The 57,671-nt window shown below is 38.3% G+C and carries 49 protein-coding genes, 2 pseudogenes and 1 riboswitch (1 of these 52 only partly in view); of the genes and pseudogenes, 21 read left to right on the top strand and 30 right to left on the bottom strand.

Annotation, left to right across the window (positions count from 1 at the left end):
- Window positions 1–941 carry the 3' portion of a hypothetical protein gene (locus ACLIBH_RS00525; protein WP_439314721.1) on the top strand. It extends 421 nt beyond the left edge of the window, so only the last 941 of its 1,362 coding nucleotides appear in the window; its start codon lies beyond the left edge, outside the window; the stop codon is at window positions 939–941.
- Window positions 942–1,376: 435 nt separating this feature from the next.
- Entirely contained in the window at window positions 1,377–2,390 is a 1,014-nt protein-coding gene (locus tag ACLIBH_RS00520) for a LacI family DNA-binding transcriptional regulator (RefSeq protein ID WP_439314720.1), read from the top strand.
- 336 nt (window positions 2,391–2,726) lie between these two features.
- Here the strand turns inward: ACLIBH_RS00520 and ACLIBH_RS00515 are convergent, their stop codons facing one another.
- The 5 genes and pseudogenes from ACLIBH_RS00515 to ACLIBH_RS00495 all read right to left on the bottom strand — a co-directional run.
- Window positions 2,727–3,662 carry an aldo/keto reductase gene (locus ACLIBH_RS00515; RefSeq protein ID WP_439314719.1) on the bottom strand — a complete coding sequence of 312 codons (936 nt, stop codon included), beginning with the start codon at window positions 3,660–3,662 and terminating at the stop codon, window positions 2,727–2,729.
- 780 nt (window positions 3,663–4,442) lie between these two features.
- Window positions 4,443–5,195, bottom strand: a complete 753-nt coding sequence (aroD, locus tag ACLIBH_RS00510) for a type I 3-dehydroquinate dehydratase (RefSeq protein ID WP_439314718.1) — start codon at window positions 5,193–5,195, stop codon at window positions 4,443–4,445.
- Window positions 5,196–5,262: 67 nt separating this feature from the next.
- On the bottom strand, window positions 5,263–6,096 hold the full coding sequence (locus ACLIBH_RS00505) for a sugar phosphate isomerase/epimerase family protein (protein WP_439314717.1): 834 nt from the start codon (window positions 6,094–6,096) through the stop codon (window positions 5,263–5,265).
- Between the two features lie 285 nt (window positions 6,097–6,381).
- A complete protein-coding gene (locus ACLIBH_RS00500) occupies window positions 6,382–7,206 on the bottom strand; it encodes a squalene/phytoene synthase family protein (RefSeq protein ID WP_439314716.1) in 825 nt (274 codons plus the stop codon).
- A gap of 483 nt (window positions 7,207–7,689) precedes the next feature.
- A pseudogene (locus tag ACLIBH_RS00495) lies at window positions 7,690–7,836 on the bottom strand (IS5/IS1182 family transposase); the annotation flags it as partial.
- Between the two features lie 230 nt (window positions 7,837–8,066).
- On the opposite strand from ACLIBH_RS00495, the gene ACLIBH_RS00490 reads away from it, so the two are divergent.
- The 3 genes from ACLIBH_RS00490 (at window position 8,067) to ACLIBH_RS00480 (ending at window position 10,774) form a co-directional block, all read left to right on the top strand.
- Entirely contained in the window at window positions 8,067–9,215 is a 1,149-nt protein-coding gene (locus tag ACLIBH_RS00490) for an MFS transporter (RefSeq protein ID WP_439314715.1), read from the top strand.
- Between the two features lie 291 nt (window positions 9,216–9,506).
- Entirely contained in the window at window positions 9,507–9,659 is a 153-nt protein-coding gene (locus ACLIBH_RS00485) for a YfhE family protein (protein WP_439314714.1), read from the top strand.
- Window positions 9,660–9,871: 212 nt separating this feature from the next.
- Entirely contained in the window at window positions 9,872–10,774 is a 903-nt protein-coding gene (locus ACLIBH_RS00480) for a DMT family transporter (RefSeq protein WP_439314713.1), read from the top strand.
- 163 nt (window positions 10,775–10,937) lie between these two features.
- Here ACLIBH_RS00480 and ACLIBH_RS00475 read toward each other — a convergent pair whose 3' ends face one another.
- Window positions 10,938–11,507, bottom strand: coding sequence for a hypothetical protein (locus ACLIBH_RS00475; protein WP_439314712.1), 570 nt, complete (start codon window positions 11,505–11,507; stop codon window positions 10,938–10,940).
- Window positions 11,508–11,791: 284 nt separating this feature from the next.
- Between ACLIBH_RS00475 and ACLIBH_RS00470 the strand changes: the two genes are divergently transcribed.
- The 7 genes from ACLIBH_RS00470 (at window position 11,792) to thrB (ending at window position 19,345) form a co-directional block, all read left to right on the top strand.
- A complete protein-coding gene (locus tag ACLIBH_RS00470) occupies window positions 11,792–12,244 on the top strand; it encodes a YaiI/YqxD family protein (RefSeq protein WP_439314711.1) in 453 nt (150 codons plus the stop codon).
- Between the two features lie 223 nt (window positions 12,245–12,467).
- Window positions 12,468–12,893 (top strand): DUF1801 domain-containing protein, encoded by a 426-nt coding sequence (locus ACLIBH_RS00465; protein ID WP_439314710.1) that lies wholly within the window; start codon window positions 12,468–12,470, stop codon window positions 12,891–12,893.
- An 83-nt stretch (window positions 12,894–12,976) separates the two neighbouring features.
- Window positions 12,977–14,305, top strand: coding sequence for a CoA-disulfide reductase (locus ACLIBH_RS00460; protein WP_439314709.1), 1,329 nt, complete (start codon window positions 12,977–12,979; stop codon window positions 14,303–14,305).
- 857 nt (window positions 14,306–15,162) lie between these two features.
- On the top strand, window positions 15,163–15,918 hold the full coding sequence (locus ACLIBH_RS00455; RefSeq protein WP_439314708.1) for a potassium channel family protein: 756 nt from the start codon (window positions 15,163–15,165) through the stop codon (window positions 15,916–15,918).
- 160 nt (window positions 15,919–16,078) lie between these two features.
- Entirely contained in the window at window positions 16,079–17,383 is a 1,305-nt protein-coding gene (locus tag ACLIBH_RS00450) for a homoserine dehydrogenase (RefSeq protein WP_439314707.1), read from the top strand.
- A complete protein-coding gene (gene thrC / locus ACLIBH_RS00445) occupies window positions 17,380–18,447 on the top strand; it encodes a threonine synthase (protein ID WP_439314706.1) in 1,068 nt (355 codons plus the stop codon). Before ACLIBH_RS00450 ends, thrC begins: the two co-directional genes overlap by 4 nt.
- Window positions 18,440–19,345: a homoserine kinase gene (gene thrB, locus ACLIBH_RS00440; protein WP_439314705.1), complete on the top strand. Its 906-nt coding sequence runs from the start codon at window positions 18,440–18,442 to the stop codon at window positions 19,343–19,345. The genes thrC and thrB overlap by 8 nt, the downstream gene beginning before the upstream one ends.
- 646 nt (window positions 19,346–19,991) lie before the next feature.
- On the opposite strand, the gene ACLIBH_RS00435 is transcribed toward thrB, so the two are convergent.
- The 7 genes from ACLIBH_RS00435 to ACLIBH_RS00405 form a co-directional block, all read right to left on the bottom strand.
- The gene (locus ACLIBH_RS00435; protein WP_439314704.1) at window positions 19,992–21,164 is read right to left on the bottom strand and encodes an MFS transporter; all 1,173 of its coding nucleotides are present in this window, start codon (window positions 21,162–21,164) and stop codon (window positions 19,992–19,994) included.
- Between the two features lie 17 nt (window positions 21,165–21,181).
- Window positions 21,182–21,661 carry an Lrp/AsnC family transcriptional regulator gene (locus ACLIBH_RS00430; protein WP_439314703.1) on the bottom strand — a complete coding sequence of 160 codons (480 nt, stop codon included), beginning with the start codon at window positions 21,659–21,661 and terminating at the stop codon, window positions 21,182–21,184.
- A 721-nt stretch (window positions 21,662–22,382) separates the two neighbouring features.
- Window positions 22,383–23,177, bottom strand: a complete 795-nt coding sequence (locus ACLIBH_RS00425) for an ABC transporter ATP-binding protein (RefSeq protein WP_439314702.1) — start codon at window positions 23,175–23,177, stop codon at window positions 22,383–22,385.
- Window position 23,178: 1 nt separating this feature from the next.
- Window positions 23,179–24,156: an ABC transporter permease gene (locus tag ACLIBH_RS00420; RefSeq protein WP_439314701.1), complete on the bottom strand. Its 978-nt coding sequence runs from the start codon at window positions 24,154–24,156 to the stop codon at window positions 23,179–23,181.
- Between the two features lie 115 nt (window positions 24,157–24,271).
- A complete protein-coding gene (locus tag ACLIBH_RS00415) occupies window positions 24,272–25,273 on the bottom strand; it encodes an ABC transporter substrate-binding protein (RefSeq protein ID WP_439314700.1) in 1,002 nt (333 codons plus the stop codon).
- Between the two features lie 157 nt (window positions 25,274–25,430).
- On the bottom strand, window positions 25,431–26,141 hold the full coding sequence (locus ACLIBH_RS00410) for a GNAT family N-acetyltransferase (protein WP_439314699.1): 711 nt from the start codon (window positions 26,139–26,141) through the stop codon (window positions 25,431–25,433).
- A 1-nt stretch (window position 26,142) separates the two neighbouring features.
- Window positions 26,143–27,255: a mandelate racemase/muconate lactonizing enzyme family protein gene (locus ACLIBH_RS00405; RefSeq protein ID WP_439314698.1), complete on the bottom strand. Its 1,113-nt coding sequence runs from the start codon at window positions 27,253–27,255 to the stop codon at window positions 26,143–26,145.
- A gap of 311 nt (window positions 27,256–27,566) precedes the next feature.
- Here ACLIBH_RS00405 and ACLIBH_RS00400 point away from each other — a divergent pair.
- A pseudogene (locus ACLIBH_RS00400) lies at window positions 27,567–27,714 on the top strand (transposase); the annotation flags it as partial.
- A 696-nt stretch (window positions 27,715–28,410) separates the two neighbouring features.
- Here ACLIBH_RS00400 and ACLIBH_RS00395 read toward each other — a convergent pair.
- The 4 genes from ACLIBH_RS00395 to ACLIBH_RS00380 all read right to left on the bottom strand — a co-directional run bounded on the left by ACLIBH_RS00395 (window position 28,411) and on the right by ACLIBH_RS00380 (window position 34,780).
- A complete protein-coding gene (locus ACLIBH_RS00395) occupies window positions 28,411–30,171 on the bottom strand; it encodes a methyl-accepting chemotaxis protein (RefSeq protein WP_439314697.1) in 1,761 nt (586 codons plus the stop codon).
- Between the two features lie 208 nt (window positions 30,172–30,379).
- Window positions 30,380–32,098: a methyl-accepting chemotaxis protein gene (locus tag ACLIBH_RS00390; RefSeq protein WP_439314696.1), complete on the bottom strand. Its 1,719-nt coding sequence runs from the start codon at window positions 32,096–32,098 to the stop codon at window positions 30,380–30,382.
- A gap of 270 nt (window positions 32,099–32,368) precedes the next feature.
- The gene (locus ACLIBH_RS00385) at window positions 32,369–33,880 is read right to left on the bottom strand and encodes a GGDEF domain-containing protein (RefSeq protein ID WP_439314695.1); all 1,512 of its coding nucleotides are present in this window, start codon (window positions 33,878–33,880) and stop codon (window positions 32,369–32,371) included.
- A 483-nt stretch (window positions 33,881–34,363) separates the two neighbouring features.
- The gene (locus ACLIBH_RS00380) at window positions 34,364–34,780 is read right to left on the bottom strand and encodes a DUF4870 domain-containing protein (protein ID WP_439314694.1); all 417 of its coding nucleotides are present in this window, start codon (window positions 34,778–34,780) and stop codon (window positions 34,364–34,366) included.
- Between the two features lie 490 nt (window positions 34,781–35,270).
- Between ACLIBH_RS00380 and ACLIBH_RS00375 the strand changes: the two genes are divergently transcribed.
- On the top strand, window positions 35,271–36,413 hold the full coding sequence (locus ACLIBH_RS00375) for an MFS transporter (protein WP_439314693.1): 1,143 nt from the start codon (window positions 35,271–35,273) through the stop codon (window positions 36,411–36,413).
- Between the two features lie 158 nt (window positions 36,414–36,571).
- Here ACLIBH_RS00375 and wrbA read toward each other — a convergent pair whose 3' ends face one another.
- The 5 genes from wrbA to ACLIBH_RS00350 all read right to left on the bottom strand — a co-directional run bounded on the left by wrbA (window position 36,572) and on the right by ACLIBH_RS00350 (window position 40,884).
- The gene (gene wrbA, locus ACLIBH_RS00370) at window positions 36,572–37,180 is read right to left on the bottom strand and encodes an NAD(P)H:quinone oxidoreductase (RefSeq protein ID WP_439314692.1); all 609 of its coding nucleotides are present in this window, start codon (window positions 37,178–37,180) and stop codon (window positions 36,572–36,574) included.
- Between the two features lie 551 nt (window positions 37,181–37,731).
- The gene (locus ACLIBH_RS00365) at window positions 37,732–38,193 is read right to left on the bottom strand and encodes a MarR family winged helix-turn-helix transcriptional regulator (RefSeq protein ID WP_439314691.1); all 462 of its coding nucleotides are present in this window, start codon (window positions 38,191–38,193) and stop codon (window positions 37,732–37,734) included.
- 168 nt (window positions 38,194–38,361) lie between these two features.
- On the bottom strand, window positions 38,362–39,270 hold the full coding sequence (metA, locus tag ACLIBH_RS00360; RefSeq protein ID WP_439314690.1) for a homoserine O-acetyltransferase MetA: 909 nt from the start codon (window positions 39,268–39,270) through the stop codon (window positions 38,362–38,364).
- A 159-nt stretch (window positions 39,271–39,429) separates the two neighbouring features.
- Window positions 39,430–40,320 carry a zinc metalloprotease HtpX gene (htpX, locus tag ACLIBH_RS00355; protein ID WP_439314689.1) on the bottom strand — a complete coding sequence of 297 codons (891 nt, stop codon included), beginning with the start codon at window positions 40,318–40,320 and terminating at the stop codon, window positions 39,430–39,432.
- A gap of 15 nt (window positions 40,321–40,335) precedes the next feature.
- The gene (locus ACLIBH_RS00350; RefSeq protein WP_439314688.1) at window positions 40,336–40,884 is read right to left on the bottom strand and encodes a LemA family protein; all 549 of its coding nucleotides are present in this window, start codon (window positions 40,882–40,884) and stop codon (window positions 40,336–40,338) included.
- Window positions 40,885–41,469: 585 nt separating this feature from the next.
- On the opposite strand from ACLIBH_RS00350, the gene ACLIBH_RS00345 reads away from it, so the two are divergent.
- From ACLIBH_RS00345 to ACLIBH_RS00335, 3 genes are read left to right on the top strand one after another with little or no spacing between them, the layout of a single operon-like run.
- Window positions 41,470–42,378 (top strand): gluconate 2-dehydrogenase subunit 3 family protein, encoded by a 909-nt coding sequence (locus ACLIBH_RS00345; RefSeq protein WP_439314687.1) that lies wholly within the window; start codon window positions 41,470–41,472, stop codon window positions 42,376–42,378.
- Between the two features lie 24 nt (window positions 42,379–42,402).
- Window positions 42,403–44,154, top strand: coding sequence for a GMC family oxidoreductase (locus ACLIBH_RS00340; protein WP_439314686.1), 1,752 nt, complete (start codon window positions 42,403–42,405; stop codon window positions 44,152–44,154).
- Window positions 44,155–44,195: 41 nt separating this feature from the next.
- Window positions 44,196–44,408, top strand: a complete 213-nt coding sequence (locus ACLIBH_RS00335; RefSeq protein ID WP_439314685.1) for a twin-arginine translocase TatA/TatE family subunit — start codon at window positions 44,196–44,198, stop codon at window positions 44,406–44,408.
- A 69-nt stretch (window positions 44,409–44,477) separates the two neighbouring features.
- Here the strand turns inward: ACLIBH_RS00335 and ACLIBH_RS00330 are convergent, their stop codons facing one another.
- From ACLIBH_RS00330 to ACLIBH_RS00320, 3 genes are all read right to left on the bottom strand, one after another.
- Window positions 44,478–45,620, bottom strand: coding sequence for an anti-sigma factor (locus tag ACLIBH_RS00330; RefSeq protein WP_439314684.1), 1,143 nt, complete (start codon window positions 45,618–45,620; stop codon window positions 44,478–44,480).
- Window positions 45,617–46,114: a sigma-70 family RNA polymerase sigma factor gene (locus ACLIBH_RS00325; RefSeq protein WP_439314683.1), complete on the bottom strand. Its 498-nt coding sequence runs from the start codon at window positions 46,112–46,114 to the stop codon at window positions 45,617–45,619. The genes ACLIBH_RS00330 and ACLIBH_RS00325 overlap by 4 nt, the downstream gene beginning before the upstream one ends.
- Before the next feature lie 294 nt (window positions 46,115–46,408).
- On the bottom strand, window positions 46,409–47,038 hold the full coding sequence (locus tag ACLIBH_RS00320; RefSeq protein ID WP_439314682.1) for a TetR/AcrR family transcriptional regulator: 630 nt from the start codon (window positions 47,036–47,038) through the stop codon (window positions 46,409–46,411).
- 402 nt (window positions 47,039–47,440) lie between these two features.
- On the opposite strand from ACLIBH_RS00320, the gene ACLIBH_RS00315 reads away from it, so the two are divergent.
- From ACLIBH_RS00315 to ACLIBH_RS00305, 3 genes are all read left to right on the top strand, one after another.
- On the top strand, window positions 47,441–48,355 hold the full coding sequence (locus tag ACLIBH_RS00315; RefSeq protein ID WP_439314681.1) for an ABC transporter ATP-binding protein: 915 nt from the start codon (window positions 47,441–47,443) through the stop codon (window positions 48,353–48,355).
- On the top strand, window positions 48,355–49,959 hold the full coding sequence (locus tag ACLIBH_RS00310) for an ABC transporter permease (protein ID WP_439314680.1): 1,605 nt from the start codon (window positions 48,355–48,357) through the stop codon (window positions 49,957–49,959). The genes ACLIBH_RS00315 and ACLIBH_RS00310 overlap by 1 nt, the downstream gene beginning before the upstream one ends.
- A 382-nt stretch (window positions 49,960–50,341) precedes the next feature.
- Complete coding sequence (locus ACLIBH_RS00305; RefSeq protein ID WP_439314679.1) at window positions 50,342–51,076, top strand: SDR family NAD(P)-dependent oxidoreductase; 735 nt, start codon at window positions 50,342–50,344, stop codon at window positions 51,074–51,076.
- A gap of 222 nt (window positions 51,077–51,298) precedes the next feature.
- Here the strand turns inward: ACLIBH_RS00305 and selD are convergent, their stop codons facing one another.
- Window positions 51,299–52,348 (bottom strand): selenide, water dikinase SelD, encoded by a 1,050-nt coding sequence (gene selD / locus ACLIBH_RS00300; protein WP_439314678.1) that lies wholly within the window; start codon window positions 52,346–52,348, stop codon window positions 51,299–51,301.
- Window positions 52,349–52,352: 4 nt separating this feature from the next.
- Complete coding sequence (locus tag ACLIBH_RS00295; RefSeq protein WP_439314677.1) at window positions 52,353–53,354, bottom strand: glycosyltransferase family 4 protein; 1,002 nt, start codon at window positions 53,352–53,354, stop codon at window positions 52,353–52,355.
- Window positions 53,355–54,014: 660 nt separating this feature from the next.
- A riboswitch (PreQ1 riboswitch) is annotated at window positions 54,015–54,059 on the top strand.
- A gap of 10 nt (window positions 54,060–54,069) precedes the next feature.
- On the opposite strand from ACLIBH_RS00295, the gene ACLIBH_RS00290 reads away from it, so the two are divergent.
- Complete coding sequence (locus ACLIBH_RS00290) at window positions 54,070–54,561, top strand: QueT transporter family protein (RefSeq protein ID WP_439314676.1); 492 nt, start codon at window positions 54,070–54,072, stop codon at window positions 54,559–54,561.
- 399 nt (window positions 54,562–54,960) lie between these two features.
- On the opposite strand, the gene ACLIBH_RS00285 is transcribed toward ACLIBH_RS00290, so the two are convergent.
- Genes ACLIBH_RS00285 through ACLIBH_RS00275 form a run of 3 tightly spaced genes read right to left on the bottom strand, consistent with a single transcriptional unit; the run spans window position 54,961 to window position 57,468 of the window.
- Window positions 54,961–55,851: a glycine betaine ABC transporter substrate-binding protein gene (locus ACLIBH_RS00285; RefSeq protein WP_439314675.1), complete on the bottom strand. Its 891-nt coding sequence runs from the start codon at window positions 55,849–55,851 to the stop codon at window positions 54,961–54,963.
- A gap of 14 nt (window positions 55,852–55,865) precedes the next feature.
- Window positions 55,866–56,504, bottom strand: a complete 639-nt coding sequence (locus tag ACLIBH_RS00280; RefSeq protein WP_439314674.1) for an ABC transporter permease — start codon at window positions 56,502–56,504, stop codon at window positions 55,866–55,868.
- Window positions 56,497–57,468 carry an ABC transporter ATP-binding protein gene (locus ACLIBH_RS00275; protein ID WP_439314837.1) on the bottom strand — a complete coding sequence of 324 codons (972 nt, stop codon included), beginning with the start codon at window positions 57,466–57,468 and terminating at the stop codon, window positions 56,497–56,499. Before ACLIBH_RS00275 ends, ACLIBH_RS00280 begins: the two co-directional genes overlap by 8 nt.
- Between the last annotated feature and the right edge of the window lie 203 nt (window positions 57,469–57,671).

Genomic DNA, 57,671 nt, shown 5'->3' with positions numbered 1-57,671 from the left:
CATTGCTTTTAAAGGCTATGCAATCGGCTTTAAAAAGCTATAGTAAGAGCTTCACAGATGTGTTTTATGCCAAAAGTCTTTTAAGAGGATATGCTTTATGTCTTATGTGGAGTCCAATGGAAATTCTCATCATTCAAACCATCGATATTACTGGACAAAACTATTTATTTGTCCTCCCATTTTTATTGCTATTTTGCACCGTCATTTTATGTGTCGATACCGTACGTGCAAAAAGAAAGTATACGCATTTGCACGTAAATATTGAACATAAAACCATATCGCTTCGAGAAATATTTTCAAAAATAAGCGAGCTTACGATATTGCTTACCCTTTTAGTAAGTGCAGTAACAGCTTTAAATCATTTTTTACACCAAGGATACTTGTTTTCACTCGTTTTACTAATCATTCCCATTTCATTTGTATGGGCTATGCGAATTCATAAAGTAAAACGGTATGTGATTCATAGTTTTTCCCATTGGAAAGAAAGAACAAAAGGACTTGCAAACTATTTTTTTATGTTTTTAAGTGCGGGGTTTTTCGTCAATATGATTTCGGATACGTTAATATTGGATATCGTACAACGTTTTATTTTAGGGCACGCGGATCAAACGATTCTGTTGTTTTTCTTAATTTCGGCTTTTTTCCTAATCACAGGATATATCGGTTTTCATCCGTTAGTTTCGATCGTCCTTTTAGGAGAAACCTTACGTCCATTTATACAAGAGATTACAAGTATACCACTCGCCATCGTACTAATAATTTGTAGTTTAAGCACAGTGATGTTCAGCCCGTTTAATCTATCCATTTCAATTCTAGCAAGTGAATTAAAAACTAATATCTTTCGTGTCGGTATTCGGAACCTCCCATTTTCAATTGTAATTATGCTAAGCTCCATTGCGTTTGCATCGCTTATTCATTTCGTAACGGGCTTTATAAAATAATTACTGACTTGACCATTAGCTAAAGCTGGAAGCCGAAGTGTCATTTGCTTACATCTACCTTCCTTTTATGAGGAATTCTTCTATGATTAACATAGCATCAATAGCCGTGGACTTATGCGAAGACTCCTGTGGGAAAAGCAACAGCCGAAAATCCATTGAAGAAGTTTGAAAAAACTTCTTCAATTAGTTGAGGCGTTGCCCACGGAAAGCGAAGTATATATCTACTGCGGTCGGTAGGAATCAATACTAAAATTAACGAATACAAAGAGAGGTTTTTTAACTTCTTAAAATAACACCCACAAATACGTGACTCAATCCCCGCCCTTTAACTTTAAGACATGCTGCGTGTTTTTTTGTTATACTAAAAGCATCGGAAAACATAAATACAATAGTGGACGATTAATATCGTACGTTACTTTTATGGAGGAGAAATGGATGAAAAACACACAACGACGCGTCACATTAAAAGATGTAGCAGATCATGCAGGTGTTTCCCGTGCAACAGCCTCTTTAATCGTTCGCAACAGTCCTAAGGTTGCTGAAAAAACAAGAAAAAAAGTACTCAAATCCATGGAAGAACTTGGCTACGTCTATGACCGGGTAGCGGCAAATTTGCGATCACAAAGTTCAAAAACAATCGGCATTATTATTACAGATATCGGAAACACATTCTTCTCTCAATTTTTGCGAGGCGTACATAAAGAATTAGAAAAATATAACTACACAATTATTTTAGGAACAACCTTCGATTCACTTACCGAACAAAACCGGCTGTTATCCACAATGCTAGAAAACCGTGTTGGCGGTATTTTGTTATGCCCTGTTTCTTCCAGCTCGGAAGAAACCGTTAAAAAAATAAACCAACTACAGCTTCCAATAGTTGTAAGTGTACGTGAATTAGCTAATTTAAAAAGCGATTACGTTGGGTTGGATTATCGCCAAGGCGCTTATATGGCAGTAAAATATTTGATTGAGAAAAAACAGCATAAACGGATCGCCTTTATTGGCGGGGTAACGAACTCCTCTACGTGGGAAGAAAGAATGGATGGATATAAAAAAGCTTACGAAGAGGCAAATCTGCACTTAGATCAAGCGATTATTATGGGCAGTTCACCGACGCGAGAAGGTGGACTTGAAGCGGTTGAAAAAGTAATGCAAGCAGCAAACCCACCAGAGGCAATCTTCTGTTTTAGCGACTTAGTTGCCTTTGGAGCGATTATTGGGCTACGGAAAATGGGGTATACACCAGGAAAGGATATTGATATCGTTGGCTTTGACAACATACCAGAAGCGCTTATTACCTTTCCATCCTTAACGACCATTTCTTCCTTTGCTCAAACTACTGGGACAACGGCAGCTCGACTTTTACATGAAAGAATGAATGAACCTACCCTTGACAGACAACGCGTCATTATTGATCCTAAGTTAATTCAAAGGGAATCTTCGTAAACAATCCCACCATAGCCAAAGGATCTTTAGAGCTGATAGGTAATCTGCCCTTAATAAGATACAGATTGCAGAAACAGAAAGAGACTGGGACTGAACTATTTAAACTAATAAGAAACCGAACAATTAGATTTAAAGGATAACCTCGTTCTGAAGATACTTCGCTTCCGTAGGCGGCTGATGCGTCTCCGCCTGCTGGAAACTACGTAAATTTCCGAGCCTATTTTAGCTCATTGCTCAAAACTTTTAACTTAGCAACTTTGTTATGTCCCAGCCTTGATCTGTGCTTTCATGTTATTTTCTATCTTTAGCTTTTTTGCATCTTTCGCACTTATATTTTCAACTAAATAATTGATCGATTTTCATAATTTCTCCGGTTGAAAGTTGTACGTTTTGTGCGTGTAAATTTTTAATCGCTTGCTCACCCTTTTTAGCTCCTGGTATAATTACATCGATTGCCTTCTGCTTAAGATACCAAGCTAGTACGAGCTGTGCAACTTCGATGTTTTTATCCTTTGCCATTCCATTTAATTCCGCTACTTTTTGTAAGCTATCTCGAAAGGCTTCACCTTTAAAATGCGGCTTATCGTTACGTAGATCGCCCTTGGCAAACGTCGTACTCTCATCGTATTTTCCTGCTAATAATCCCGATGCAAACGGAAAAAATGGCACAAAAGATATATTATGCTGAATGGTGTAAGGAAAAAGCTCTTTTTCTGCTTGCCGTTGAATCAAATTATATTCCCCTTGAAACACGTTCACATACCCATCCTGATTTGCTTCTTCAAGTTGCTCTTTCGAAAAGTTAGATACACCGATTGCACGAACTTTTCCTGCATCCTTTAGTTCCTTTAATGCGCCAACAGACTCATATTTCGGTGTTGCCTCATCAGGAAAATGAATATAAAACAAGTCAATATAATCTGTTTGCAAGCGCGTTAATGCATCATCTACCGCTTGCTTCAAAAAAGCAGGCGAATTATCAACCACAGTCTTGTTATCAACAAATCGATGCGCTGCTTTTGTCGCCAATACGACCCTTTGGCGACCACCTGTTTCTTGTAATATTTCACCAATTATTTCCTCGGATCGTTTCGGTCCATAGATGAATGCGGTATCCCAAAAGTCTATCCCATTTTCCAGGGCCGTTCGCAATAATTCTCTACCAGCTTCATCCTTTATTGTAGGGTAAAGCCTTTGACCGCCGACTGCATTCGTTCCAAGCCCAATTGGATTTACAGCAATATCCGTTCCTCTCAGTATTACTTTATTCATAACGTTACCCCCTCCTATAGTATGTTTAGGCGTTCTTTTCCGCCTATTAATTTTTACTAATTTACAAAAATCACAAAGACCTCATTGTCAATAACTCTGTTACCTTCCACTACTGGCGAACGCTTTTCGCGGGCATGGCTTGAGCCTCCTCGCTCGCAAAGACAGCTCGCTGTGGGGTCTCAAGACGCATGAGGAGTCGCCGCCATCCGTTATAGGAAACTCAGTTTGTGCATGAATAGTCTGTTAAGTAATATGTCAAACACTTGGACGCTGCGTCTTAGGATCATTTGAGACAATTCTTATTCTCCTTACGGGCTTAACTAAATTAAAAAGACTATTTCCAAGTGTACGTTTTGACCTTCAAACACGCAGGCTGTGCACCTTGATATTCAAACCTGGATGGTTGTAGCTCCAGGGCGGATTTCGATACAAGGATCGTACGCATAAACGTGGCTGCTGACCAGCGCTCACGTTTGTTCCAAGATAACTTACTATTTAATTATCTTTCGCTTGACATATCACCCAAAGGCTTCTTCTATTGGACTATTTTTCAATGTTTATTTATTTTCCGAGTATCAGCTTCACACTTTTTCTAGTTAGAATGCTTTAAACACCTTACAATTGGCAACATGACGAAGGAAAACTCTATTTGCACATTAATGCAAACTTTTTTGATCAAACGTTTGCTTAATTTCGGCACTTAAGCTACTGTACATATGTGAAAAACCCGTTCCTTATTTTAACGATAGGAACAGGCTATTGGTTTGTTTTCAAGCATTATTACCACTTCGGAATCAATTGTTGCGTGCGTTGAATAGCTTCTCGTAATTGCTTTACAGGAATCTGTCCTGGTGCAGATAATTCTACCCCTACACCAAAGGTAATGATCGATCCATACGCCCATCCGACAATTCTGCTGAATCCCCCAATATCACCCATGGACATTGTAACGACGGGAATATTTAATAGTGCATCAATTTCTCTTGTTGCATCTAACAATTGGAATACATCCTCTTTGCTATTTGGCATAACAGCAAACTTTGCAATATCGGCTCCGAGGCTTTCTGCTTGTTTAGCCCGCTCAATAATCTCTGCTTTGTTAGGCGTTTCACTGAAATTATGATAGGATAATATCAATTTCTTGTTGCTCGCTTCTGCGATCGATTTTAACGTTTTAACATAGTTCGTTTCATTGGAAGTTTCATAATCTATCATATCAACACTTGTTCGTTCACAAACGGCGCGAATTAATTGGACCTTTTCTTTTTCCGTTAATGAAATTTTTTCTCCACCTTCATGTTCTGCTCGAATAGTGAATAGAAGGGGGATCTTCGTTTTGGATTTTATCCCATCTATAATTTCTATTACTTCGTCCGTCTCTGATAAAGACGATAAAAAGTCTGCGCGCCATTCAATAATATCCGGCTCTTGGGTAACAACCGTATCGAGTTGATTCAATATAATTTCTTTTGTCTTACCTGTCAATGGCGTACAAATGTATGGGTGTTTTTTATTTACTAACAAATCCTCCATTAACAACATTCCTTCCATCTTGTTTAAGTAATCGTATTATACCATTAATCTATCTTAAAAAATTATGTTAACACATGCTCTTTTCTTTTCGCGGATTTGCATGGAAGTACGCTTTTGCTGATTCCAAGCAACGTCGTGCAAATTCTTCATATCCTAAAAGGTCGGACTGTTGTTTATTTGGTAGCTCAATCGAATAAGGTACATTCGGGATAGCGTTTACAACACTGGCAACATCAATCCCACCCTCACCAACATACGACCGCGCTTCTCGTACAATTCTCATCATTTCTTCTTTATCCCGAGGAATCTCTTCTACTGCATCACACAAATGGACAAAATGAAACCACTCTTTTGGCACTTTACGCAGTTCTTCTACTGTATCATGCGCACGATGAAAATGATGAATGTCTATTAATAATCCAGCGTTTTTCCGACTTACAATAGATAAGATTTCTGTTGCCTCCACCATTTTGGATACGCTTGCAATTGGTACATACTCTAAATCAACTGTTAAATTATATTGGGCTGCAAGATCACAAAGTCGGGAAAACTTCTCTACTGCTTCGTAACGATTATCCGTCCAAATGCTACTCAATACATGCTTGCCACCTAATTCAGCAGCCATTTCAAGTTCAGGTTCATATTCACTTGGGTCAATATTATCCGCGATTCGTGCAAGTTCAATATCTAATAATTGAATGTTTCTATCTTCCATTGCTCTTTTCGTTTCTTTGAATAATGATTTATTCGTAGCGAGTGAAAAATTTTGCTCCCCTGGAAGCCCCATATATATCGGACGTAAGCTAATGAAATCATAGCCTGCATTCGCCGCCATATGTGCCATCTCCGGAGGTGGTGTATTCAACACCGTTAAGTAGGCAAGAGAAAATTGTTGATCCATTTTTAAAATCCTCCCCTAGTTTCAATTGTTTTAGATCGATCTAATTATAGTGTGTAATTTTTGGCCCCCAAAATATTAAGAAAGGCGTACGCCAATTTAGATCGATCTAATTATTGGGTTTATAATACACGATATGAAGCAAAAGTTCAATACATATTTGCTTGAATGAACCTCATTACGTTTAATCTTTAAAGAAAGAGGGGAAGGCGCTCCCTCTCCTCTTCTTCTATTGCTTTATACGTTCGTATCCTGTGTATATATCGTTGTATTCTAGGTAAATAACCATTAATCTTGTTTAATTTCTGCTACGACTTGTTCAACTTCATTTCTAGACATTTTTTTCTTTCCGCTTTCCATTGCTTTCAACGTTCTTTTCGCCAAAGCGAGTGGGATTCTGCAAAACAATAAAATGTTTTTCGTTTTAATAGATAGCATGTATTTATCCGCCAGTTCTAGATTTTCCCGGGCAAACTGAAACATATCTTCCCTATTCCAGCCATCAGGTATAAATTCTACACCACGTTCTTCCATATCCTCGTATTGATTTCGCAAAATATTTACTGCTTGCAATCCACGACCGTACCCGATAGCGAGCTCCCGATCCGTTTCCGTTCCATCGTACCACCGCCAAATATCGGATAGCATCACACCAACAAGACCTGCAACATAATACGTATAATCGTTTAAATCATCTTTTGTTTGTATTTGCCAATCTTTCGTAGCCCACTTTGCCATCCCAGTGGCCATTTCTGCTGTTGATTCTTTAATTTTTCCAACGATATCCGCAGGGCAAAAGTCAATCCAATCGCCTAACCTCAATGTCACCTCTGGCAATACGGTTTGATACGGCTGCATTAATTTGTCATACGCCTCATAATCAAAGACGTCTTTTAGCAGTAATTCGCTCGTTGATCGCAATAGTTTTTCTTTTACTTCCCTATCCAGCATTTCATGATCTTCAATTTCATCTACGGCCCGCATGCATAAATAAGCGGAGCCCACTGTTTTTCGTAAGGTAGGCTTTAATAAACTGATGGGAATATAAAACGTTCTGCTTGTTAGCTTCAACATGTGCATTGCTTCTTTTTCGAGCTTGGCTCTGTTACTCAACTGACAATTCCTCCTGGCATTATGGTTACTTTTAGTATAGCAGAGAAACCGATTTTTTTCTTAGATAGCGCTTTAATTGTACTGTAAAAATTATATTATTGATTTACGTTCATACTAGTGTTTAATACTATATTCGTTTAGTTCGGTTCAGCTAGTAGCTCGCTCTTTCCGTAAGAACCATTGTCGGTTTACATTTATAAAAAAATTATGATTCGCTTATAATGCTCGATTTTAAGCCTTAAGCCAATTTCATAATGGCCATTTTTAAGAAATCACAAAAGAACAGAATTTTAATATTCACTTAAACATTTAAAGCGAGATTGGTGTCTGCTGTGTTCCATCCGGATCCACTCCGCTTTCCGCAGGCAACGCCTCAACTAATTTTAAAAGGTTGCCCCAAAACTTTTAAAGTGGATTTTTGGCTGTTGCTTTACCTGCTGGAGTCTGCGTGGATCCGGATTCCACACAGACGAGTTGGTGTTGCTATGCACCCTCTGTTTCTTGGTTGAATGCTGTATGAATTCGATCAACTGCTAATTTAGATGCATTGTACATTAAGGTGACTATATCAAAATGAACTTTTGCTTGTTTACCTGTTCTGGAACGAACATTGTTTAATGTATAATGGTCATAGGGAGTGTCCCTCCAGTCTCTTTATGGTTTGTAGTCAACTACCATTATACAAGATTTGGGGCGGTGCTTCTTCTTTAAGTTTTGAAACCCTTGGCCTGTAAGGGCTTGGGATTATGAATCTCATTCCTTTAATTAAACAATTATAAAATTTACTTAAACGAATATCTTTCTTTTTTTAGCCTGATAGCGTAGCATTTAAGAAGGAACTTCACGAAAGGATACAAAATATGGATAAACGTGTATATTTACTCACGATCATCGCCTTCGTAGTGGGCATGGTCGAATTAATTATAGGTGGAATATTAGACTTAATCGCCACCGACTTACAAATTTCTCTTGGGCAAGCAGGACAGCTTATTTCTGTTTTTTCCCTTGCCTTTGCAATTGCTGCTCCTGTTTTGCTCGTTATGACCGCTAAAATGGACCGCAAGCGACTTACGATTTACGCACTTTTCGTTTTTTTATTAGGCAATATGATTGTATTATTTAGTACATCGTACCTTATGTTAATGCTTGCACGCATAATTTCAGCTGCTAGTGGCTCCTTGCTTGTCGTACTAAGCATCACGCTTGCATCAAGTATTGTTTCACAAAAATATATTGGACGAGCTATAGGAATCGTCGTCATGGGTGTAAGTGGTTCCCTCGTTTTAGGTGTTCCAATCGGGTTAATGCTAGGCAATACTTTTGGATGGCGAGCTCCATTTGCCTTAATATGCAGCTTAACATTGCTCATGATTATTTTTGTTTACTTTTTCATGAAACCAATTGAATCAACTAAAGCGATTCCTTTAAAAGAACAAATCGCAACATTAAAAGAAAGAAAGATATTTTTCACACAGCTAACAACGTTTCTTTTTTTAGCTGGTCATATTACTCTATATGCTTACTTCACCCCTTTTCTAAAGCAAATCGTAGGTGTTGAAGATACGTGGATTAGTTTCATTTATTTACTGTTTGGCATTTCAGCAGTTGCTGGTGGAGGTATTGGTGGTACAGTTACCGATCGCTTTGGACCAAAGCGCATAATGATTTTCGTAATTACATTATTTGCAGTAACGATGTTCATCATTCCGTACACTACGTTTGCTTTACCATTATTTTTTATCGTTATGGTCGTATGGGGAACGTTAAGCTGGGCAATTACGCCAGCAGTACAAAGCTATCTTATAGCAGCTTCCCCAAAGACAGCAGCAATCCAACAAAGCTTGAACAATTCAGCCCTTCACTTTGGAATTGCCTTTGGATCCGTTGCTGGTGGGTTTGCTATTGAACGTGTTTCTGTAGCACATAATGCGACCATCGGCTCCTTGTTTGTCCTTCTTGCACTTGGATCGGCTTTTGTAGCAATACGTAAAAAGTTAGCGAACAAATAAATACAACTTAAGTTGCCTTGCTATTGCAATATTTGTACGATCATAAACCTATAAAAAATGGAATGTTCCCCGATTAAAAGGTATTGATCAAACGCTTGAACAACAGGCTTGCAGCTCGAATTAAACATAATTTACGTACGTAAACGTTCACTTGAAGTGGGTGGGGAAGATTGCTATCAACCTTCTTCCTTTAAGGCGATTATCGTATATTTACGAACTTATGTTTACGTTGTCCTTTAAAATGGTAATAGTAGTACCGTAAGTGAAATTATGTGAAAAGGATGATGAATTATGGGTAAAGCACAATATCAACCGTCAAACGATAAGCAAATGTCCGATGCACAAGAAGTTCACTACGCACATGATTTTAAACAAGCAGATATTGCAGGTGGCTTTCGTAGAGAACGAGTGAAAGAAGCTAAACGAGAAAATAAGTCGAAGTGAATTACTATCTATGAGGTTGGGACAGATTATGTCTCGACTTTTTCCATTTCAATTGGGAAATTAACAAAGTTAACATCCTTCTTTCCTTACTCCCTTAGCAATTAAAACATACGTTTACTTCCTTATACACACTAGAAGCATTTATTATTGCCAAAGTGGACACAACTATGATACGTTCAATTTATAGTATAGCGAGCAAGGGGAACAAAAATATGGATAGAAGAACTTTTACAATTGCATTACTAACAATCATCGTTTGGTCCTCTGGATTTGCCGGCATTCGTGCAAGTATTCTTGGAGGATTTTCATCGGGCCACCTCGTATTGCTTCGCTTTTTAGTTGCGTCCGCAGTATTTTTATTGTATGCGCTCCTAACTAAAAACCGTTTTCGTTTACCGCACAAAAAAGATTTGTTGCATATCTTTATACTCGGTATCATAGGCATTACGTTTTACCATGTATTAGTCACTTTTGGTCAGCAAACGGTATCAGCTGGAACTACGAGCATGATTATCGGTTCGGCTCCTATTTTTACTACGTTAATTGCTGTATTTATTTTAAAAGAACGAATGGAGCTATTTGCATGGATAGGCCTTGGCATAGGATTTGTAGGTATTTTCCTGATCACATTGGGAACAACTGGGACGGAATTTACTGTGTCGAAAGGAATTTATCTCGTTATTCTTGCCGCCATATCTGCTTCCTTCTTTTTCGTTTTTCAAAAACCGCTTTTTATTAAATACAATCCAATTGAATTGACCGCTTATTTCACATGGGCCGGCACATTGCCAATGCTTGTGTTCTTACCTGGATTGTTTGAAAACATTCAATCTGCTACACTTGAAGCAAATATCGCTGCTATATATGTAGGGGTGTTCCCTGCAGCAATCTGCTATGCGACCTGGGCAATCGCTTTATCTATGGGAAATACTGCGTCCGTAATGAGCATGATGTATTTGGAACCAGCCTTCGCTATTATTATCGCTTGGTTCTGGCTAGATGAAATACCGAGCGTATTGTCTCTTATTGGGGGACTCGTAGCTATTTCCAGTGTCGCGGTTGTTAATATGGTCGGAAGGAAAAAACGCGAAGATAGCGCCGAATCAGCCACGTAATGAACCTAACCAAGGATACCTGCGGGAAACGTATGAACCGTAGTTCCCGCAGATTTTGTTTAAAGGCTGTAATCCGCTCGCAAGTATCGTATATAGTAGCGTAAGATCGATCGGCGGTCAGTACGCACAAAAATTAAAGCAACGCTTCCACCCTTGATGGAGATTAATCGACATAATGCACGTTCAGAAATTCACCATCAATAACTTCAACATCTTTTGGAACTTCAATATATATTAAATGCTCCCCCCTCACAATTTCATCATTCACCCAAAAGTCTTGTTCTGTAAATTGAACGATTGTAAATTCATTTTTATAAGCTAGAAACTTTTGCTCAATATAATCCGGAAAATGGATATAGAAGGAATCTCCCTCCACCATTACTTCTGGTGAGTCCGTATATTCAACAACCTCCATACCTTCAATGAGCAACGGGGTTGCATAATGAATAATATCTACTCTGTCATCATTAACCGCTTTTCTTTTAATTGCTATTACATTAGGTTCATTTGATGCGGTAATAAGTATTCTCATTTGCTTTTTCTCATATTCATATGTATATTGCTTTTCCATAAACACAGGTGCGATACGATCGAGTTTATTTTCGAATACCGCTTCATATAAAAATGGAATCTTATTAACCTGTTCACGACTTCCATTCGCTTCAGCCTGCGGTAACACAGCGTATACAATCATTGAAACGAGTAAAATTCCGACATATGTGAAAAAGGCCAAATGGGGACGATTCCCGTATAAAGACTTCCGCTTCCGTTTTCGCTGTTTGGAAACAAAAACCAACACGATGATAATACTAAAAAAAATATAAATGGAAATATAGCGGCATAATCCGTATAGTAAAAATAATAACAATAAATTTAATCACTAATTTTGTGTAAAACGGAATACTCTTCTTATATACGAATTTAAACATAAAAGTATCGTATAATGAGATTGATTCAAACACACGACCTATTAATAGAAAAAGAAAGCATACGCATACTGTACGAGGAGGGATAAGCTTGAAAATTTTTGTCGATGCAGATGCGTGTCCTGTGCAGGAAGAAGTAATTTCAATCGCTAAACAGCACCATCTGTCAGTCGTACTCATTAAAAATTTCGCCCACTATTCGGATACAAATCAAGCTGAGCATGTTACTACAATTTATGTAGATAAAGGATCGGATCAAGCCGACTTTCGAATTATCAAGCTTGCTCAAGCAGGTGACCTCATTATTACACAAGACTTCGGCTTAGCCTCCCTTTGTTTAGGTAAAGGGTGTGTACCGATTCACCATAAGGGCTTCATATACACCCATGAAAATATTGACCGGTTATTGCAAGCACGTTACTTTAATGCCAAAGCTAGAAAAAGCGGGCAGCGCACGAAAGGTCCAAAACCTTTCACTGCTCTAGATAAAGAAAAGTTTACTCAGTTACTAGTAAAAACTGTTAAAAATTTAACAAATACTTAAGCTAAACAGACGCTTACACCATGCCACACGATTAAAAGCAAACTAAGTATGATGAAAAGAAGGTAAAATTGACGAGACAGTCATCGTCTTAAAGCATTACAGGGCAGATGAACATGCAGACGTTTAGCTGCAAAAATACGAATCGAAATTGGGACAGTAGAATCAAATAGCACCATTTATCGTATAATCAAAGTTTTTTATTACATAAAGGAGGGAACAGTTCATGTATGAACTAAAAACAAAGCAAAATGATAATGATGTCATTGAATTTATTGAAGCAGTAGAACACCCGAGAAAACGGGAAGATGCATACAAGCTTCTCGATATCTTTACAGAAACAACCGGCTATGAGGCTAAAATGTGGGGATCGAGCATTATTGGTTTTGGCTCATACCATTACACGTATGCGTCCGGTCACGAAGGCGATGCACCGCTAGTCGGGTTTTCCCCTCGGAAAGCGAAAATTAGCCTTTATTTTGCAGTCGGAGATACAAACAGAGAAGCTTTACTCCGTAATTTTGGCAAGCATACAACTGGTAAAGCTTGTGTCTATATTAATAAAGTAGCTGATATAGATGTAGATGTATTAAGGAAATTGATCGAGCAATCCATTGATTTCCTTACGCAGTTGTATCCAGTAAACGAATAAAAAATTAGCTTTCGTATCAACAATTGAAGCAAAGTGAATGAATTGGACGCATAGCATTTCGATTAAATAAAGGAGGACCTCGTTTGCGATACGTTATAATTGGTGGTGTTGCGGCTGGAATGAGTGCTGCGATGCAAATTGTTCGAACCGATAAGCAAGCTGATATAACCGTTTTAGAACAAGGCGAATATTATTCATATGGACAATGCGGATTGCCATACGTTCTTAGTGGTACGGTTTCTAGTGTTAATGATGTCATTGCCAGAAGCGTAGAAACGTTTCGTAACAAGTACGGAATAAAGGCAAAAACAAATACGAAAGTAACTCATATTGATCATAAGCAACAACGAATTGAGGCAGTCGAATCCTCAAAAGATGACGTAATAACCGTTCCATATGACCGCTTATTAATAGCTACGGGAGCCCGTCCGAAGCTTCCTGACTGGGAAGGAAGTCATTTAAACGGGATCCATTCGTTAAAAACCATACCAGATACAAAAGCTATTTTACAGGATTTGACACATACCGTAAAAAAAGTCGTCGTTGTTGGCGGTGGATATATTGGATTAGAAGCTGCTGAAAATTTCGCTGCAATTGGGAAAGACGTAAGAATTATCCAACGTGGAGAACAGGTAGCTTCTATTTTCGATAAAGAAATGGCGGAAATGGTGCAGAAGGAAGCAGAAGAAAAAAACATTCGACTCGTACTTAATGAGTCGGTTGAAGGGTTTATTGGAAGTACATCTGTCGAAAGGGTACAAACAGATAAACAAACATATGCAGCCGACTTAGTGCTTGTAGCTATTGGTGTTGATCCTAATACAGACTTTTTAGACGGCACAGGAATTCACACGATGCAAAATGGAGCAATTATTGTTAATCCTTTTATGGAAACAAATAAAAAGAACATTTATGCCGCTGGAGATTGTGCTACCCACTATCATCGGATTAAACAGGAAAATGAATATATGCCACTTGGAACGACTGCTAATAAGCAAGGTGTTATTGCTGGTATCAATATGGCAGGTGGAACTATGAAATTTGCAGGTATCGTTGGAACTTCAATCATTAAATTTTTTGATCTAACTTTAGGCAGGACTGGCTTATCCGAAAAAGAAGCAGCATCTTTAAACATCCCATATGCTACTCAATTATATGAAGGAAGGGATATTGCTGGCTATTACCCAAATCACTCCCCTTTACAAATAAAGCTCGTGTATCAATTGCAAACAAGACAAGTTCTCGGTGCCCAAATTATCGGTAAAAACGGAGTAGATAAACGAATTGATGTGCTTGCTACCGCACTTTATAACGAAATGACTGTTGATCAGCTGCTGCACTTAGATTTAGCGTATGCACCGCCATATAACGGCGTCTGGGACGCGATACAGCAAACTGCCCGAAGAATATAACTTTTTGCTTTAAGACAAATGTGTCCACTTAGCATACTTATATTCGATATTTTCTCACAATCATTCCGACTCGTACTACTATCGTTTGAGTAAATTACTATTATTTTATTACATTCCATAAAAGCAAATAGAAACCTTCACAGCGAGACACCTCTATCTCCTGTTGAAGGTTTTTTGTAGATAAATAAACTTTATTGTATGAGTAAAATGTTTGTGGGGGAACAGATGCACGAATCTAACTAGATAATATGTGATCAATTTTACTTTGAACGATATACACATGAATAACACGGTTGATTTTCACTGCAGGTGGATGCTTTCCGCGGGCAAGGAAAGCGTCGTGTATATCTACTGCGGTCGGTAGGAGTCATACTAAAATTAACGAATACAAAGAGAGGTATTTTAACTTCTTAAAATAACACCCACAAAAAACAGCACCCACAAATACTTGACTCAATAAACTTTATTGTTAACCAAGACAAATCCCTCAAAAAAATGCTAGAATAATACTATTTATTGCATTACTATTAAGACCTGCGGTAATATATCAAGATAAAAATAAGTAGTTATTTAGTTATCAACGTCCAAGGGATTTAACATATTTATAGCAAATGAGTTAGCTCAGACTGAGTTAGTTGAAATGAAATTCGGCGACTCCTGCGGGAAAAGCAAGCGTCTTGAGACCCCACAGGAAGTGAACTTCTTACGAGGAGGCTCAAGCCATGCCGCGGAAAGCGTCCGTCTGGAATGTAAAGTAACGTATTTAAACGTTAGATAAGATTTACGAATCAGTCAAAAAGAATAGAAATGATAGGCAAAGTAGTAACGACTACACAAATTATACGAGGAGTTAAAATATGAAAGTGAAGGTGAGAAACAAAGCAAAACTAGCCCTTGTCTATGAATCAATCTTAGTTATACTCGCATTTATTTCCGTTATTTTACTGTTTTATTCAGAAGATCGCTTTATTTTTCTTGATAAGATTGTCTGGCTATTATTTTTCATCGATGTCGTCGTCCGTCTAGTTCTCGCGAAAAACAAATGGAATTACATTAAAAAGAACCCATTTGATATTATTGCTGCCCTTCCTTTAGACGCTATTTTTCAAACAGCGCGTATTGCCCGATTATTTCGGATTTTGCGTTTGCTCGCCATTTCTAGAAGTATATTGCCACACTTCTTTCAGATTTTGAAAACAAACAATTTAGATCGCGTACTTATCGTTGCTACGTTGCTCGTCGTAAGTGGTGGAACAATCGTTACATATACAGAACCAGACATTCACTCTTTTTCTGATGGATTATGGTGGGCAATTGTAACTACAACGACCGTTGGCTACGGTGATATTTCGCCCGATACGATAACAGGTAGAATAGTAGCAGTATTTTTAATGCTTATCGGTATAGGAATGATTGGAATGTTGACAGGATCGATTACAACATTTTTCATTAAAGATGAACCAAAGCAACACGCTACGATTACGTTTATGAATAAGCAATTACAACGTATCGAAAAGTTAACACCTGAGGAAATTAACCAATTAATTGTTCTCTTACAAGATTACAAGAAACGTGCTGAGGACAATGAAAAGTTAAATTCAAAGATCGAATGATACGTATAAACGAGCAATAAAAAATAATTAATATCGTGTTTTTGCTTCAAATTTATAAAAAATCAGCAATTCTTATTGCTATCTAACTAGCATAGGGTTTATAATGTCTATGTATAGAAAGCAATTGTATTTATGCAAAGGACAAAAAAGAGGTGTTAATGTGGAAAAGGAAGTATCGGTTGGCTTGCTAGGGCTAGGAGTAGTTGGCTCAGGCGTAGCGAAATTAATTGAAAAATATCAAGAAGATCTTGTACATCAGCTCGGCTGCGGTGTGCGTGTAAAAAGTGTACTCGTGCGTAATTTAGAAAAGGCACGAAACACAGATATTGATAACTCCGTTCTTACAACAAATTGTGATGATGTGTTAAACGACCCAGAAATAGATGTGATTGTAGAAGTTATGGGTGGAATTGAAGAAGCCCGTCAATATATATTACGAGCATTTCAAGCAAAAAAACATGTCGTAACCGCGAACAAAGACTTAATCGCTTTGTATGGCCCAGAGCTTGAAGCTGCTGCTAATGAAAATGGGTGCGACTTATTTTATGAGGCAAGTGTTGGTGGCGGAATTCCTCTATTACGGGGGTTGTCAGACGGTCTTGTTTCCGACAGAATTCAGCAAGTAATGGGAATCGTCAATGGAACAACCAACTATATTTTAACTAAAATGGACGTAGACGGAGCAAGCTATGAAGATGCATTAAAAGAAGCGCAAGAACTAGGCTTTGCTGAAGCCGATCCAACAGCAGATGTCGAAGGATTGGATGCTGCCAGAAAAATGGTCATCTTAGCTCGTCTTTCCTTTTTAACAAATGTAGAGCTTGACGATGTAGAAGTTGAAGGAATCTCAAAATTATCGTTAACCGATTTGGAATATGGAAAGCAGCTCGGTTTTTCAATGAAGCTCATTGGCTTTGCAAACCGAACAAATGACCACCATATCGAAGTGAGCGTCCAGCCAACATTTTTATCAAACAAACACCCATTAGCGAGTGTTAAAGATGAATATAATGCAGTATATATTAACGGTGAAGCAGTTGGCGAAACAATGTTTTACGGACCAGGTGCAGGCAGCCTACCTACCGCAACAGCGGTTATGTCAGATGTCGTTGAAGCAATTAAAAATATGCGTCTCGGCGTAAATGGTAAAAAGTTTGTTAAACCACGCTTTCTAAAGGAATTAACCCCATTGGATCAGCGCTATAGTCAATACTATTTACGTTTACATGTAAAAGATGAAGTTGGCGCATTTGCTCTCATATCTGAGTTATTTAATCAAATGGGCATTAGCTTCGAGCGTATTTTACAAACTCCGAGCAATAAAAACGAATTAGCTGAAATTGTTCTCGTTACACATAAGACGTCATTGGCACAATTTAAAGAGGCAAAATCAAAACTAGAAGAATTATATGTCGTTGAAAATGTAGATAGCTTTTTCCGCGTTGAAGGAGATGCAAGCGAATGAATTGGACAGGATTAATTACACATTATAAAGACTTTTTACCCGTTACTGAAAAAACACCTGTACTTACATTACATGAAGGAAATACACCGCTCATTCACTTCCCGCACTTATCCAAACAGCTTGGTATTGAGCTGTACGGGAAGGTGGAAGGTGCGAATCCTACCGGTTCCTTTAAAGACCGCGGCATGGTGATGGCTGTTGCTAAAGCAGCAGAAGACGGAAGCAAATCCGTTATTTGTGCCTCAACCGGGAACACATCTGCATCTGCTGCTGCATATGCTGCAAAGGCTGGCATGCGTGCAATTGTTATTATTCCAAAAGGAAAGGTAGCCTTAGGAAAACTAGCCCAAGCAATGATGTACGGTGCAGAAATCGTCCAAATTGACGGTAATTTTGACGATGCGTTAAAAATGGTTCAAAAAATTAGTAAAACGTCTCCAGTAACGCTCGTGAATTCAGTGAATCCACATCGTTTAGAAGGACAAAAAACAGCTGCTTTTGAAGTGTGCGATCAGCTCGGTGGAGTAGCACCTGACGTGCTCGCTATCCCAGTAGGAAATGCAGGAAACATTAGTGCTTACTGGAAAGGCTTCAAGGAATATAACGAAAAAAATAACACAGGCCTTCCTAAAATGTTCGGATTTGAAGCAGAAGGCGCTGCAGCTATCGTACAAGATAAAGTGATAACAGAGCCGGAAACCGTTGCTACTGCAATACGGATAGGTAACCCTGCTAGCTGGCAGCTTGCAACAAACGCAAGAGATGAGTCAAATGGGTTAATTTCTTCTGTTACAGATGATGAAATTTTGCATGCTTTTACACTTTTAGCTCAAAAAGAAGGTATATTTGCAGAGCCTGGATCATGTGCATCTATAGCTGGCTTAATACAACAAGTTGAAAAAGGATCCATCGAACCTGGAAGTAAAGTTGTCGCTGTTTTAACTGGTAATGGTTTAAAAGACCCTCAAACAGCAATTGACCAACTCGAAGTAGATCCTATCTCCTTACCTAATGACGAAGAAGCTGTCACAGCTTATATTAAACAAACGGTAAACAATGCGTAAATTTACAATTTCTGTACCCGCAAGCTCCGCAAATATAGGTCCAGGCTATGATTCAGCTGGAGTTGCGGTCAGTCGCTATTTAACATTGGATGTTGAAACACAGGATACGTGGGAATTCGAACATCAATCCCCTATCCTGCCTGCTAATCCGATAGCCGAAGACCATTTCATTTATAAAATTGCCGTGCAAATAGCCGAAAAATATGGGGAAGAGCTCCCCGCTTGTAAAGTTATTGTCAAAAGCGAAATCCCATTAGCAAGAGGTCTTGGCAGTAGTGCATCTGCTATCGTTGCGGGAATTGAGCTAGCAAATCAACTACTAAATCTTAATTTAACGAAAGAACAAAGACTGCACTATGCAGTAGAAATTGAAGGGCATCCCGATAATGTCACACCATGTTTGCTCGGTGGATTTGTTATTACGGTAATGATTGATAACGAAGTTGAATATAAACAACTCCCGGCTATTGAGACGGATTTAGTCATTTATATTCCCGACTTTGAAGTACGAACTGAGGATGCACGAAAAGTGCTTCCTGAACAACTAACAATGAAAGATGCCACAAGAGCGAGCGGTATTAGTAATTTAATGATTGCTGCCCTTATAGCAGGAGATTATCATTTAGCAGGGAAAATGATGGAGAAGGATATGTTTCATGAACCATATCGCGCCAAGCTTATTCCTGACTATACAAAAATCCGCGAAGAAGCAACGAGACTTGGGGCGTATGGAACGGTCTTAAGCGGATCGGGTCCAACAATGATTTCTTTCGTACCAAGTGGTAAAGGTGCATCCATAGCGGAGGAATTACAAAAGAATTTGCCTGCTTATGAAATTAAATCATTAAAGCTCGACCCGAACGGACTACAAGTTAGTACAGCAACAACAAATGCTTAAACTAAACTAACAGCCAGCTGCGAAGAAGGGTTCTTTGTCGAATGACGTTGGAGTTGAGGAATACTTAATAATGAAGTAGAACAAAAACATGAAAGCTAGCGCTCTGTTTTCGCTGACTTGCACTACAACCGACAGGCTTTCCGCAGGAGTCCATCGACTATCGTTCCAGTCAGCTTAAAGAGGGGTAATAGCCTTAATGCACACACTTCAATGCTATTTCATTTGCATTGGAGTGTGTTTCTTTATGTTTTGTATTGTGTTTTGTTTCTTTATGTTTTCGCTTGAAATAAAGCATGATTCGACTCTTATAATTCGTGAAGTTTCTGTACCCATAAGCGACTTTATTACGTACTTTAATTTTGTTGTTGTCCCTTCAATTCATCTCTATCAACTTCGTGTTGCACCTTTTTAGTATACTTTCTAATGCCACGTAATCACGATTTGTCTCCGAATGTACTAATTCCTGATAGAGCTCATCGTTCATTTTTAATACTTGATCCATAATCTAACATTTCTTTCACAATATTTACTTCTAATCGTTGACCAAACATCGGATAAAACTCATCGTCATATTCACAGCTGTTGTTTTTCTGATTCTAAAATATAGGATCTCTGTACTATTCTTTATATAAAGGTTTTTCGGCAATTATGCATTTTCTATTTTTTTCAAGCGCCACATAGATGCAATTCCTAGAAACGGACCAATACTAAGAACAATAAATACCCACTTCCATGAAATGAGCGAAGCTACGATCGGAATAAGATTAATAGATAATACACTGATGAGAAAACCAACTGCCATTTGGAAAGTAAGTGCAGTACCTACATATTTTTTAGGGGCAAGATCGGATACAACTGCCGAAAACTGAGCCGAATCAGCAATTACAGCTACACCCCATATCGCAGCAACGACAATAGTTAGCCACATTGCACGGCCGTAGGTAACACCTATTAACATACAGCATATTGCACTCACAAGCATGGCAATGATCGTTAAATTAGAACGTCCGATATAATCCGATGCAACTCCTCCTAGAACACAGCCGATTAATCCCGAAATACCAATAATTAAAAAGGCGATGAACGATATAAAACTAACAGATAATGTAGATTGGAAGCTATGTATTAAGAACACAGGAATCCAAGTCCACATTGCATACAATTCCCACATATGTCCGAAGTACCCATAATTAGCCAGCATGACTCGTTTATTATGGACAACGTTCTTTAAATGTCGAAAAGAAAATACAGCTTCCTCTATTGTATCGGGGGCATCCTCCACTAAACTATTCATAATCCAAGCGGAAAATATAGATAAAACCGAACTCACTATAACAACCATACGCCAATCTATCGTATAAAAGAAAACGCCTATTAAATGAGGCAATGCAGATCCAATTGTTAACGCACCAATTAAAACACCCATCGCAAATCCACGATTTTTGGGGAACCAGTTCGTAATCACCTTCACCGCTGTTGGATAAACGCCCGCCAAGGCGATCCCCGTTAAAAGTCTTAAGAGGACGATTTGCTCCGGTGTCTGGGCCAACAGTATGCATCCATTAAAGATAGCTCCAAAAATTGCGCACGTTGCATAAAGCTTCCTCGTATTGTATCGATCTGCTAAGCCTATTGCCGCACTAAAAAGAGCACCACAAACAAAACCTATTGGCACAGCTATATTCATTGCACTTTCCAACCACGAACTAAACGCCAATACATTCTTCAATTCAGGCAAAATAACTGCTGCACTAAACCATAAACTTAAAGCAGATATTTGAGCAATTGATACATAACTTAATACTTTCCATCTTCCCATTTTGATGCCTCCAGCCGTTAGTCTTGCACCGATTGTTCATCCCCGATTGGAAGCTCGGTTGAAAACTTCACTTCTCGTAATGAAATACTTGTTTGAATTCTAGTAATTTCGGAAATGCCATTAAGCTGACGAATAAAGTGCTGCAAATTATTCGAGTTTTTATTAACGACCTTTAGCATATAATCATATTCACCCGTTAACGTATAGCATTCGAGCACTTGGGGTAGTTCTTGAATTTTAGCTTCAAACTGATTTAATTGCTCAAGCTGATGTACATTCGTATTTAAAAAAATAAAACATAAAAGATCAAAACCGAGCTTTGATGCATTCAAGATTAAAACGTGCTTATCAATAAACCCATCGTTATACAGTCTTTTCACCCTTCCATGCATTGCTGGAGGTGAAATATTTAATTTCCTAGCCAATTCCGCATTGGTAATATTGGAATCCCTTTGTAAATATTCCAATATATCCTTATCCATTTGATCCAGCTTCATAATGAGTCCCCCCCTCGGATATCTAATTTTGTACAAGCTCAATTCAACTTGTTGATTTGATTCAATGCACAAGCACAACACAGACCGTTATGTCTTGTAGATAGTCTTGGTCTTAATTAAAGCATAAAACGGTACGCTATTCGTTATATTTAATATCGTGCTAACTGCCAGTGGTGTGAAGCTTACATATCGCTAATAAATCATCAACAACGAGATAGCCTGTATCAAGACGACCAGCTCTTGGGCCAATAACAGTAATTTTTACACATGGCGCACATCTCTCCTTTTTTTTAAAACTCGCAATCTCTTACTCTAGAGAATGAGAGTTCCTTCCTAATATACTTCTCTCCATAATGAGTTTCGTCAATTTCCACACAACGCTCCTTTTGGTACCGCTCATTAAAAATAGTAAATGTCCCCCATAGCACCGAGCATCGACAACGATATTACAGCCTGCGCTGTTTGCTTAAATGAGTTTGTTGCCATAAATACGGCATTAAAACTCACTATTATATATTTTAAAAATAATAACATAAAGAAGGAATTTTGTAAGTTAAGTTTCAATATTTTCTATAAATAACTAATTTATACGCATATTTTTCGTTATAAGATTAATAAAATTAATTTAATTGCTATGTCATACTATTAAAGCTCATAATACGAGAAAAAATTGGACAAAAAAAGAACTCAAACAAAATGTTTAAGTCCTTTATCCGTATGATTATCCTAAAACTGCTCGATCGTTATCAAGCTGTGTGCCACGAATTCGTTGGAATTCATGAAGCAAATCTTCGATCGTTAAAGCCTTCTTTTCTTCTCCTCGTACATCGAAAATAATTTGTCCAGCGTCCATCATTATTAATCGATCTCCTAAGTCCAGTGCTTGTTGCATATTGTGTGTTACCATTAACGTCGTTAGCTCATATTTCTTCACTACATCAGCTGTAATTGTTGTAATCAGTTCAGCACGAGCTGGGTCTAATGCTGCTGTATGCTCATCAAGCAATAAAATATTTGGTTCAGTAAATGTAGCCATTAATAAAGACAGCGCTTGGCGTTCTCCACCTGAAAGCAAACCTACCTTTGCGGTTAAGCGTTGATCCAAGCCGAGGTTTAATGTTCGCAAATACTCTTGGAACATTTCTCTCCGCTTTTTATTTACTCCTAATTGTAACTTTCTTTTTTTATCTCTTGAATAGGCCATAGCCAAATTTTCTTCAATTGTCATCGTCGGTGCCGTACCTGCCATTGGATCTTGGAAAACACGGCCAATGTAAGATGACCTTTTATATTCCGGTAAATGATCCACGCGTTCATTAGCAATAAAAATATCACCAACGTCTGGAGATAAATATCCAGATATAACGTTCATTAGTGTAGACTTTCCTGCTCCGTTTCCGCCAATTACGGTAACGAATTCGCCTTTTTTTAATTCAAGATTAATTGTACGCAATGCTTTCTTTTCATCCGGTGTACCTTCATTAAAAGTGATTGATATATTTCGTAGATTGAGCATTCTAAACATCCTCTACTTTCAGTTCGGCACGTTTTTTTAAGCGTCGTTTTTTCTCCTTTTGCGCCTGCATGATCTTCGGTGTAACTAAAGCTAAGATAACGAGTATTGCTGTAATTAACTTCATATCTCCTGTTTCCAAAAAGTCGACCCGGAGTGCGAGCGTCACAACGATCCGATAAACAACAGCACCGCCAATAACAGCAATCGTTGCTATTGCAATTGTTCGCTTGCCAAACAATGCTTCTCCTATAATAACAGAGGCTAGACCGATAACGATCATCCCTATCCCCATATTAACATTCGCTACACTACCATGCTGTGCAATTAAGGCTCCGGATAACGCTACAAGAGCATTAGAAATACCAACGCCAACAATTATGAGCACATCTGTGTTCGCAGATAAGCTTCGAATCATCCGCTGATTATCTCCCGTAGCGCGTAAAGCAAGGCCAATTTCTGTTTTCAAGAAGAAATCAGTCAGAAACTTAATAAAAAGCGTTACAAATATCATTACAAACACAATAACCCAAGTACTAGGAACACGCTCAGCTCCCATAGAAGTTAAAATTCCGTTAAAAAATGCATCAAGACCGGTCGCTGCCCAAACAGATTGCAACTGTTTAAAGAGAGAGCTCTCATTTAAAAGCGATAATGTTGGCTGTCCCATTATGCGTAAATTTATCGAATATAATGCAATCATCATTAAAATTCCTGAAAGCAATGCATTTATTTTACCTTTTGTATGAATAATTCCGGTTATACAGCCTGCTAAAAAACCAGCACCAGCGCCCATTAAAGTCGCAACGGCTGGGGGAATACCATTAATAATAGAAATTGCCGCAACAGCTCCGCCTGTAACAAAGCTTCCGTCTACTGTTAAATCTGGAAAATCCAGTACGCGGAAGGACAAATAAACACCTAGAGCCATTATTGCATAGATGACGCCCGATTCTACAGCGCCGAATAAAGATAAAAGCATGATAGCCTCCTTCCCGCACCTCTTACTGTAATAAATGAATAGTTATATATAGAACAGCGAAGCAGGCCATAGCCTGCTTCTTCTCTGTTCTACTATTGGTTGCACGATTATATTTTTATTGTGCTGGGTCTACAAACTGAGCGTCTTCATCCCATGCATCTTGCCATTCAATTCCTTGTTCTTCTGCAGCATTTTTGTTTATAAACAACTGAATCTCTGGTGGATACTCTACTGCTATATCTTTAGTAGTTTTCTCTCCAGTTAAAATCTCTGCCGCCATTTCACCTGTACGGTAACCAATTGTGTAATAGTCAATACCGAACGTAGCGAATCCGCCTTTAGCAACAGAGTCTGGCTCTCCTACTACGAGTGGAATATCTTGCTCATTTGCTACAGATATAACACTATCTAAAGCCTCTACAACTGTATTATCCGTAATGATATAAAATACATCTACATCACTTACAAGTGTTGTTGCTGCTTGCTGAACCTCTGATCCATTAGCAACTGTACGCTCCTCAATTGTAAGACTCGTACCTTCGATAGCTTCCTTAACTGCATCAATTTGTGTTACCGAGTTAGGCTCTCCTGCATTATATATTAAGCCAACTGCTGCATCCTTGTAGTACGTATCGATAAAATTAATTGTTTCAGCAATTGCATCTGGGTGTAAATCAAGAACACCAGTAATATTCTCACCAGGCTCATCCATAGATGTTACTAGCCCTGCATCCACAGCATCCGTAACCGATGTAAAAACAATTGGAATATCGTTTGTAGCTTCTGCAGCACCTAACGCACTCGGTGTTGAGTTTGCAAATATTAAGTCAACTCCATCAGCAACAAATCCGTCCGAAATTGGCTTTACATTATTCGGATCATTTTGGGCGCTTTGAAAATCGTATTCTACATTAAGCCCCGCATCTTTAAGTGCTGCTTGAAAACCTTCATACGCGCGATCAAGCGATGGATGTTCAACAATTTGTGTTGCACCAACTGTATACGATTCTCCACCTTCTTCAGCAGCGTCTTCGGCGTCGTCATTTCCGCCTCCACAAGCAGCTAATGCCAGAACGGCAATAACAGCGAACGCCATTAATTGTAGCCATTTTTTCATTACTATTCCCCCTCGATCTTTTCTACTGTCCCTATATAATCATACATAGGATGAACAAAGTTTATTTTTAAACAGTTATACATACTATTATACTAATAATCTCCCACTCTAGTCTACCTGTAACTGAATAATCCTACTGTTATATTTTTCCCACTTTTTAACATGAATCTTTTGAATTGGTAGGCTGAGCATATTGAACAAACCATTTGCCTTCTATTTCTCGAATTCCAACACCTAAATAACCCGATTGGAGCAATTGCTTTTGTTCCGTTATTTTACCCATTTCAATGTAAACTTCGTTCTTATACAAACGTTTGTTCAAATTTAAATCTTTCATAAAAACGTAGCGGAGCTTCCCTTCGTACTTCTCCTTTAAAGCTACAATTTCTAAGCCGAGAGCTAATTTATCTTTTAAACTTGGTATATTGAAAGGTGCAACCGTTGCACTTACATAACGAAATCGATCGCGATCAAGCTCATTCATTACAATTCGTCCCATCATTTGTTGCAATCGATTTCCTCGGTATGCAGGATCAACACAGGAAATCTCCTGATAAATAACTTTTTCAAGGTCTTCATCTGGCAAACCGGCATCCAATCCAAAGTGTTCCTCATCGATCTTAGGCTCGAGCATCGCCCGTAAAGCAATTAGTTTTTCATCAATAAACACTCCGATTACAAAGCCTTTACCTGAAAAAATCGTTGTAAATTCTTGCACGGTTAACGGTTGTAATGAGTCTTTTTGTTCAATCGATTCAATTACCTTTTCTTGGAGTACCAACATTTTAGGCAAATCATCGATAGACAAATATGCTATCTTATATGCTTGGCCACTTTGAAGGTTTCCTGATTGTAAACATGAACGCATTTTATTCTGAAACCCTTTCAGATATTATTGTTAGTGCCTTTAATGTATCCTCGCTAACATCTACACCTAGTCCTGGTTTTTCGGACAAGCGAATGAAAGGAACATCATAGTGCAAATTACCAATATCTTCACTAAATTTTAACGGACCCGTCAACTCAACGCTCGTTATAATCTTTTTAGAAAACGATACGTGAAAGCCAGCTGCCGAACCGATAGACGATTCTACCATGGAGCCTACTTGGCAATCGATTTGTGCCATCTCAGCCATATGCGCAAGCTTCATAGCCGGATAGATTCCTCCACACTTCATAAGTTTTATATTAACTTTATCTGCTGCACGCTTAGAGATGACTTGACGCATTTCACGCGTACCGCGCATACCTTCATCAATCATAAGTGGAAAGGCTGATTTTGATTTCACCTCTGCCATTGCGTCAATATCATCCGCTAACACAGGTTGTTCAATCCAATCAATAGAAACGCCCTTTAGCATTTCTAATGCTTGTAGTGTGTTACCACTCGTCTTCCAGCCTTGATTCACGTCCACACGGATCGCAATTGTTTCTCCAACACGCTCTCTTACCGCTTTAATACGCGCAACATCCTCAAAAATATCCGTTCCTACCTTCATTTTAAAAGATGCATATCCTAGTTCAACTCTTTTTGCCGCATCTTCTGCCATTTTTTCAGGTGTATCGATGCTGAGCACGTGTGTAATCGGAAATTCTTTGTGATAGCGTCCTCCTAACAAATCATACACAGGTACACCAAGTGCTTTTCCAGCTAGATCATAACAAGCAATATCAATTGCCGCTTTTGCGGTTGGTGCACCATAAATCGCTTTATTCATTAATTCATGTATTCGTTCCATATGTAATGGGTTTTCACCTATAATCGCAGGAGCAAGCTTTGTTTTAATGACTTGATAAACTCCTTCTGCAATTTCACCTGTAACATGCTCATCAGCTAAGCCTTCACCATATCCAACCAGGCCTGTATCTGTCGTTACTTTTACAATAATCGATGCCATAGAATAGCTCGTTGAATAGCTAATGACAAACGGTTCTTCTAATGGTAGTGCAATGGAGTAAATCTCAACTTCCTTGATTTTCATAAAAAGACCCCTTTCATTCCTTCGCATAAAAAACATACGGTGACTATCGACATTATCGCATGTTTTATTATGGAATGAAAGACGGAAATATATGCGAATTAAAACAACAAATTCACTAATAGATCGAATTAAAATAGTAGAGCAACATACCACTTCAACAATCGTCAATAGAACTCCAACAACGCACAAAGAAAAGGCCTGTAAATATGTCGATGGAAAGTAAACGATGACCCTACATAGTGCAAAAATTGTGGAATAAAAAATGCAGACAATACGATCTTCCATACATATAGAATAGCTTCATTTATCTGTATAACAATGGACAAATCGAAGGGATCAACAACAAAATTAAAGTATTTTAATAGAGTCGCTTATGGGTACAGAAACTTCCCAAATTATAAGAATCGAATCATGCTTTATTTCAAGCGAAAACCTAAAGACACAAAATACAAAACATAAGAAACACACTCCAATGCAAATGAAACAGCACTGGAGTGTGTGCAATAAGGCTATTAGCCCTCTTGTATGAGTAAAATGTTTGTGGGGGAACAGATGCACGAATCTAACTAGATAATATGTGATCAATTTTACTTCGAACGATATACACATGAATAACACCGTTGATTTTCACTGCAGGTGGATGCTTTCCGCGGGCACGGCTTCAGCCTCCACGGAAAGCGTAGTGTATATCTACTGCGGTCGGTAGGAATCAATACTAAAATCAACGAAAACAAAGAGAGGTTTTTTAACTTCTTAAAATAACACCCACAAATACGTGACTCAATCAGCCCTCTTTAAGCTGACTGAAACGAAAGTCGACGGACTCCTGCGGAAATAGCACGCGCCCGGAGATCACTGTAGCGACTCGGATAGAGGAGCTACAGTAGCTAAGGCAGTAACCGCGGAAAGCCTGTCGGATCTAGTGCAAGTCAGCGAAATCAGAGCGCAAACTTTCATGCTTTCGTTCTACTTAAATTTCCAGGTATTTCCTCAACTTCAAATACATAATCAACGTCATTTGTAAAGAACCTGGTTTTGTCCCAGCCGCTTTTTCGTATTTGTGGGATTGCCTTTCTTTTTTAATAAATACACAGCAAGCACAAACCGTAACGTTCAATCACTTAATATCGATCTCTATGTACACGTTGATTGCCACTATATTTTAAATTCATTGACAATTTCATTTAGTTGTTCTGCTAGTTTTGCTAACTGATTTGAGCTATTCTGCATTTCTTCCATTGAACCACTTATCTGTTGTGAAGAAGCTGACGTTTGCTCCGCCCCTGCGGCTGATTCCTCTGAGATCGACGCGATTTCTTGAATGGAATGATTCATTTGCTGACTGTCTTTTGCAATTTCAGTCAAATTAGACGAAACTGTTTCAATATTTTCCGCTACGTCTGTTACAGCCTTGCTAATTTGCTCAAATGTTTTGCGTGTAGTAGCAATTTGGGCTGTCCCATGTTCTACTTCCTTATATCCATCTTTCAAGGAAGCTGCTACATCACTTGACTCTCTTTGAATACGATCAACGATGTCTGTAATATTGACTACAGATGCAGCAGATTGTTCTGCAAGCTTGCGTACTTCTAAAGCAACTACTGCAAACCCTTTTCCATGCTCCCCTGCGCGAGCTGCTTCAATTGCAGCATTTAGCGCAAGTAGATTGGTCTGTTCAGCTATATCTTTAATGACTGAAACGAGTGCTGAAATTTCCTGTGAATGCTGATCTAATCCTTGAACTTTGTTAACTGAATCCTGTACAATTTCATCTACTTTCTCCATTTGCTTCGTAGACGAGGCCATTAACTGGCTTCCTTCTTCTGTTAAGGACATTACACTATTGGACGAACGTTCGATCAACAATCCATTACTATTTGCGTCTTCTACTTTCGCTAAAAATGAATTCATCACTGATGACATATCAGCTGCATGATTCGCTTGCACCTCCGTACCAGATGCAAGCTCTTGCATCGTTGTTGCAACTTGCTCAGAGCCCGCCTTTACTTCAAGCGCCGACTGGGTTAATCCCTCGCTCTCACTTGAAATTACTTTAGAAGCATTCGATACGTTAGAGATGATTCCCTTTAATTCACGTTGCATATAATTAAGCGCATCCGCAAGCTGACCGATTTCATCCCTTGCTTTCACTTGTACTTCATCAATTGTCAAATCTTTATGTGCCAACTGATTTAACTGTTTCGTTACTATGCGAATTGGTTTCGATAAACTATTAGCAAATAACCAGATAACGACCGCCCCAATAGCTAATGCTACGCTTGAAACGATCAGAATAAGTGTTAGTACTTCCCGTGCAGGTTGATTAAAGTCTTTCAAATACGTTCCTGCATTTACCGTCCAGTTCCAATTAGGTTCTGTTTTTGAATATGCTACTACTGGTGCAACTTGACTTTCATTTCCAGGCAATGCCCAATCGTAGTAAACAAACCCTCCGCCAGTTCCTGCAACATCAATCATTTCCTGAATAAATTTCCTGCCATTGGAATCCTCAGAATCCCATACATCTAATCCTTCCGTCTCTGGATGCGCAATTTGGATTCCGCTTGCACTTAACACATACATATATCCGTTTTCTCCTAAATCAATCTGCTCATTTATTGGCCGTTTCCCCTCTGCATCCATTACACCAAGGATAGCTCTTTTCACTTCCTCTTGTGCTTCCTCTAATGAAACATTGCCTTTTTCCACTTCTTGATGGAGTGAATCAATCATGCGAATTGTCATTTCTACGCTGTTTTGTAAATTTGTTTCACCTAATTCATTTAAACTATCCGCACTTCTTTGAAAGCTTAATATAGCTAATACGGCTAATGGGATCGATAATAAGAGAAAAGATACTGCAATTAGTTTAACTTTTATGGAAGTATTTAAGATCCGTTTGTTTGTCCATTTCATTTTCACGTCTGCACCTACTCCGTATTTTCTCATAAAATAGCAACGCTAAAAATTTCACTATTGTTATTTATCGGCACAATTATACTTTTTTTAAATGAAATGATACTTATTTTGAGGAGATTGATACACTTCCTGCCATCTTTTTGCAGCGAGTAAGTTTTTCAAATGCAAGCCCATTCGGAGCTTGTGTATATTTGTTACGGAACGGTTATTTTTCCAGTTCGCTAAGCAAAGTGATAACTGTAGAAGATGCTGTTTCCAATTGATGAAGTGCCGTACGAGCTCCAACGGAATCGTTCTTCTCAAAACATTCAACAGCAATTTTAGCGTACTGATGAACGGCTTGATGAGGTGCTTCCAGTTGGTGAAACGATTGATGGTCTTTAAAGTCAGCTGAAGTATTGCCATAATACCATTTTCCTAGTCTGCATGCTTCATGTGAGATCACCTCTGCTGCACCAATTGATTCCAAACCAAGGAACATATTATAAATATTCCATTTCCATAATAGATGATCCGTTTTAGCAACTCGGATTATATCTTTTGATTCTAAGCGAATGTTTGTCGCAAAAAACGTGCTCCGGTAATGATCCATTTGCTTACTTAAATCAAAGATAATCTTAGCTGTTTCCTCTGCTTGCTTTTGTAAATCGGTACTAAGCTCATTTATAACTGTGTTTCTATTCGTAATTTCTTGTACAGTGGAAGCTTGTTCTTCGCTCATCGCTGCTATCTGGTTCGTCCCCTGGCTAATGCTTTGCATCTTTGAAATAATGTTCATTAATTCCGTACCAGCTGTCCGAGCCCCTGTCACACTTTGATCGACTCGCTCACCCGTCTGTTTAATTTGGGTTGTTACTTGACTTGAAACTGTATGTAATGAAGTCATATTTGCAGTTATTTGTTCAATTTGTTCTTTTGTATGCTCCGATAATTTACGTACTTCAGCCGCGACCACCGCAAAGCCTTGTCCGTGTTCACCAGCTCGTGCTGCTTCAATACTAGCATTAAGTGCTAACAAGTTCGTTTGGTCGGCAATATCTTTTATAACGCTAATTACTTCTTGTGTGTTTTCTATTTCTTCATCCAAGTTATCTACTTTACTTACTACGTCGTCATATACAGTTCCAACGTTTTCAATTGCATGCAACGCTTCATCAATAACGAATTTGCTCTGCTCTGCAGATTGCACAGCTTCATCTGTATTTTCAGCCACCTTTACGGCATGATCGGATACTTCCTGGATGGATGCACTCATTTGCTCTGTTGCTGACGACACGCTATGTGTCTCATTAATCTGCTCCTCCATACCTTCAATTAGCTTCTGAGTTGTATCTAACTGTGTCGTATGATTGATCATATCGGATATTCCAAATAAGAATCCTTTAAACGTAGACTCAGCATACACTTCAACAATGAGCTGTTGATCAAATGCAGCAAGCTTCTGAACACCAATGACTGCATCAATCATGCGGCTTTTTTTCTTATATAGCTTTTCCATCACAATTGAAGTTATATATTGAACGAGTAAATGATGTGCGGATATGAAGTGCTCGGCTGTTAAATTAATCTTGCTATGTACTTCCCCAATAAGCATTCTCGTTTTAATATATTCCTGATTTAGCTCTGCTTGCAAAAATTGATCAAGATACTTTTCCATCGTTATTTTCAAACGATCAACCGTTGAGTTTTCCTTGATAATTCCTTTTAGATGATTGATAGAAACAATGTTCTCATAAAATTGATCGATTATTTCTGCTTTATACGGTTCTACTACTTCTGCTGCAAGCTGAACATGTGCTAACGTTTCTTTAGTAATTCCTAGGAAAATAAGCCGTTCTTTTGATCTTTCATCGATCTCAATATTTGTTGCTTTGGAATTTTTCACACGTTCATCCCATGCTGTTGTTTTTGTAAATAGATTCATATAATCCTCCCATTATCATTAGCTGCTCATATTCGTGACTGCTTGAAACGAGCTATATTGTACTTGTAACTAAGGTATTCAATTCGATCATTATACCGTATTTTCATAGAATTTGTGATTTTTTGGACAATTACAACAAAAAAAGATGCACGGACACCTCTACAATTTATAAGCATCACCTGGCAATAGCTTTTACGTGCAGCACTCTTTCTGACTATCGAACATCCTCGTTTTCGCCATCTTTATACAGATCTAATCGTTCATATAATATTACGTTTGCTTCCCCCTAGAAACACGGTAGCTCGAGGCACTACTTTCGGCTTCATATATATAAAATTGATTTTTCCCCTTTGCTTTTGAGGCATACAAAGCAACATCTGCCTGTTTGTATAACTCCTCAGGCTTCATTCTTTTTTTCGTCGATAAAGCTATGCCGATACTAACGGTAATATTAAGTCCCTTTAATTCTGTAATTTGATCAATCGTTTGTTTTAACATTTTTATTACTGTTTCCGCAATTGTTGTCACCTCTGCTTCGTTTGTTGCAGGGATAATTACTGCAAATTCATCTCCTCCAACTCGAAACGCTTCCATTTCCTTTTTTGATACGAGAAGCAATGTTTTCGAAACAACTTGTAAGACGTAATCGCCTTTATCATGTCCAAAGTAATCATTAACAAGCTTAAAATTATCCAAATCAATCATAAATAATCCCGTTGTACATTTGTTTTTCAACAGTTTTACACTCAACAACTCATCAAATGCCGCCCTATTTTTCAATCCTGTTAACTGATCATGACTTGCTAGATAAATTGGCTTCGCAAGCCATCGAGAGATAAGAAATGAGATGAGAATAGCAACACCAATAACGATAATGAGCTGTATCATATATTGCTCTTTATTTTTATTTATTATGGACTCAAGTGCGTCGTGATTGTACACGATTTCTAGAGCTTTTGTCTTCGTACTGCCTGTATCATATGTAGATATATAAGGGACATAGCGGAAAGTAGCAGGTGTATCCTTCCACGTACTTACTCGTTCCGTTGTTACATTTGTTTGGATCGCCTTTTTAAAAGCTTCTCTTCTGTCCTTTGGCAGTTTTGAATCTGGATTCCCTAACGAAAGTCCACCCATATTCAGTACGTTTATGTCATTTATAGAAGGATAGTCACGTATAAGTCGATCAATCTCCTGAAAAAAGTTAAACTCTTGAAAAATAAGACCATCCTGTACAGAATACCCGAGTTCGACCATATACTTTTTATCTGGTGTGGCCATATAGCTATATTTCTTAATTAAGCCAGATTGCTGCTCAATATCTAATCCATCGTCATAAAAGTCTCCTGACGCCCTTCGTTCATCCAAAATAGCAGCTAACGAACGACAGCACGTTTTAAAATCGAGACCAACATCTTCAGAAAGGTTGCTATAAATAATTACATTGTCCACATTTATAATGTAAATATCCATACCAAGTTCCTCATACAGCTTCTGAAAATCCCACTTTGAAAAGTCGGGCTCTTCTCCATACAAGTTCATTACATAATTTGTATTTACTTCCATTGTTGCTGCGGTTTCATGATCAAATAAATAATATGCTTTGTCTACGGTTTCCAATGCATGCTTAATCGTTTCTTCCGTTTGTATAATTTGAAATTTATTATCGGCAGCCGCTTGCTTTTTAAACCTCAAGTAATCGACTGTTGCAATCGAAACAGCGATTGATATGGCAAAAAAAATCATAATTAGAAATAATTTTATTCTAAAATGTGATTTCAATTTATTCACTCCATCGAGACATTGCTCCTCGCACTAATTGAATGTTTCATTTTCATTCCTAATGAAAACTTACATTTATTACACTGTTAATCAATTATAAGTCCTTTTAATCGATTTAATATTGTATATTATGACAAATTTCATCTTTATTTTCTATCGTAAGCTTAATACAGATTGGATCAACTATTTACCGACATCCTTTTAAGCAGTTTTCCCCTCTTTACATGCATCCGTTTACGTGTGCCTTCTTACGTTTTCTAAACAGGATTAAAAAAATAGAACCTTATCACAAGCGGATACTCCCAATTGTGACAAGGCTCTCCAATTTTTAATGTTGCTCAGCAATAGCTGCTAAAAACTTCCGCGAAATTTCTGTTGAAATCTTTGTGAAATATGTTACAATGTTTTTACTAACAAGGTGCTCCTTTTTTTGCATGGGTATGTATTTACCCAGTGAAGACCAAAGAAGGGGGCATTTTTTATTTAACTTTGTTTGTTCAATTGCTCATCCGCCAATTTACCAACAATAGGTAATTTGAAGTATTTGCCTTGGTACGCTTTTACCATTAACAAAATCCATATAATGATTGATAGTGGTGCTAACAAAATGCCGATTAGCCAGCCAATAATTGGTATTGCTGTTAAAATAAAGTTTAGAATAAATAACCCGCCAAAAGTAATGATTGATTGTAAAGCGTGAAAGCGAACAAATCGATTTTCTTTTTCTAAAAACATAAAAATAATTCCAGTAATAAACCCGAGTACATACGTCAATAAAGCTGCAACGTTTTGATCCATTCCTGATGATGTCTTGTTATTGTTTGCTTCCTTGTCCCCATCATTTGGCTCTACTTCAGCTAGCGGCTGGTCTTTCGCTTCTTTGTTTTCTTCTTCCATCATGATCCCTCCTTAGTTTAGGTTATCATTATTTTACCAGTATTATCCCGTTCATAGTATAGTTATAAAGACCTATATTGTTGGAATTGTCTCTACATCATGTTTTAACCGATACCATTCTGACATACAATCATACCAATTAACTATCGAATCGATTCCGTAATTATTCTTTTTAAAAGGTCACATACAGTCCATATTTTAATAGGATTTTTGTGTGGAAAATTAGGAAGATGCGAGACTCCAGCGAGGAGAAAGAGATCGGTAAGACTCCTCAGTGCATGGCAAGCGGTGGCTCACCATTTGCCCGCGGAAAGCGTAGTGTATATCTACTGCGGTCGGTAGGAATCAATACTAAAATTAACGAATACGAAGAGAGGTTTTTTAACTTCTTAAAATAACACCCACAAATACGTGACTCAATCACTATTAATCATCCTTTATCCTTTTTCAGCAAAAGTTATGTATAATGTTAAGATGAAAGAGAGGAAAAGCGATGACGAAAATGTTGTATTTTATTATAATAGTTGCTTTTTTAGATACATTTATTCAATTACCAATAATTACACCTTATGCGCTAGAGCTTGGGGCCTCATACACGTTGGCTGGTGCAATTGTTGCCGTCTATTCGTTTACAAATATTGTAGGGAATATTTTGGGTGGCCATTGGATCGATCGGTTCGGACGTAAAAAAATGCTCTTTAATGGCATGCTCCTTGTAGGGTTCATACTGTTGCTGTATCCTTTAGCTCAAACGGGAGAACAGCTTTTTGTAGTAAGAATGGTACACGGTCTTGCTGGGGGAGTTCTAATTCCAGCTGCCTTTGCATTTATTGGGGATCGTACTTCTGAAGCAACAAGAGGAAAAACGATGGCGTTAACAGGTGCATGTATTGGTATTGCTGCGATTATTGGTCCTGCTATTGGAGGTATTATGGCTGCACGCTCCTCCATTACAGTTGTCTTTATTCTTGTAGCTATATTATTTTTGATTACTGCTGTAATTATGCTTAAATTTATTAAAGAGTCTTTTTACTCTACAGATAGAGGGAAATTCACCTTTACAGAATTTGTCCCACTGTTAAAGCATCCGCTTATTTTGCAGGCTTCTTTAGCTGCTTTTGCATTGATGGTTAGTAATGGCACCTTAGCTTTTGCCTTACCTTTAAATGTGAGCGAGATGAGCCTAACATCCGAAACAACCGGCATTTTGCTAAGTGTCTTTGGTATCGTTGCGCTCATCGTATTTTTGTCACCACTGAACCGGATATACGATCGTTTTTCTCCAGTTCTGCTTGTCATTATTGGTATTTTACTTATTGGCATAGCGTTATTAATATTAAGTGTGTTTGTAAATTTTACGAGTAATTTACTCGCAATGGTTGTATATGGCTTTGGATTTGCGCTCGTTTTCCCGTCTATGAATCGAATTGTAGCGGATGCATCTACTAAGGTTGACAGAGGAAAAGCATATGGGATATTTTACGCGTTTTTTTCATTAGGTGTTGTAGCCGGCTCGTTCATTTCTGGTCTTGTCGCCCAATTAATTGGTCGCCCTTTCTTAATCAGTGCATTACTTATGATAATTATTACTGCTTTTATTGGCTCAATAAAACAAAAAAGGGTCTTCGGAAAATAATGGATAAGGGGCATTTTCCCAACATTACCGTTCATGAAGAACACTCGCTTTCCGCGAGCAAGTGGTAAGTCTCCTCATGCAACGCGAGGCCACAGTAAAAGTTAACGGAACTAAGTTCGAGATCGAACTTAGTTCCGTTTCAGTTTAATATTATTCCTTTACTGTTTACTGCCGTTCTTTACCATTTTAGCAACATCAACTACGCGTTTTGCCTGATGTCGTACGGCACCCTCTACGTCTTCTGCCATTTTCCCATCATTATCAACCGTTACAGATGTTCCGTAAGGATTTCCACCAGCTAGAAAGATAGAATCATCTGTATACCCTGGTGTTACGACAATAGCTCCCCAATGATACATTGATGTGTATAAGGACAATATTGTCGCTTCTTGACCTCCATGTGAGTTACCGGCTGACGTCATTGCCGTAACTACCTTATTCACTGTCTTGCCAGTCCCCCATAAGCCTCCTTGGGTATCGAGAAATTGCTTCATTTGGGAAGCCATATTACCGAAACGTGTAGGTACGCTAAATATGATTGCATCCGCCCATTCTATATCTGACGAAGTTGCTTCCGGTACATCGGTTGTTGCTTCCACGTGCGCTTGCCAAGCCGGATTGGATTCAATTGCTTCCTTTGGAGCCAACTCAGGTACTTTAATTACTTTTGCTTCTGCCCCCGTTGACTCTGCAGCTTCTTTTGCCCAATTCGCCATTTTGTAATTTGTTCCTGTAGAACTATAGTAGATGATTGCTACTTTAACCATTAATCATTCTCCTCGTATAGTATATTTAGGCATTAATCTTAGCCTACTTATTCTGATTCATTTTTTTGAGTTATACCGTCTTTATAACTGAATTATCTTACGCTGCAGGCGGACGCTTTCCGCTGGAACGGCTTAAGCCTCCTCGCTCGCAAAGAGCGCTCACTATGAGCCTCAAGACTCGTGATGTTCCCGCTGGATAACTCAGTCTGTGCTCTGATTTGTAAATGAATGACCTGTATCACATACAATCACTTGAACACGCTCCGTGATGTTGTTCCTAGTTGATGGTCTTAGGATCAATTTGGGACAATTCTTCTTCTCCTTGCGGTCATAACCATATTAAAAAAGACTGTTTCCCAGTGTACGTTTTGTAAATAGTTTGTCTAAATTATAGTTTTACTATCCATATAAAAGACGTATTTTGCGTACCACCCCCTTGAAATTTACATTAAATTCATATGTTACGAATCCGAACTAATTAGCAAAAAAATAAAACATAACAGTACATTTGATATGACTTTCATGCGTCAACTCTACAAAACATACTCTTTTTAACTATAGTGTTCCGCATGTAAACCTAAGATTTTAAGCTGTTCAATCATTCTCTGTTTTTCGATTACACTAAGTCCACCTAATATTTCAGTCAACGCTTGCTCGTGTTTTGGAAAAACATCCTTCATAAGATCTTTTCCATCATTCGTTAAAACGGCATATGTCACTCGGCGATCCTTTGGACACGCTTTGCGCTTTAATAATCCTTTTTCCTCTAGTTTGTCTACTACGTACGTTATACTGCTGCTCGCTAAAAGAACCTTCTTTCCAATCATTTGGATCGGCTGATCGCCCTTATTAAACAGCAGCTCTAAAACTGCAAATTCAGTCAGATTTAATCCATGACTCTTTATGTCACGGAAAACTTGCTTTTCAATCGACTGTAGTGCTCGATGTAAAACAACAAATAATTTTAAGGAAGCTTTTCTATCTTCAACGTTTGATTGATCATTTTTTTGCAAAAGTATCCATCCTTACAATTGATATATCTCGAATTCAAAGTAATTATATGATAGCAAAGAGAGCAAAGTCAATCATTTGAACTTCCCATTATTTCGCTCTCTTCACCTTCCAAAACGATAAGAAAAACCACAACATAAAAGCTGCGGCTTTTCAATAGGACAATTTCTTTATTTCCACTCGTACGGCGTTTGTTGATAGACGTAATAATTAAGCCAATTGGAAAATAGTAAATGCGTATGCGAGCGCCACGTATTTAATGGCTTCTTTGTGATATCATCATCTGGAAAGTAGTTTTCCGGCATATGTATGTCTAGTCCCTTTTCTAAATCTCGCTCATATTCATCAGCAAGCGTTGTTGCATCATATTCTAAGTGACCGGTCAGCATAATATGCTTTTTGTCTTTTGACATAATCATAAATGCTCCAGCATCTTCAGATGTTGCCAATAACTCTAATCGTTCGTCATGCCTAATATCGTCCAACGAAACTTCCGTATACCTGGAATGGGGAGCATTAAATTGTTCATCAAACCCACGTACAATCTCAACTGTCGGATCTAGTACCTTATGCTCAAAAATACCAGAGCACTTCTTTGGTAGTTCCTGCTTATCTATGCCGTAATGATAATATAATGCAGCCTGGGCTCCCCAGCATATATGCATAACAGAAGTAACGTTTTCTTTTGACCATTCCATAATTTCTGTTAATTCTTCCCAATAAGTAACTTCTTGAAAAGGGAAGTGCTCTATTGGAGCTCCTGTAATAATTAAGCCATCATATCGATAGTCCTTTACATCATCAAACGTAGAATAAAAAGTATCTAAATGGGATTTACTGACGTTCTTTGAAACATGTGTTGCAGTATGAAGAAAAGTAATATTTACTTGCAGCGGTGTATTGCCCAACAACCGCAATAACTGCAGCTCTGTTTTTTCCTTTTCAGGCATTAAGTTTAAAATCAATATATTTAGCGGACGGATGTCTTGTGTGCGGGCACGGTCCTCATCCATCACAAAAATTTTCTCTTTTTTGAGAAGCTCCCTTGCAGGCAGCTTTTTCGCTACATTGATTGGCATCGTCTAACACTCCTAACGCAAATAATAATGGCTTTCTCATAATTGAATACAATTTTCTACAAGTTATGCAATAAGCTGCTACCCAACCTGTTAAAAGCATACGGCCATATGCAAGACTTGAATGCTTAGCTCTTAAAGAGCGGGGAGCAAATAATACGATTACATGTTTTGTAAAGCTTCGATCCTACGTTCTATAGGTGGATGGGTTGCCCATAGGCTGCCTTTATTTTTACGACGCTTTCTTCCAAATGGTGAAGCAATATACATTGACGCTGTTGCATCCTTAGCATGTTTAACATCACCTGGATCGTTGCTTATTTTTCGTAGTGCATTTATAAGTCCAACTGGATTTCTAGTAAATTCAACAGCTGTAGCATCCGCTAAATACTCCCGGTTTCTTGACACGGCTAATCGAACCATTTGTGCCGCAATTGGCGCTACGATAATTAGTACTAAGGCAACAACGATTAAGGCTGGATGTGTTTTTCGGCCTCCATCTCGACTTCCGCCTCGAAAAAATAACATTCGCGAACCAATATCAGCAATAAGAATGATCACTCCTACAAGTGCGATGCAGACCGTCATTAAACGAATATCATAATTTCGTACATGAGCAAGCTCATGAGCGGCAACAGCTGTTATTTCTTCTCTATTTAGCTTATCCAAAAGCCCGGTTGTAAACGCTACGGATGCTTTTTCTGGCTTGATGCCTGTTGCAAATGCATTCGGTGTCGCATCATGGATAATATAAATTTTAGGCATTGGCAAACGAGCGGCAATTGTCAATTCTTCTACAATATCAAACAGTTGTGGATTGTCCTCGCGCTTTATTTCTTTTGCACCGGACATACCTAATACTTGACTGCTAGCTGACATATATGTGACCGGAATATAAACAGCTACTATAATCGCAGTTATAATTAATCCAGAATACATATCATTATTAAACAAAAAACCAATCGCCCAGCCTGCTGCCAAGACAAGTACTGTGAACAAAAGAACAAGACCTACTGTTTTTTGTTTGTTTTGCTGTATTTGTTTATAGAGCATATTTATAGCCCTCCATTAAAAACTGACCGTTGGAACCTCTCGTTCCGCTTCCGGAATTGTTAATTGCTGCTCTTCTTTGAAATTAAACATTCCGGCAATAATATTCGTTGGGAAGGACTCTCTTTTAATATTATAGTCAGCAACTGTTTTATTGTAGAGCTGACGAGAATACGCTACTTTATTTTCCGTGGAAGTTAACTCTTCCTGTAAGTTGAGAAAGTTCTGATTTGCTTTCAAATCAGGATACGACTCCGATAATGCAAAAATTGACTTCAACGCACCTTGAATTTGATTATCCGCCTCTATTCTTTCTTGTGGAGAACCACTAATTAACTGATTTCGTGCTTGTACAACTTTTTCTAGTGTTTCTTTTTCGTGCGTAGCATAACCCTTTACCGTATTAACCAAGTTAGGGATAAGATCATGCCGCCTTTTTAACTGTACATCAATCTGGCTCCACGATTCCTTTACCCAGTTTCGATATTTAATTAAGCTATTATACGTCGTAATTAAGTAAATGCCAATTATAACAACAAAAACAATCCCGACTATTACAGCTATCATTTTCCTCCACGCCCTTCTTTACTTTATATAGTAATTATAACATATTCATTTTGCCAACATATGATTCCTAACTACGGTTTGTCAAACGAAATATATACATTTTCTCAAAATTTATTATTTATTTATCGAGCTTATTCGTTGAATTTTTCAAAAATCTTTTGCACTTATGCACAACTTATCCCCACCGTTGTGAATAACTTTTGTTAATTCCGAACACAACACTTCTTTTCCTGTGCATAAATTTGTGAATAACTATTTTGAACTTGTGGATAATGTGCATAAAGTAGCTTTTGTCTGATTAAACACCTTTTTTCCATATCAAATCAAAATTTATCCACATTTCAAAGATACGTCTATTACTATGTACCCCGTGCCCGCTCGTACATTTCTTAATTATATGTTAAAGAAGCATTAAAAAACGCTATACCATTCGGAAAGCTTATGCATAATTGGGATATCTTTGCAATACAGCGAAAAAACTATGAATACTTTCTAGTAAAACGCCCATACTTAAAATACTTATACGCATTGACTCTTACATATTTACTATACAATCTACTTTTTTAAAAAAGAAAGGAGTTCATAATGTCGGATCATACAAACGATAATAACGGAAAGAGTTCATCTTCAAACAAGCCTGAAGAAACGAACAATTCCAAAGGGAAAGTACATAATGATGAAGATTCTATGCAATCAGAAGGGATTAGCCGTAGAAGGTTTATTAAAAATACAGGAATACTCGCTGGTGGGGTTGTTGGTGGATCGTTACTAGGTGGGCTTTTAACAAATCAATTTCAAAGTAAACAAACCCCCGATACGAAAGCACCCCCAGAGCAGCATTTTCAGGAAGCACGTGTGTTTTTTAGCCGGAAGGAAGATTTTGAAACATTATCACTCGCCACGGAGCGTATATTCCCTGAGGACGAGAATGGTCCGGGTGCAATTGAGTTAGGTGTACCATACTTTATCGACAAACAACTCGCTGGCTCTTGGGGGACGAACGCGAAGGAATATATGCGTGACCCTTTTCATCAAAATGAACAAACTTACGAATATCAACATAAAGACAGCGAGCAGGATAAGTCAGGACCAAATACATCAACGAAGGCGCCTACACCTACACCAAGATACCAGACAAGAATGAATAGAGGTGAAGTGTTTATAGAAGGGCTCAGACGAATGAATGAAGTAAGCGAAGAAAAATTCAATGTGAAGTTCACGAAAGCCGAAGAAAATCAGCAAATTGAAGTGATGAAAGCATTTGAAAACGGGGAAGTTGAAATGACTGGTGTAGCGGCTGTTACCTATTTCAATCTTTTATTTCAAACAACAATTGAAGGGGTTTATGCCGATCCAGTTTATGGCGGAAATAAAAATATGATGGCATGGAAAATGAAGGAATACCCTGGACCTCGAATGGCTTATATAAATGACATTGAAAAGGAAGAGTTCATTGTCATGGAACCAAAAAGCTTGAGGGATTATCAAACTTAACTTTAGTAAAAGGGGTTCGTTAAAATGGTAGTTAAATTGGATAAAGTAGATGTTGTTATCGTAGGTACAGGGTGGGCTGGTGGAATAATGGCAGCAGAACTCGCAAAGGCTGGAAAAAAAGTAGTTGCTTTAGAAAGAGGAGAACGAAGAGAAACAGCAGATTATACAGGGGTAAAGGATGAGTTACGCTTTACAAATCGATTTGATATGATGCAGGATTTATCACACGAAACCATTACATCTCGTAATACACTTGATGAAGTAGCACTACCCGTTCGAACAAGAGATGAAATGATGGCAGGAACGGATCTAGGGGGCGGTAGCGTTCACTGGGCAGGAGCAACTTACCGTTGGTTGCCTTACGATTTTGAAATTTACTCAAAAACAATTGAACGATATGGAATAGGAAAAATACCAAAAGGGATGACAATACAAGATTGGGGAATTACGTATGACGAAATGGAAAAGTACTACGATCAATGGGAGAAGACTGCTGGAATATCAGGTGAACAGGATCCTTTAGGGCCGCCTCGATCCAATGATTATCCTACACCACCTATGAAAGAATCGCCACCAATTAAACTGTTTAAACAAGCAGCAAAGAAACTAGGATATCATCCATACCAAGTTGCATCAGCAAATATTTCAGAAACGTATGAAAATCCAGATGGAGAAACGATTAACCAATGTCAATATTGTGCATTTTGTACCCAATACGGTTGTGATTTTGGAGCAAAATCCGATTCTCTCGTCACTGTAATTCCGACTGCCTTAAAAACCGGGAATTTTGAGTTAAGAAACGAAAGCTACGCTCGGCGCATTTTGCATAAAGGTGGTAAAGCAACTGGGGTATTATACGTCGACACTAGAACTGGACAAGAATTTGAGCAACCGGCTGATGTTGTTGCTTTAGGTGCTTTTACATTTACAAACAATCGGTTATTAATGTTATCTGATATTGGTGAGCCTTATAATCCCAAAACAAGGACAGGAGTTATCGGACGTAACTTCAATGGGCAATTCAATATAACATTCCTCGGTGCAAAAGGCTTCTTTAAAGATAAAAAATTCAATCTGTACATGGGAGCTGGTGCACTTGGCGGTACAATGAGCGATTTCGCTGGCGATAACTTTGACCATACAAATTTAAATTTTATTAATGGGGGCGGCTTAGAGCTTCGCCAATACGGAGATGGCGCGATTGCAAGCAACCATGTGCCAAAAGGAACACCACGATGGGGGAAAGAATTCAAGAAAAACGCTTTATTTTATGCAAATCGTTACTTACAAATTTGGTATACCCCCGCCATTATGTCATGGTGGCATAATTATTTGAGTTTAGATCCAACATATAAAGACGACTTTAATGATCCACTCCTTCGAGTAACAAATAAATATACAGACCAAGACCGTAACATAGCAAAATTTGGAGTTGAAAAGTGTAAAGAAATTATGAAAGAAATGGGTGCAGATATTATTGATTTAGATGAGGTACCTGAAGAGTTCGATCATATATATCAAGGTGGGCATTATGCAGGAGGAGTTATTATGGGCGCTGATCCAGGGACATCTGCAGTAAATAATTATTTACAGCTTTGGGATATGGAAAATCTCTTTGTTGTTGGAGGGTCTGCCTTCCCACAGTTTGCCGGTCACCATCCAACCGCAACAATCGGTGCATTAGCTTACCGTGCATCAGAAGGAATTGAAATGTATTTAAAAAATGGCGGTGGCTTATTAGTAGAAGCAGAAGGGAACAAAAGAAAAACAGGATAGCGCTGAAATGTAACCATCTACAACAAAAGTGAGGTGACAGTATGGGACTAGCTAATATCGGCGTACCCGGTTTAATTCTTATTGTTGTATTGGCATTAATTATTTTCGGCCCGAGGAAACTACCTGAAATTGGAAAAGCAGCTGGGGAAACGTTGAGAGAATTCAAAAATTCAGCCAATGATTTAATGAGTGACCAAATCCCTTCGAACGATACAGAACAAGATACAAATGGAAACCATCCAATGAAAAAATAATAATTGGCATGAAAACAAGCCTCTGCACCTTATAGGCTTGTTTTCATGCCAATCAACGTAATCTTTTTCTTACCAGTTCCAAAAACCGACTACATCGATTCTTATCGAATCAATTAACGGATTCTCTTCCAGCTTTACGATTTCCTTTGTCGGCCCTGTTATAACAATTCCGTAATGATTATACCCATTTTCTTGCACGTAATTCATCCGCTCCTCTAAATCTAACCGCATACCATTGTACAACTTGCGTACCATACCTTCATGTTGCTTTAAGAAGCGCAATGTTTTTAAAAATTGTTCTTGGAGGATTTCAGTATCCCCTTCTTCATAATGTGGTGTAACATAACTTTCGGAAACACTTTTATTGAAAAAAGAACCTTCTTCTTCGTACGATTCTTGGATAAAATCTTCCTCATGCCAAATGGGAAAAGGAGGAAATCCAAACGGATCAAATACAATTCCACTATAATCTTCATCTCTTCCTTCTACCCCTGTATCGACAGCGAGCCACGAAAGCTCATAATCTTCACTTGAAAAATTATCCAACACTACGGAGGTCTCAACTGTTTCATTAAAAGACACATATGCGGTTACAACCGTGCCCTCTGGAAGATGATGCAACCGATCCCACTCTGACATCGAACGTTCTTTTGCATCAGGATAAATGAACACCGGCTCTTCTAAAGATTCCATCCCATACACAGTTCGCTCCGGGACACCCATGTGAGAGAATAAAAACGGGATATGTAGCTCTCCAACTTTCATACTTTCCCCGCCGACCTTTTTTCGAATGTCTCTCGTTGCATGCATACGAAAGAAAAAATCGACACTAGAGCTTGTTCCGCCTAAATGGCCATATGGTTCGGTAACCGTCATTGTATGATCAATAACATTCCGGAAAACTTCGATACGATCTGGCTTGCCCCAAGTGTAGTAAACACCTGATAAAACTGTGGTAACAATAAGAAAGAGTAGAATAATTCCCAAAGCAGTAAAAGCCGTTTGAAATCGAGCTTTCCATTTACTCCACCTTAATATCCTTTTTGTTTTCTCTTTACTCGCCACAGAAGAATGCTCATTCGAATGATTGGCTTCCAAATAATTTTGATAGTGTTCCATCTTTTCCAATTCTTTTTCAAATGCAGCCAGCTCTTCACCTTCTAGCTGTCCTTTTTCATATTTCTCCAACCGATCCTTAAACAAACCACTCAATTGCTTTCCACTCCTTTCTGTCGGCGAATCACTTGACGACCACGAAATAAACTGACTTTAAAGCTTGCTAAAGAGACTTCCATAACAGTCGCCGCCTCCTTATACGATAATTGATGAAAATCATGAAGCAAGATGGCTAGTTTCTGTTTTTCTGTTAAGCCTTCCAGCTCATTTATAACGATCTGTATTTCATCATCCAATACCACTGCTTCTTCTGGAGTTTTCCTTTTATCAAAAAAACTTCGAAGAAAACCTTCTCCTTTTAATTCAATTCGCTCTTGTCTACGATAGTGGTCAATAAACGCTCGATAGGCTACCGTGAATAACCACGCTTTAATGCTTTCATCATTATTTGCCTCAACATACAAATAAGCCCGTAAAAATGTTTCCTGAACCAGGTCTTCAGCAGTATGGTGATTATGACATAACGAGAGAAGGAAGCGATAAATATCAAAAAAATAATAAAGATAAATGGACTCAATTGAATTTTTCACCTGCTCCCCCCTCGTATAGTATGTTTAGGCTTTCTTTTCCGCCTATTGTTTCTAACTGTTTCTATATCAATAATCGGGTATGTTATACCCGTTACTTTGCACTACTGGCGGACGCTTTCCGCGGGCATCGCTTGAGCCTCCTCGGAAGAAATCACTTCCTGTGGGGTCTCAAGACACATGCTTTCCCCGGTGGAGTCGCCGCCTTTCGTTCCAAGTAACTAATAAGTGCAGGTCTTCTGTATATATAACGGATGAGAACCTAAAAGGTTACGCCCTTTTTCTTCGTAATCGTATTTACTCGAGGTCATCCTTCATTACTTTGTCCACAGTACGCAATTCGCCCTTTTCCTTTCCAACAATCCCATAGAAAAACAGCTTCGTTATTTCCTCTGTCAAGGGTAATACTTTTTCGTTTACTTCTTTTTGCTGCATGTAATCTTTTAACATGCCTACATAAAATAAAATCGATTCATTGGATATGGTTGGGTCAATATACCCTTCTTTTTTCCCTTCATCAAAAAGCGTAATAAAGCCTGGGATTGCTTTTTCTTTATAAAACATATCCACGTAGCTTCCTTTTTCGGAATACTCTTCCATAAAATAATGATAGAAGTTTTCATGCATATGCGCAGTTGCTTCCTTCTTTTCAAATATAATTTGTTTGATTTTATCCGGAAAAGGCAGATCGCTATTTAAAAGCTGCTCATACGCTTTCCACTCTTGATCGATATAGCTTTCGATTACTTCCTGAACTAAATTTTCCTTAGTAGTAAAGTAATTATATATTGTCACTTGAGAAACGTTCGCTTCGCTCGCAATCTTTGCAACAGAAACGCTTTGCACACCACTTTTTGTAAATAAACGCAATGCCGCTTGCACGATATTATTTTTTTTCATTTCGCTACGTCTTTGAAATCCATTCATTTTCTTCACCTCTTTATTTAGTGTAATTATATTTTTGAACGATAACAACTTTAGTAGTTCAAAAATAATTGACTTTAAATTTTTACTCCGATACTATGAACGAACAAACAAAAAATAGTTCATTATTTTTTTGCAAAAGACCTGCGGTAATATGGCAATCAATACATAGTTCTTCAACTATCAATATCAAGGAACCAAGTGCTTGAAACGAATAACGGCGACTCCGACGAAAAACATGACATGAGACACCAGAGCGAGCGCATTTTGCGAGCGAGAAGACTCATGTCATGGCCGCTGAAACCGACCGCCTGCACAGTGCAAAGCTATGGCAACCGGAATAATAGAAATAAACAATAGGTAGCATTAAAGCACCTAAACTTAGTAAACGAAGGAGGTTAAAACATGAACATATTAAGAACAAATAAGTTATCGAAAAGATTTGGAAATTTCACTGCATTAAATCAAGTAAATATATCTGTTAACGAAGGGGAAGTATACGGCTTTATCGGACCAAATGGCGCAGGAAAATCAACAACCATTCGAATCCTGCTCGGAATTCTAAAAGCTACGGAAGGTACAGCCGAAATATTCGGTAAAGATACGTGGAGAAAATCTGTGGACATTCACAAACGGATTGCCTACGTACCTGGAGACGTAAACCTATGGCCAAATTTGACTGGCGGAGAAGTAATTGATTTATTTCTTAAATTTCGGGGTGGAAACCATAAAAGCAGACGAAACGAATTAATAGAACGATTCGATTTAGACCCATCAAAGAAATGCCGTACTTATTCAAAGGGGAATCGACAAAAGGTTGCACTTGTTGCTGCTTTTTCTTCCAATGCTGATTTATATATATTAGATGAACCAACCTCTGGACTAGATCCGCTAATGGAGCGTGTATTTCAATCGTACGTCTTAGAAGCGAAACAAGCGGGAAAAAGTGTATTGCTCTCAAGCCATATATTATCCGAGGTAGAAAAGCTATGTGATACAGTTGGGATTATTCGCGAAGGTGAAATTATCGAAGCTGGCTCTTTAAGTGAAATGCGGCATTTAACACGAACACATCTACATATTGAAACGTCGGAACCAATTGTGTCGCTAAATAAGCTAAATGGTGTGCACGACATTACTCAAAATGGGAAAAAGCTTTCCCTTCAAGTTGATACCGAAAAATTGGATGCAGTTATAAAGTATGTAAGCAACTATAAAATTTTAAAGTTAGAAAGTACCCCTCCTACGCTTGAAGACTTATTTATGCGGCATTACCAAGGAACGAGCGAAAAAAATATATGCAGTGGAGGTGCTTCCTAATGCATAAAACATTATTTATGAACACGGGATTGATTTTTCGCTTTTTATTACGACAGAATCGACTTCGAATCCCAATCTGGATACTGTCATTAACGAGCATAACTTTAGTTGTTGCCCATTCATTTTTACAATTATATCCAACGGAAGCAGATAGGCAAGCGATTGCAGAAACAATGCAAAATCCCGCTCTGATTGCTATGATTGGCAAAAATTATGGTATGGATACATATACATTTGGAGCAATGCTCGCACACCAAATGTTGCTTTTTACAGCTATTGTCGTAGCAATTATGAATATATTTTTTGTCACACGGCATACACGAACCGAAGAAGAAGATGGAAGAATTGAACTTGTTCGTTCTCTTCCTACAGGACGATTAGCCAATTTAGGCGCTACATTTACCGTTATCCTCGCAGTTAATATCGTCTTAACGTTTTCAGTAGGTTTCGGGTTGTATTGCTTACAAATTGATAGTATCGATTTATTAGGATCTTTATTATATGGTAGCGCTCTTGCAGCTACGGGAGTTTTCTTTGCAGCAATAACTGCTGTTTTTGCTCAGGTATCTGCAAATGGTCGCGGAACAATTGGACTCTCTTTTGCAGTACTCGGTATTTCTTACATTATTCGTTTAATTGGTGATACTAGCAACGAAACACTTTCTTTGTTTTCCCCTTTGGGTTGGGTAATTCGTTCGGAAGTATTTGTAAACAACTATTGGTGGCCAACACTAACAGCGAGTGGTGGGGCAATTGTATTCATCGTGCTAGCCTTTTATTTAAATGCAAGCCGCGATTTAGGAGCTGGTTTGTTACCCTCAAGGGCTGGGAGAAAAAATGCAACCTTTTTTTTACAAGGTCCTATCGGTTTAGCCTTTCGATTGCAACGAACTGCACTAATTTCCTGGGCAGTAGCTATGTTTTTACTCGGCGTAACGTATGGTTCGATATTAGGTGATTTAGAATCCTTTATAAAAGATATTGAAATGATGCAGAAGTTATTTAAGCCTTTAGACGGCTTTTCAATAACAGAACAATTTATTGCTTTATTAATGACTATCATGGCTATAATCAGCACAATTCCTGCACTTATGACAATAACAATGGTTAAAGGAGAGGAAAATAAAAATCGTTTGGAGTTTATTCTAAGTCTCCCTATTTCTCGCTCCAAAGTGGTCGCGAGTTACTTAATAATTACACTAATCACTTCCTTTATAATGTTATCATTTACTGCTATTGGTCTATGGACTGCCAGTAACGTTGTATTGAACGATCCACTTGCTTTTGGAAACGTATATAAAGCATCCATTATCTATTTACCAGCTATTTGGGTAATGGTTGGGATTGCGCTGACTATTATTGGGCTTTACTCTCGATTTACTAGTCTTGTGTGGCTTTACCTAGGTTTTTCGTTCTTCGTTGTCTATTTAGGTGATTTATTAGATGTCCCTCAATGGATGCGGCAATTGTCGCCATTCGGTCATGTACCACAATCGCCAGTCGATGAAATGAATTGGCTTCCTACTAGTTTATTAACAATTTGTGCAGCTATCCTTATCTCGATCGGTTTCATTTGCTTTAATAGACGAGATATAAAAGGATAGTTAACTAAAGGATACTCGTTTATGGGGACTTCCCATCTGTTTGTACAAAGTTACACTTTTATTCATAAACAAAATATATGTATAGAATGATCTATCATTCGTCAGTACACAGCTTGCCTTTTTCTTCCGATTCTTCTCCTTGAAACGATTGCATTATTACCAATAAAACACTATGTATATTTCTTATCCAATACTAAAAAGACACTATTTTACATTGAATCACAAGCTCAATGTTTTTTCTTTTTGTTTTTAATCATTTACAATAGAAGTGTAGATAATATCTCCCTAGTTGTGCATACTATAAGGAATTTGCATCTGTTCAGACAGATTCATTGTTGTATTTATCTATTTAAATCTCTAACTTTATTAGGAGGTAATTCGATTGGGACGTTTAAATGAAAAAGTAGCAATTATAACCGGTGGTGCTTCAGGGATTGGCGCAAGTATGGCAACGTTATTTAGAAATGAAGGTGCAACTGTTATTGCTGCCGATATTAATCAAGAAGCATTGGATAAAATTAGTGAACATGAAAACATTCATGGAATGAAGCTAGATGTATCTAGCGAAGAAGACTGGCAAGCACTCGTTGAAAATGTTGAAAGTCAGTTTGGTAAGATAGATATTCTGATTAATAATGCCGGTGTGACTTCCGAAAAAACAATCGATCAGATTAATTATAAGGATTGGGAATTCCTATCCAAAATCAATGGCTTTGGAGCTATGATGGGCATTAAATATGTTGCTCCTGCAATGGCGAAAAACAATAGCGGTTCAATTGTAAACTTATCTTCAGTTACCGCTCAAGTAGGAATGGGGCTTAACTCTTACTCGGCATCCAAAGGTTCCGTCCGAGCCATTTCAAAAGCAGCAGCCACACAATACGGAAGAAATGGTATACGCGTTAATGCTGTATTCCCAGGAGTAATTGAAACACCAATGACTAAAAATCTAGATTCGAGTAAAGACGCTCTGAATCGAATTAATGCATTGACACCTTTAGGCAGACTAGGTAAGCCAGAAGATGTAGCAAATGCCATTCTATTTTTAGCAAGTGATGATGCTGCTTATATTACAGGGGCAGAACTGGCAATTGATGGTGGGTATTCGGCATTGTAACTTTAGCATCAAGGATACAAAGCTATCGAATGTGCAAATAATGTACAAGTAGACGTACGAATTTTAAATGATAGATTTACCTTTATCGTATAAATAGAAACGTACCATCCGAAAAACTGAAATTACAAAAAAATGTTTCCGATTATAAGTGCTCCATAATCGGAAACATTTTTATTTTCAGTTCGTTTCTTTAAAATTTAAAGATCACCTGACGAAAGATGCTTATTTCACATGTATTTTACCAGTGTCCTGTTCTGTAACCGTCCCAATTACTGACGCCTGGACGTCCTTACTGAGCAGTTCCTTCTCTAACTCTTCCGCTTCATCTGCCGCAACTGCGATTAGAAGTCCACCTGATGTTACCGGATCACTTAAAATTAGTTGATCTACTTCATCTACCGCCGCGTCATAAACCACTTTATCTTGGAGCCACTGATGGTTTTTCTTAGCGCCTCCAGGTACAATTCCTTGCTCCGCTAGTTCTCGAACGCGCTCCAGAACAGGAACGCGCTCTTTTTCGATCGTAATTCCTACATTACTTCCTTTCGCCATTTCTGAAGCATGACCGAGCAAGCTAAAGCCCGTAACATCGGTACATGCATGAACGGTATACGATTGGATTGTTTCAGCTGCTGTTTTATTTAAAGCAGCCATCAATTGCATGAGTCGATCTAGCTCTGTCGCATCTAGCATATCTCTTTTTATCGATGTCGTTAATATTCCTACACCAATAGGCTTCGTTAAAATAAGCTTATCTCCAGGTTGTGCTCCATTGTTCGTTTTAACCTTTTCCGGATGTACAATACCAGTAACCGATAACCCAAATTTAGGCTCTTTGTCATCAATCGAATGTCCACCAACAAGGGTCGCGCCTGCCTCTGTAACTTTATGCGATGCGCCTGTTAGTATATCCGTCAAAATCTGTTTATCTAACGTATCGATCGGAAAGCCGACAATATTCATTACTGTCAATGGCTTGCCGCCCATTGCATATACATCACTTAGTGCGTTGGCAGCAGCAATTTGACCAAACATATACGGATCATCGACAATCGGTGTGAAAAAGTCCAACGTTTGTACAAGTGCTAATTCCTCGTTTAACTGATAAACCCCTGCGTCATCTGAAGTGTCCAAGCCAACAAGCAAATTCGGATTCTTTTTCGTTTGCGGCAACTGACTTAAAACCTCGGATAGGTCCAATGGATTTATTTTACAGCCACAGCCACCCTTACTTGATAGTGAAGTTAATTTTATCTTTTCTTGATAAGTCATTAAATCATCTCCTATTTAATACGTGTTTATAAATCTTAACCAAAGCTTCTATTTCGTTATGTAATGCATGATGTCTATTTACATATACTCTAGCACTCTCACCGATTTGTTCCCTTAATTGTGGGCGATCTATTAATTTCTGAACAGAGTCAATGAATTCCGATTCATTACGATAAATAAACCCTGTTTCATTATGCGATACAATACTTTTATTGCCATGATTAGATGATACAATTGGCGGAATTCCTAAAGCCATCGCCTCTAATATTGCAGATGGCTGTCCTTCTGAAATGGATGTATTTAAAACAACGTCCGCTTCTTTTAAAAGAGCGCCCATTTGTTCATGAGGCAACTGTCCTATATAGTCCACCCAGTTTTCCCGATCACGGACAAGTTTTTTTACGTATTCCCCTTCATCTGCTTCAATGACAGGTCCTACGATCCACAGCCGTATATGCGGGTATTCCTCCTTTAGCTTTTCCAACGTAAAAATGGCATTTGGTATGTTTTTAATTTTACGCAAACCAGCAGGTAAAATAAATAAAAATGTACCTTTTTCCTTTATATGTAAAGAATTAGTTTGTGGAAAGGGGGATATACTTTGCGGAATGACGTATAGCTTACCGGAAACCCCAGGAACCTCTCGTGCTACTGTCTTCATTCCCTGTTCTTCAAATACATGAATCGCCTCTGCCCCTTGTAACGTTTCAATAACTTGCGCTCGCTTCGCTTCATTAAATAGATCCTTATTTAAATCGGTTCCTGTCATCGTTAGTACATATGGCTGAACGGAATCATTTACTTTATTCATAAAGTTGTAAAACTGATACGCATGGAAACCATGATAAATATCAGCAGTTAATGATACATGAGCGCTTACTTCAGCTGTAGCATTAATTACTTCCGTTTGTAGCCCCCTAGCAGACAAACCGTTGTTAATTCGTTTCACCGTTATCGTATTTCCTCGCTGCTGATCGAAAAAAGGGACGATCAATTTCACATTCACTACCTTGCCCCCCTTTCAAAAGTATTCTAATGCCTATTGTAGCATGTTTTCAATGTTCATTCCGCTTAAAGAATCGTTTCGGTAATACGAGCACTTTTAAATGTATGAGTAGCATATTTTCGGGAGAACATAAAAACGAGCTATTGTAAATTGCCTTATTTGGTTGGTATATAGGCTTTGCACAAACTTCATCAGCAATATGCATTGACATGTACAAAGACTCTAGTGGAAAAGCAAGACCCAAATATCCACTTAGGAAATTTGAAAAAACGTCCTAAGTTAGTTCAGGCTTGCCAACAGAAAACGGAGCACAAGCCAACGGCAGTAAACGCAGTGCCACTCAATCTTCCAGTTTGTATGAGTAAACTGTTTGTGGGGGAACAGATGCACGAATCTAACTAGATAATATGTGATCAATTTTACTTCGAACGATATACACATGAATAACACCGTTGATTTTCTAGAGGAGGCTGAGGCCGTGCCCACGGAAAGCGTAGTGTATATCTACTGCGGTCGGTAGGAATCAATACTAAAATTAACGAATACAAAGAGAGGTTTTTTAACTTCTTAAAATAACACCCACAAATACGTGACTCAATCTTCCAGTTTTTATACTTTGACTACAAATATCGAATCAACTATACTAAATAATTGTGAAAGATTACCGTTGTTCGAAACCATCCAACGTAAAAAAACTAAGGGAGAGAATATAATAATGAATTCAAGAACACTAGTTGTAAATGCATTAATAGGAGCTTTATACGTCGTTGTAACATGGTTAATCGCCCCATTTGGGTTTACCCATATTCAGTTTCGGATATCCGAACTGTTTAATCACCTCGTCGTCTTTGACAAAAAGTATTTCTTTGGAATTGTGCTAGGCGTATTTTTCGCCAATCTTTTCTTCTCACCGATGGTCGCTTATGACTTACTCTTTGGTCTTTCTCATACTATTTTTTCTTTATTAATAACGATTTTTGCTGCACGCTTTATTACAAATAAAATAGCCTTAATGGGAATAAATACAATTGTATTTTCTTTCAACATGTACATTATCGCCTTAATGTTAAAGCTTGTACTCGAAATTGATTTATCGTTTTTATTTATTTGGTTAACAACTGCGGCAGGAGAGTTTATTGTCATGACAATTGCAATTCCGATCGTGTATGCCTTAAATAAGCGGTTAAAGTTTAATCAACTCGTTTAACTAAAAACGAGCAACCAAAACAACATTCAAGTGCGGTTAAAAGATCGCCAATCGTTGACCTGCAATTGGACGTAATCGTTTTTGAAAATAGGGGTTCCCAGTTGATTGTAGTGGAACGTGCGACTCCAGCCTCAATATATGAGTCGAAGACCGTGGACAAAGTAGCGAGAGAAGCGGATGAGACCATGCCGGCGGAACGCGTGCGCCGTTCACTGCAATCGACGGCTTCCCGCTAATAATCAAGTTTGAGGACTTTTTCAGTGGCATTTAATCCGCACTGTGGCGTCTCCCCCTTCTCTATTCCTCCGACTGGAGTCTCGCACCTTCCTTTCGCTACTGTCGGAGACCATCCTTGATTTTCCACAAGCTAATTGGAAAACATGTTTAATTGAAACGATCTTATTCTTTAATTAAACCATTGTCGACAAGGAAATCATGAGCGACATCTTCCGGTTTTTCATTATCTACGTCTACACGTGCATTCATTTGCAGCATTTCTTCCTCTGATATTTTACCAGCCAAGGCATTTATAACATCTTTCAACTCTGGGAATTGATCTAACACTTCCATACGAACGATCGGGACCGCATCATATTTCGGGAAAAACTGCAAGTCGTCCTCAGTAGTAGCTAAATTAAACAATTGAATTCTGCTATCTGTAGTAAAGGCAGGTATAACATCCACATCCCCATTTTTAACTGCATCATACATAATGTTTGGATCGAGGCTACTCGTTTTCGAGAATTCAAAAGGATACGCTTTAATCAAGTCATCAAACCCTTCTCCAACCCGCTCATAAAAAGCATGCGGAGCTCCAAAAACCATCGCTTCCTTTTTAGATATGTCAGCCAGCTCTGAATACGTTGCAGCCTCATACCCATTTTCCTTCCAATAAGCAAGCGTATATCCGTTTTCAAATCCTAACGGTTCTAGCCAAGTAACATCGTATTTTTCTTCATATCCTTTTTTCACCCGTTCATATATACGCTGTGCACTTTCACCTGGCTCGGTTTGCTCCTCCAACACGTCTTTAAGCCCTGTTCCGGTATATTCTACATAGAGGTCAATTTCCCCCTTCTCAATTGCAGGAGTTAAAATAGCAACTTCCCCAAGTCCTTCTTTATATGTAACCTCGTAATTTGTTTTATCTTCAATATACTTTCCTAAAATATACGGTAAAATAAATTGCTCTGTCCATGGCTTCCCACTTATTACGATTTCTTGTTTTTCACTACATGCACTTAACAGCAGTAGAACCGATGCAAAAATTATACCTACTAACCGCTTCAATGGTTAATCCTCCTTTATAAATTCAATCCTCTTGGCGTCACTTTCTTTTCAATCCATTTCAATAGCACATCAAATAAAATTGCTAATAAAGCAACCGGCACTGCGCCAGCAAGCACTAATGAATTATTGTAGGATTGCAAGCCTCGATAGATAACATCTCCCATTCCACCGCCACCTACAAATGTTGCCAAAGTAGCAATTCCAACCGTCAAAACCGTTGCCGTACGCACCCCTGCCATAATTAGTGGCAGTGCGGTTGGGAATTCAATTTTCTTTAAAATTTGATTGTTTGTCATACCCATCCCTCGACCTGCTTCAATAATCGATTGGTCAACACTGATTAGCCCTGTATACGTATTACGAACAATAGGCAGCAATGCATAAATAACGAGAGCAATTAATGCTGTTTTTGAGCCTATTCCGATTAAAGGGACGAGAAACCCAAACAAAGCTAAACTTGGGATCGTCTGCAAAATCGCCGTTATACCTATAACAGGCTCAGCAAAATGGCGATATCGTGCAACAATCATCCCAGCCGGCAACGCGATAGCAATTCCAATTGCAAGCGCTAAAAACGATAAAAAAATATGTTGAAGAAATGCATTTATAATAAGATCTGATCTACTCGTGATCGTAGCTATAAATTTATCCATAGGCCGTCGTTCCTTCTTGGTGCTTTAAGGCTGCATCTAAAAGCGTTTTATGACTTACATAGTAAACCGATTCGCTATCGATCACCTCTAAGTGACATTCGGGATGCTTTATCAGTAAGGTGTTCGCTTCTTCGACAGTCATGCATGCATCTGCTCGTATAACTTCGCCTTCTGATTCTGTTTCAAAAAACATTTGTAATTCTTGCAAACTCTTATTCTTGAAAGTTTGCTTTCTAGCAATTCTTTCCACGCCTATAAAGCTTCGAACAAACGCATTTTCTTGATGACTGAGCAATTCATTTGGAGAGGATACTTGCTCAATTTTGCCATTGCGCATAACAACTATTAAGTCTGCAATTTCTAATGCTTCATCCATATCGTGCGTAACAAATACGATTGTTTTTTGGATTTTAACTTGGAGGCTTTTTAATTCTTTCTGCAGCTGTTCTCTGCTAATCGGATCAAGTGCTGAAAACGGCTCATCCATCAAAATAATATTAGGGTCACTCGCCAACGCACGCGCTACACCGATACGTTGCTGTTGTCCACCGGAAAGCTCTAACGGATATCGATTTTTATATGTAGCCGGATCCAATTTAACCAATTGCAAAAGCTCATTCACCCGCGAATCAATTTGCTGTTGCTCCCAACCTAACAAATCGGGAACAAGGGCAATATTTTCTGCAATCGTCATATGTGGAATAAGTCCAATCCGCTGAATTACATACCCAATGGAACGCCGAAGCTTTACAGCATCCTTTTGCGAAATAGGCTCTTCATCAATAAACAATTCACCAGAGGATGGTGTTTCTAACCGGTTGATCATCTTCATCAAGGTTGTCTTTCCGCATCCAGATGGTCCAATAATCGCTGTTAATTTATGAGGAGGAATCGTTACGGAAACATTATTTAATGCAACCGTCCCATCTGGATAACGCTTTGTCACTTCTTCAAAACAAATAATTATACATCCCATCCTTTCGTTTAAAATAACGTGCTCGTTTGTTGCAAAATTTAACATCTAATCGTACTCGTATTTCTGTAGGTGTCTTCGCCCTATTTATCCGTTCCCATTTACTATACGAACGAAACCCACATGCTTAATTAAACAATAGGATACATAGTAATTACACCCATTACGTTTGGGAAGAAAGACATCTGTACGCT

The sequence above is a fragment of the Virgibacillus sp. W0430 genome (assembly GCF_051846935.1).
GTDB lineage: Bacteria > Bacillota > Bacilli > Bacillales > Amphibacillaceae > JBPYCR01.
This window is presented reverse-complemented; position numbering and strand designations above follow the sequence as displayed.

Coding starts and splice junctions, on each gene's coding strand:
- ACLIBH_RS00335 (WP_439314685.1), top strand. CDS start 44,196: ATGGGACTAGCTAATATCGGCGTACCCGGTTTAATTCTTATTGTTGTA.
- ACLIBH_RS00340 (WP_439314686.1), top strand. CDS start 42,403: ATGGTAGTTAAATTGGATAAAGTAGATGTTGTTATCGTAGGTACAGGG.
- wrbA (WP_439314692.1), bottom strand. CDS start 37,180: ATGGTTAAAGTAGCAATCATCTACTATAGTTCTACAGGAACAAATTAC.
- htpX (WP_439314689.1), bottom strand. CDS start 40,320: ATGCTCTATAAACAAATACAGCAAAACAAACAAAAAACAGTAGGTCTT.
- ACLIBH_RS00405 (WP_439314698.1), bottom strand. CDS start 27,255: ATGAAAATCAAGGAAGTTGAGATTTACTCCATTGCACTACCATTAGAA.
- ACLIBH_RS00310 (WP_439314680.1), top strand. CDS start 48,355: ATGCATAAAACATTATTTATGAACACGGGATTGATTTTTCGCTTTTTA.
- thrC (WP_439314706.1), top strand. CDS start 17,380: ATGAATTGGACAGGATTAATTACACATTATAAAGACTTTTTACCCGTT.
- aroD (WP_439314718.1), bottom strand. CDS start 5,195: ATGGAGGATTTGTTAGTAAATAAAAAACACCCATACATTTGTACGCCA.
- thrB (WP_439314705.1), top strand. CDS start 18,440: ATGCGTAAATTTACAATTTCTGTACCCGCAAGCTCCGCAAATATAGGT.
- ACLIBH_RS00465 (WP_439314710.1), top strand. CDS start 12,468: ATGTATGAACTAAAAACAAAGCAAAATGATAATGATGTCATTGAATTT.
- ACLIBH_RS00515 (WP_439314719.1), bottom strand. CDS start 3,662: ATGAATAAAGTAATACTGAGAGGAACGGATATTGCTGTAAATCCAATT.
- ACLIBH_RS00490 (WP_439314715.1), top strand. CDS start 8,067: ATGGATAAACGTGTATATTTACTCACGATCATCGCCTTCGTAGTGGGC.
- ACLIBH_RS00380 (WP_439314694.1), bottom strand. CDS start 34,780: ATGATGGAAGAAGAAAACAAAGAAGCGAAAGACCAGCCGCTAGCTGAA.
- ACLIBH_RS00315 (WP_439314681.1), top strand. CDS start 47,441: ATGAACATATTAAGAACAAATAAGTTATCGAAAAGATTTGGAAATTTC.
- ACLIBH_RS00280 (WP_439314674.1), bottom strand. CDS start 56,504: ATGGATAAATTTATAGCTACGATCACGAGTAGATCAGATCTTATTATA.
- ACLIBH_RS00420 (WP_439314701.1), bottom strand. CDS start 24,156: ATGCTTTTATCTTTATTCGGCGCTGTAGAATCGGGCGTCATCTATGCA.
- selD (WP_439314678.1), bottom strand. CDS start 52,348: ATGACTTATCAAGAAAAGATAAAATTAACTTCACTATCAAGTAAGGGT.
- ACLIBH_RS00395 (WP_439314697.1), bottom strand. CDS start 30,171: ATGAAATGGACAAACAAACGGATCTTAAATACTTCCATAAAAGTTAAA.
- ACLIBH_RS00480 (WP_439314713.1), top strand. CDS start 9,872: ATGGATAGAAGAACTTTTACAATTGCATTACTAACAATCATCGTTTGG.
- ACLIBH_RS00345 (WP_439314687.1), top strand. CDS start 41,470: ATGTCGGATCATACAAACGATAATAACGGAAAGAGTTCATCTTCAAAC.
- ACLIBH_RS00410 (WP_439314699.1), bottom strand. CDS start 26,141: ATGCGTTCATGTTTACAATCAGGAAACCTTCAAAGTGGCCAAGCATAT.
- ACLIBH_RS00520 (WP_439314720.1), top strand. CDS start 1,377: ATGAAAAACACACAACGACGCGTCACATTAAAAGATGTAGCAGATCAT.
- ACLIBH_RS00375 (WP_439314693.1), top strand. CDS start 35,271: ATGACGAAAATGTTGTATTTTATTATAATAGTTGCTTTTTTAGATACA.
- ACLIBH_RS00505 (WP_439314717.1), bottom strand. CDS start 6,096: ATGGATCAACAATTTTCTCTTGCCTACTTAACGGTGTTGAATACACCA.
- metA (WP_439314690.1), bottom strand. CDS start 39,270: ATGCCAATCAATGTAGCGAAAAAGCTGCCTGCAAGGGAGCTTCTCAAA.
- ACLIBH_RS00320 (WP_439314682.1), bottom strand. CDS start 47,038: ATGAATGGATTTCAAAGACGTAGCGAAATGAAAAAAAATAATATCGTG.
- ACLIBH_RS00350 (WP_439314688.1), bottom strand. CDS start 40,884: ATGATAGCTGTAATAGTCGGGATTGTTTTTGTTGTTATAATTGGCATT.
- ACLIBH_RS00290 (WP_439314676.1), top strand. CDS start 54,070: ATGAATTCAAGAACACTAGTTGTAAATGCATTAATAGGAGCTTTATAC.
- ACLIBH_RS00455 (WP_439314708.1), top strand. CDS start 15,163: ATGAAAGTGAAGGTGAGAAACAAAGCAAAACTAGCCCTTGTCTATGAA.
- ACLIBH_RS00485 (WP_439314714.1), top strand. CDS start 9,507: ATGGGTAAAGCACAATATCAACCGTCAAACGATAAGCAAATGTCCGAT.
- ACLIBH_RS00390 (WP_439314696.1), bottom strand. CDS start 32,098: ATGAATCTATTTACAAAAACAACAGCATGGGATGAACGTGTGAAAAAT.
- ACLIBH_RS00425 (WP_439314702.1), bottom strand. CDS start 23,177: ATGCTCAATCTACGAAATATATCAATCACTTTTAATGAAGGTACACCG.
- ACLIBH_RS00435 (WP_439314704.1), bottom strand. CDS start 21,164: ATGGGAAGATGGAAAGTATTAAGTTATGTATCAATTGCTCAAATATCT.
- ACLIBH_RS00415 (WP_439314700.1), bottom strand. CDS start 25,273: ATGAAAAAATGGCTACAATTAATGGCGTTCGCTGTTATTGCCGTTCTG.
- ACLIBH_RS00430 (WP_439314703.1), bottom strand. CDS start 21,661: ATGAAGCTGGATCAAATGGATAAGGATATATTGGAATATTTACAAAGG.